This is a genomic window from Pseudomonas sp. TAE6080, assembly GCF_018732265.1.
GTDB classification, from domain to species: Bacteria; Pseudomonadota; Gammaproteobacteria; order Pseudomonadales; family Pseudomonadaceae; genus Aquipseudomonas; species Aquipseudomonas brenneri.
The window spans coordinates 57672-107411 of sequence record NZ_JAHIDY010000021.1; the positions used below are offsets into that span (position 1 = coordinate 57672).

51 protein-coding genes (1 of these 51 cut by a window edge) are annotated in these 49740 nt (G+C 61.4%); 34 read left to right on the forward strand and 17 right to left on the reverse strand.

From position 1 onward, the window contains the following. The 4 genes in view from trkA to def are tightly spaced (at most 57 nt apart) and all read right to left on the reverse strand, a layout consistent with a single transcriptional unit that may run on beyond the window. Nucleotides 1-555, reverse strand: partial view of a Trk system potassium transporter TrkA gene (gene trkA / locus KL786_RS16840; RefSeq protein ID WP_032857141.1) — the start only. 819 nt of this gene lie to the left of the window's left edge; 555 of the gene's 1374 nt are visible here — the first part of the coding sequence; it begins with the start codon at nucleotides 553-555; its stop codon lies off the left edge, out of view. A 23-nt stretch (nucleotides 556-578) separates the two neighbouring features. Beyond that, nucleotides 579-1889, reverse strand: coding sequence for a 16S rRNA (cytosine(967)-C(5))-methyltransferase RsmB (gene rsmB, locus KL786_RS16845; protein WP_215518336.1), 1311 nt, complete (start codon nucleotides 1887-1889; stop codon nucleotides 579-581). Continuing rightward, a complete protein-coding gene (gene fmt / locus KL786_RS16850) occupies nucleotides 1889-2839 on the reverse strand; it encodes a methionyl-tRNA formyltransferase (RefSeq protein ID WP_215518337.1) in 951 nt (316 codons plus the stop codon). Before fmt ends, rsmB begins: the two co-directional genes overlap by 1 nt. A 57-nt stretch (nucleotides 2840-2896) precedes the next feature. Then, entirely contained in the window at nucleotides 2897-3403 is a 507-nt protein-coding gene (gene def / locus KL786_RS16855) for a peptide deformylase (protein ID WP_029290229.1), read from the reverse strand. Between the two features lie 267 nt (nucleotides 3404-3670). Between def and dprA the strand changes: the two genes are divergently transcribed. Then, nucleotides 3671-4765, forward strand: coding sequence for a DNA-processing protein DprA (dprA, locus tag KL786_RS16860; protein WP_032857134.1), 1095 nt, complete (start codon nucleotides 3671-3673; stop codon nucleotides 4763-4765). 54 nt (nucleotides 4766-4819) lie between these two features. Beyond that, nucleotides 4820-5377, forward strand: a complete 558-nt coding sequence (gene tsaC, locus KL786_RS16865; protein ID WP_032857133.1) for an L-threonylcarbamoyladenylate synthase type 1 TsaC — start codon at nucleotides 4820-4822, stop codon at nucleotides 5375-5377. Between the two features lie 104 nt (nucleotides 5378-5481). On the opposite strand, the gene KL786_RS16870 is transcribed toward tsaC, so the two are convergent. Then, nucleotides 5482-6459: an NADPH:quinone reductase gene (locus KL786_RS16870; RefSeq protein WP_215518338.1), complete on the reverse strand. Its 978-nt coding sequence runs from the start codon at nucleotides 6457-6459 to the stop codon at nucleotides 5482-5484. 160 nt (nucleotides 6460-6619) lie between these two features. Here KL786_RS16870 and hemF point away from each other — a divergent pair, with 160 nt between their 5' ends. Continuing rightward, nucleotides 6620-7552: an oxygen-dependent coproporphyrinogen oxidase gene (gene hemF, locus KL786_RS16875; RefSeq protein ID WP_215518339.1), complete on the forward strand. Its 933-nt coding sequence runs from the start codon at nucleotides 6620-6622 to the stop codon at nucleotides 7550-7552. Then, nucleotides 7552-8376 carry a shikimate dehydrogenase gene (gene aroE / locus KL786_RS16880; RefSeq protein ID WP_215518340.1) on the forward strand — a complete coding sequence of 275 codons (825 nt, stop codon included), beginning with the start codon at nucleotides 7552-7554 and terminating at the stop codon, nucleotides 8374-8376. The genes hemF and aroE overlap by 1 nt, the downstream gene beginning before the upstream one ends. A gap of 104 nt (nucleotides 8377-8480) precedes the next feature. On the opposite strand, the gene KL786_RS16885 is transcribed toward aroE, so the two are convergent. From KL786_RS16885 to betC, 3 genes are all read right to left on the reverse strand, one after another. Next, nucleotides 8481-10043 carry a SulP family inorganic anion transporter gene (locus KL786_RS16885; RefSeq protein WP_215518341.1) on the reverse strand — a complete coding sequence of 521 codons (1563 nt, stop codon included), beginning with the start codon at nucleotides 10041-10043 and terminating at the stop codon, nucleotides 8481-8483. Between the two features lie 127 nt (nucleotides 10044-10170). Further along, entirely contained in the window at nucleotides 10171-11088 is a 918-nt protein-coding gene (gene choX, locus KL786_RS16890; RefSeq protein ID WP_215518342.1) for a choline ABC transporter substrate-binding protein, read from the reverse strand. 19 nt (nucleotides 11089-11107) lie between these two features. Continuing rightward, nucleotides 11108-12622, reverse strand: a complete 1515-nt coding sequence (gene betC, locus KL786_RS16895) for a choline-sulfatase (protein WP_215518343.1) — start codon at nucleotides 12620-12622, stop codon at nucleotides 11108-11110. A 103-nt stretch (nucleotides 12623-12725) separates the two neighbouring features. On the opposite strand from betC, the gene KL786_RS16900 reads away from it, so the two are divergent. The 6 genes from KL786_RS16900 to KL786_RS16925 all read left to right on the forward strand — a co-directional run bounded on the left by KL786_RS16900 (nucleotide 12726) and on the right by KL786_RS16925 (nucleotide 18378). Beyond that, nucleotides 12726-13676 carry a choline sulfate utilization transcriptional regulator gene (locus KL786_RS16900; protein ID WP_215518344.1) on the forward strand — a complete coding sequence of 317 codons (951 nt, stop codon included), beginning with the start codon at nucleotides 12726-12728 and terminating at the stop codon, nucleotides 13674-13676. A gap of 31 nt (nucleotides 13677-13707) precedes the next feature. Then, nucleotides 13708-14034, forward strand: a complete 327-nt coding sequence (locus KL786_RS16905; RefSeq protein ID WP_032857125.1) for a DOPA 4,5-dioxygenase family protein — start codon at nucleotides 13708-13710, stop codon at nucleotides 14032-14034. A 162-nt stretch (nucleotides 14035-14196) separates the two neighbouring features. Continuing rightward, nucleotides 14197-15162, forward strand: coding sequence for a 2-dehydro-3-deoxygalactonokinase (locus KL786_RS16910; protein WP_215518345.1), 966 nt, complete (start codon nucleotides 14197-14199; stop codon nucleotides 15160-15162). Between the two features lies 1 nt (nucleotide 15163). After that, nucleotides 15164-15784: a 2-dehydro-3-deoxy-6-phosphogalactonate aldolase gene (locus KL786_RS16915; RefSeq protein ID WP_215518346.1), complete on the forward strand. Its 621-nt coding sequence runs from the start codon at nucleotides 15164-15166 to the stop codon at nucleotides 15782-15784. 46 nt (nucleotides 15785-15830) lie between these two features. Further along, a complete protein-coding gene (gene dgoD, locus KL786_RS16920; protein WP_032857121.1) occupies nucleotides 15831-16979 on the forward strand; it encodes a galactonate dehydratase in 1149 nt (382 codons plus the stop codon). Between the two features lie 82 nt (nucleotides 16980-17061). Beyond that, nucleotides 17062-18378, forward strand: coding sequence for an MFS transporter (locus KL786_RS16925; RefSeq protein WP_215518347.1), 1317 nt, complete (start codon nucleotides 17062-17064; stop codon nucleotides 18376-18378). Nucleotides 18379-18495: 117 nt separating this feature from the next. Here KL786_RS16925 and trpA read toward each other — a convergent pair whose 3' ends face one another. Together trpA and trpB are read right to left on the reverse strand one after the other, a co-directional pair. Next, nucleotides 18496-19305 (reverse strand): tryptophan synthase subunit alpha, encoded by an 810-nt coding sequence (trpA, locus tag KL786_RS16930; protein WP_215518348.1) that lies wholly within the window; start codon nucleotides 19303-19305, stop codon nucleotides 18496-18498. Continuing rightward, a complete protein-coding gene (gene trpB, locus KL786_RS16935; RefSeq protein WP_215518349.1) occupies nucleotides 19305-20531 on the reverse strand; it encodes a tryptophan synthase subunit beta in 1227 nt (408 codons plus the stop codon). Before trpB ends, trpA begins: the two co-directional genes overlap by 1 nt. 109 nt (nucleotides 20532-20640) lie before the next feature. Here trpB and KL786_RS16940 point away from each other — a divergent pair, with 109 nt between their 5' ends. Then, a complete protein-coding gene (locus KL786_RS16940; protein ID WP_215518350.1) occupies nucleotides 20641-21537 on the forward strand; it encodes a LysR family transcriptional regulator in 897 nt (298 codons plus the stop codon). On the opposite strand, the gene KL786_RS16945 is transcribed toward KL786_RS16940, so the two are convergent. Next, nucleotides 21534-21860 (reverse strand): ElaB/YgaM/YqjD family protein, encoded by a 327-nt coding sequence (locus KL786_RS16945; protein ID WP_003170746.1) that lies wholly within the window; start codon nucleotides 21858-21860, stop codon nucleotides 21534-21536. The two genes, KL786_RS16940 and KL786_RS16945, sit on opposite strands and share 4 nt — an antisense overlap. A 155-nt stretch (nucleotides 21861-22015) precedes the next feature. Between KL786_RS16945 and KL786_RS16950 the strand changes: the two genes are divergently transcribed. Both KL786_RS16950 and KL786_RS16955 read left to right on the forward strand, forming a co-directional pair. Next, a complete protein-coding gene (locus KL786_RS16950) occupies nucleotides 22016-22231 on the forward strand; it encodes a dodecin (protein WP_032857113.1) in 216 nt (71 codons plus the stop codon). A gap of 114 nt (nucleotides 22232-22345) precedes the next feature. After that, nucleotides 22346-22570, forward strand: coding sequence for a DUF1161 domain-containing protein (locus KL786_RS16955; RefSeq protein ID WP_215518351.1), 225 nt, complete (start codon nucleotides 22346-22348; stop codon nucleotides 22568-22570). A 58-nt stretch (nucleotides 22571-22628) separates the two neighbouring features. On the opposite strand, the gene KL786_RS16960 is transcribed toward KL786_RS16955, so the two are convergent. Then, entirely contained in the window at nucleotides 22629-23630 is a 1002-nt protein-coding gene (locus tag KL786_RS16960; protein ID WP_090292593.1) for an LLM class flavin-dependent oxidoreductase, read from the reverse strand. Between the two features lie 211 nt (nucleotides 23631-23841). Here KL786_RS16960 and KL786_RS16965 point away from each other — a divergent pair, with 211 nt between their 5' ends. Both KL786_RS16965 and KL786_RS16970 read left to right on the forward strand, forming a co-directional pair. After that, entirely contained in the window at nucleotides 23842-24273 is a 432-nt protein-coding gene (locus KL786_RS16965) for an OsmC family protein (RefSeq protein WP_032857107.1), read from the forward strand. A gap of 141 nt (nucleotides 24274-24414) precedes the next feature. Next, on the forward strand, nucleotides 24415-24654 hold the full coding sequence (locus KL786_RS16970) for a DUF1161 domain-containing protein (RefSeq protein ID WP_215518352.1): 240 nt from the start codon (nucleotides 24415-24417) through the stop codon (nucleotides 24652-24654). Here the strand turns inward: KL786_RS16970 and KL786_RS16975 are convergent, their stop codons facing one another. Beyond that, nucleotides 24655-25083, reverse strand: a complete 429-nt coding sequence (locus KL786_RS16975; protein ID WP_215518353.1) for a PA0061/PA0062 family lipoprotein — start codon at nucleotides 25081-25083, stop codon at nucleotides 24655-24657. An 87-nt stretch (nucleotides 25084-25170) separates the two neighbouring features. On the opposite strand from KL786_RS16975, the gene KL786_RS16980 reads away from it, so the two are divergent. Beyond that, nucleotides 25171-26214, forward strand: a complete 1044-nt coding sequence (locus KL786_RS16980; protein ID WP_215518354.1) for an aminopeptidase — start codon at nucleotides 25171-25173, stop codon at nucleotides 26212-26214. An 85-nt stretch (nucleotides 26215-26299) separates the two neighbouring features. Here KL786_RS16980 and KL786_RS16985 read toward each other — a convergent pair whose 3' ends face one another. Next, complete coding sequence (locus KL786_RS16985) at nucleotides 26300-26959, reverse strand: HAD family hydrolase (protein ID WP_215518355.1); 660 nt, start codon at nucleotides 26957-26959, stop codon at nucleotides 26300-26302. Continuing rightward, nucleotides 26956-27498, reverse strand: coding sequence for a gamma carbonic anhydrase family protein (locus KL786_RS16990; RefSeq protein ID WP_215518356.1), 543 nt, complete (start codon nucleotides 27496-27498; stop codon nucleotides 26956-26958). The genes KL786_RS16985 and KL786_RS16990 overlap by 4 nt, the downstream gene beginning before the upstream one ends. Before the next feature lie 101 nt (nucleotides 27499-27599). On the opposite strand from KL786_RS16990, the gene prlC reads away from it, so the two are divergent. The 9 genes from prlC (at nucleotide 27600) to KL786_RS17035 (ending at nucleotide 39810) form a co-directional block, all read left to right on the forward strand. Next, nucleotides 27600-29651, forward strand: coding sequence for an oligopeptidase A (prlC, locus tag KL786_RS16995; RefSeq protein ID WP_215518357.1), 2052 nt, complete (start codon nucleotides 27600-27602; stop codon nucleotides 29649-29651). After that, the gene (locus KL786_RS17000; protein ID WP_154843282.1) at nucleotides 29648-29920 is read left to right on the forward strand and encodes a YheV family putative zinc ribbon protein; all 273 of its coding nucleotides are present in this window, start codon (nucleotides 29648-29650) and stop codon (nucleotides 29918-29920) included. Before prlC ends, KL786_RS17000 begins: the two co-directional genes overlap by 4 nt. 128 nt (nucleotides 29921-30048) lie before the next feature. Further along, nucleotides 30049-32082: a M3 family metallopeptidase gene (locus KL786_RS17005; protein ID WP_215518358.1), complete on the forward strand. Its 2034-nt coding sequence runs from the start codon at nucleotides 30049-30051 to the stop codon at nucleotides 32080-32082. A gap of 202 nt (nucleotides 32083-32284) precedes the next feature. Beyond that, nucleotides 32285-33037 carry a gluconate 2-dehydrogenase subunit 3 family protein gene (locus KL786_RS17010; protein ID WP_215518359.1) on the forward strand — a complete coding sequence of 251 codons (753 nt, stop codon included), beginning with the start codon at nucleotides 32285-32287 and terminating at the stop codon, nucleotides 33035-33037. Between the two features lie 2 nt (nucleotides 33038-33039). Continuing rightward, a complete protein-coding gene (locus KL786_RS17015; protein ID WP_215518360.1) occupies nucleotides 33040-34824 on the forward strand; it encodes a GMC family oxidoreductase in 1785 nt (594 codons plus the stop codon). A 12-nt stretch (nucleotides 34825-34836) separates the two neighbouring features. Then, entirely contained in the window at nucleotides 34837-36093 is a 1257-nt protein-coding gene (locus KL786_RS17020; RefSeq protein WP_215518361.1) for a cytochrome c, read from the forward strand. 95 nt (nucleotides 36094-36188) lie between these two features. Next, on the forward strand, nucleotides 36189-37247 hold the full coding sequence (locus KL786_RS17025) for a PA0069 family radical SAM protein (protein WP_215518362.1): 1059 nt from the start codon (nucleotides 36189-36191) through the stop codon (nucleotides 37245-37247). Between the two features lie 198 nt (nucleotides 37248-37445). After that, the gene (locus tag KL786_RS17030) at nucleotides 37446-38177 is read left to right on the forward strand and encodes a carbonic anhydrase (RefSeq protein WP_215518363.1); all 732 of its coding nucleotides are present in this window, start codon (nucleotides 37446-37448) and stop codon (nucleotides 38175-38177) included. Between the two features lie 85 nt (nucleotides 38178-38262). Continuing rightward, complete coding sequence (locus KL786_RS17035; protein WP_215518364.1) at nucleotides 38263-39810, forward strand: SulP family inorganic anion transporter; 1548 nt, start codon at nucleotides 38263-38265, stop codon at nucleotides 39808-39810. Between the two features lie 147 nt (nucleotides 39811-39957). Here the strand turns inward: KL786_RS17035 and KL786_RS17040 are convergent, their stop codons facing one another. Beyond that, nucleotides 39958-40605 (reverse strand): hypothetical protein, encoded by a 648-nt coding sequence (locus tag KL786_RS17040; protein ID WP_032862631.1) that lies wholly within the window; start codon nucleotides 40603-40605, stop codon nucleotides 39958-39960. 367 nt (nucleotides 40606-40972) lie between these two features. On the opposite strand from KL786_RS17040, the gene coxB reads away from it, so the two are divergent. From coxB to KL786_RS17060, 4 genes are all read left to right on the forward strand, one after another. Beyond that, entirely contained in the window at nucleotides 40973-42100 is a 1128-nt protein-coding gene (gene coxB, locus KL786_RS17045) for a cytochrome c oxidase subunit II (protein ID WP_215518365.1), read from the forward strand. Nucleotides 42101-42158: 58 nt separating this feature from the next. After that, the gene (ctaD, locus tag KL786_RS17050; protein WP_215518366.1) at nucleotides 42159-43748 is read left to right on the forward strand and encodes a cytochrome c oxidase subunit I; all 1590 of its coding nucleotides are present in this window, start codon (nucleotides 42159-42161) and stop codon (nucleotides 43746-43748) included. 135 nt (nucleotides 43749-43883) lie between these two features. Further along, on the forward strand, nucleotides 43884-44435 hold the full coding sequence (locus KL786_RS17055) for a cytochrome c oxidase assembly protein (RefSeq protein WP_029290315.1): 552 nt from the start codon (nucleotides 43884-43886) through the stop codon (nucleotides 44433-44435). A gap of 34 nt (nucleotides 44436-44469) precedes the next feature. Then, on the forward strand, nucleotides 44470-45357 hold the full coding sequence (locus tag KL786_RS17060; RefSeq protein WP_032862634.1) for a cytochrome c oxidase subunit 3: 888 nt from the start codon (nucleotides 44470-44472) through the stop codon (nucleotides 45355-45357). Nucleotides 45358-45362: 5 nt separating this feature from the next. Here the strand turns inward: KL786_RS17060 and KL786_RS17065 are convergent, their stop codons facing one another. Beyond that, entirely contained in the window at nucleotides 45363-45566 is a 204-nt protein-coding gene (locus tag KL786_RS17065) for a twin transmembrane helix small protein (RefSeq protein WP_065942460.1), read from the reverse strand. Nucleotides 45567-45650: 84 nt separating this feature from the next. Here KL786_RS17065 and KL786_RS17070 point away from each other — a divergent pair, with 84 nt between their 5' ends. The 5 genes from KL786_RS17070 to KL786_RS17090 are packed head-to-tail and all read left to right on the forward strand — an operon-like array spanning nucleotide 45651 to nucleotide 49559. Beyond that, on the forward strand, nucleotides 45651-46391 hold the full coding sequence (locus KL786_RS17070) for an SURF1 family protein (RefSeq protein ID WP_215518367.1): 741 nt from the start codon (nucleotides 45651-45653) through the stop codon (nucleotides 46389-46391). Continuing rightward, nucleotides 46357-46950, forward strand: a complete 594-nt coding sequence (locus KL786_RS17075; RefSeq protein ID WP_215518368.1) for a PA_0111/PP_0108 family redox-active disulfide protein — start codon at nucleotides 46357-46359, stop codon at nucleotides 46948-46950. Before KL786_RS17070 ends, KL786_RS17075 begins: the two co-directional genes overlap by 35 nt. 10 nt (nucleotides 46951-46960) lie before the next feature. Next, nucleotides 46961-48040, forward strand: coding sequence for a COX15/CtaA family protein (locus KL786_RS17080; RefSeq protein WP_215518369.1), 1080 nt, complete (start codon nucleotides 46961-46963; stop codon nucleotides 48038-48040). Then, a complete protein-coding gene (cyoE, locus tag KL786_RS17085; protein ID WP_215518370.1) occupies nucleotides 48028-48927 on the forward strand; it encodes a heme o synthase in 900 nt (299 codons plus the stop codon). Before KL786_RS17080 ends, cyoE begins: the two co-directional genes overlap by 13 nt. Continuing rightward, entirely contained in the window at nucleotides 48924-49559 is a 636-nt protein-coding gene (locus KL786_RS17090) for an SCO family protein (protein WP_215518371.1), read from the forward strand. The genes cyoE and KL786_RS17090 overlap by 4 nt, the downstream gene beginning before the upstream one ends. Nucleotides 49560-49740 lie beyond the last annotated feature (181 nt).

Here is a 49740-nt window from a genome sequence, read left to right on the forward strand (position 1 = left end):
GGCCACTCGGGTGTCTACGTTGGGCATGTGTTCGCGCAGTTGGCGCAGTTGCTGGCCGACCAGCGGGCCGCCGTAGTAAGCCTTGACCGCGACCAGTTGCGCCTTGCCTTCGGCGAAGTCGATCACCTGCAGCGCGCCGGGGATTTCGATCAGGCGCTTGATGTAGTGAGTGACCACTTGCTCCGGGCTGATCAGCACATCCACCGGAATCGCGTCGTTGTCGAACAGGCCGGCGCGGGTCAGGTAGGCCGCTTCACGCACCCGGGCGATCTTGGTCGGGGTGTGGAACAGGGTGTGGGCGACCTGGCAGGCGACCATGTTGGTCTCGTCGCTGTTGGTTACCGCCACCAGCATGTCGGCGTCATCGGCGCCGGCCTGGCGCAATACGGTCGGAAACGAGGCCCGCCCCTGCACCGTACGGATATCCAGGCGGTCGCCCAGGCTTCGCAGGCGTTCGGCATCGGTGTCGACCACGGTAATGTCGTTGGCTTCACCGGCCAAGTGCTCGGCCAGCGTGCCGCCAACCTGCCCTGCTCCGAGGATGATGATCTTCATCCGTTCACTCCCTTAAAAACCATTCAACCGCGTGCAGCGGCAATCTTGATCAGCTTGGCGTAATAGAAACCATCGTGCCCGCCTTCCTGCGCCAGCAACTGGCGGCCATGGGGCTGCTTGATGCCGGCGGTGGTGGCGATGTCCAACTCCCGTGCGCCGCTGGTGCGGGCGAGGAAGGCTTGGATCACCTCGGTATTCTCGGTCGGCAACGTCGAGCAGGTGGCGTAGAGCAGGATGCCACCGACTTCCAGCGTCGGCCACAACGCGTCCAGCAACTCGCCTTGCAGTACGGCCAGGGCGGCGATGTCATCGGGTTGGCGGGTCAGTTTGATATCGGGGTGGCGCCGGATCACGCCGGTGGCAGAGCACGGTGCGTCGAGCAGGATGCGCTGGAACGGTTTGCCATCCCACCAGGTGGCGGTGTCGCGACCGTCGGCGGCAATCAACTCGGCTTCCAGGCCCAGGCGTGCGAGGTTTTCGCGCACACGCACCAGGCGCTTGGCTTCCAGGTCCACGGCAACCACGCCGGCCAGGCCCGGCTGGGCTTCCATGATGTGGCAGGTCTTGCCGCCAGGCGCGCAGCAGGCGTCCAGCACCCGTTGGCCCGGCGCCAGGTCGAGCAGGTCGGCGGCCAATTGCGCGGCTTCGTCCTGCACGCTGATCCAGCCTTCGGCAAAGCCTGGCAGGCTGCGTACATCACCTGCCGTTTCGAGCACGATACCGTCCTGGCTGTACACACAGGCGCTGGCATTGATGCCGGCATCTGCCAGCAGCGTGAGATAGGCATCGCGGCTGTTGTGGCGGCGATTGACCCGCAGAATCATTGGCGGGTGCGCATTGTTGGCGGCGCAGATGGCTTCCCACTGCTCTGGCCAGAACGCCTTGAGGGATTTTTGCAGCCAGCGTGGGTGCGCGGTGCGCACTACCGGGTCGTGCTCCAGTTCGGCCAGCAGGGCTTCGCTTTCACGCTGGGCGCGGCGCAACACAGCGTTGAGCAGGGCCTTGGCCCAGGGCTTTTTCAGCTTGTCGGCGCAGCCCACGGTCTCACCGATGGCGGCGTGGGCCGGCACGCGGCTGTAGAGCAGTTGGTAAAGCCCCACCAGCAGCAACGCCTCGACGTCGGCATCGGCGGCTTTGAACGGCTTTTGCAGCAACTTGGCGGCTAGGGCCGACAAACGCGGCTGCCAACGCGCGGTGCCAAACGCCAGGTCCTGGGTGAAACCGCGATCACGGTCTTCGACCTTATCCAGTTGCACCGGCAACGAGCTGTTCAGGGAAGCCTTGCCATTGAGCACGGCGGCCAGGGCCTTGGCGGCGGCCAAACGCGGGTTCATCAAGCGTCCACTCCAAGGATGATGCCGGGGGCAAATTTCTCACGACGGCTGTTGAACAAATCGCTGAAGTTCAGCGCCTTGCCGCCAGGCAATTGCAGACGGGTCAGACACAAGGCCTGCTCCCCGCACGCTACCAGCAGGCCATCCTTGCTGGCACCGATGATTTCACCGGGCGCGCCATGGCCTTCGGCCAGGTTGGCGGCGAGGACTTTCAGCGCTTCGCCATTGAGGGTGCTGTGGCCGATCGGCCACGGGTTGAAGGCACGTACCAGGCGCTCCAGCTCAACGGCCGGGCGGCTCCAGTCGATACGCGCTTCGTCCTTGTTCAGCTTGTGGGCGTAGGTGGCGAGGCTGTCGTCCTGCACTTGGCCTTCCAAGGTGCCGGCAGCGAGGCCGGCAATCGCCTGGATCACCGCAGGCGGGCCCATCTCGGCCAGGCGGTCATGCAGGCTGCCGCCGGTGTCTTGCGCGGTGATGGGCGTGGTGACCTTGAGCAGCATCGGCCCGGTGTCGAGGCCGGCTTCCATGCGCATCACGGTCACGCCGCTTTCGGCGTCACCGGCTTGCACCGCGCGCTGGATCGGCGCGGCGCCGCGCCAGCGTGGCAGCAGCGAGGCGTGGCTGTTGATGCAGCCCAGGCGTGGAATATCCAGCACCGCTTGCGGCAGGATCAGGCCGTACGCCACCACCACCAACAGGTCCGGCTTCAGAGCGGCCAGTTCAGCCTGGGCTTCGGCGTTGCGCAGTGTGGGCGGTTGCAGCACGACGATGCCGTGCTCCAGGGCCAGTTGCTTGACCGGGCTGGGCATCAGTTTTTGCCCACGGCCGGCCGGCCGATCCGGCTGGGTGTACACCGCGACGATGTCAGAAGGGCTTGCAAGCAGGGCCTTGAGGTGTTCGGCGGCAAATTCGGGGGTGCCGGCAAAAACGATGCGCAGTGGCTCGGTCATGGGAAACGTCTCACAAAAGAAAAAGGCTTGCCGGAGCAAGCCTTTGAAAGAAGGGAATCAAGCTTGCTGGCGATGCTTCTTTTCCAGTTTCTTCTTGATCCGGTCGCGTTTGAGCGTGGACAGGTAATCGACAAACAGCTTGCCGTTGAGGTGGTCACACTCATGCTGGATACACACCGCCAGCAGGCCTTCGGCAATCAGCTCGAATGGCTTGCCGTCGCGGTCCAGGGCCTTGATCTTGACGCGCAGAGGGCGTTCGACGTTCTCGTAGAACTCCGGCACCGACAGGCAGCCTTCCTGGTACTCGCCCATCTCGTCGGTCAACGGCTCGAACTCGGGGTTGATGTACACCATCGGTTCGCTGCGGTCTTCGGACAGGTCCATGACCACCACGCGCAGGTGCACGTTGACCTGGGTCGCGGCAAGGCCGATGCCCGGGGCTTCATACATTGTTTCAAACATGTCATCGACCAACTGACGAACCTTGTCGTCCACTACGGCCACCGGTTTGGCGATAGTGCGCAGGCGCGAGTCCGGGAATTCGAGGATGTTCAAAATAGCCATAAGCGTAATTGCTGCACATGTGAGGTAAAGGCAAATCGGCGTCGGGGTACAACCCGCACGGCCGGTGTGAAACGCTCGCAAGCCGCGAAGGCCAAGGCATTTCACGCGAACGCACATAATAAAGGAGATTGCCCCCGTGAGGAAATCGCTACTCGTCTTCAAAACGTGCCGCCAGGTTGGGCGGCAATAACCAGTTGCAATAATTAGCCTGCTAAAGAAGTTACCAACAGAGTTATCCACAGCTTGTTCCTGATCAAGGATGATCATATGTCAGTAATCCAGACCCCGGATATTTCCCCTGCCGAACTCGAAGCCCGCCTGCGTTTGCACCGCATGCCGGAGCTGGGCCCCAGGCGTTTCAAAACATTGATCGAGGCCTTTGGCTGCGCCTCGAAAGCCATCGGCGCCCCAGCCAGTGCCTGGCGTTCGTTGGGGTTGCCGGCAGCCTGCGCCGAGGCCCGGCGCAGTGCGCAAGTGCGCGATGGCGCCAGCGTTGCATTGGCCTGGCTAGAGCGTCCGGCCCAACATTTGCTGATGTGGGACCAGCCCGACTACCCGGCGTTGCTGGCCGAGTTGGACGACGCGCCACCGTTGTTATTCGTGGCCGGAACCCCCGCCATCCTGGAAAAACCGCAGTTGGCCATGGTTGGCAGCCGACGTGCGTCCAGGCCCGGAATGGATACGGCGGCGGCCTTTTCCCGCAGCCTGGCGAGTGCCGGTTTTGTCATCACCAGCGGCCTGGCCCTGGGCATTGATGGGGCGGCCCACCAAGCGGCATTAGATGTCGGTGGTCAGACAATCGGGGTGTTGGGCACCGGCCTGGAAAATTTTTATCCACAGCGTCACCGACGGCTTGCCGAGGCGATGATTGCCCAGGGCAGCGCGGTGGTTTCCGAGTTCCCACTGGACGCCGGTCCCCAGGCCGGCAACTTCCCACGGCGCAATCGCATTATCAGTGGCCTGTCCCTGGGCGTGCTGGTGGTAGAGGCCAGTGTTGCCAGTGGCTCGCTGATCACCGCACGGCTGGCCGCCGAACAGGGGCGCGAGGTGTATGCAATACCGGGGTCGATTCATCATCCCGGCGCCAGGGGCTGCCATCAATTGATCCGCGATGGCGCAGTGCTGGTGGAAACCATCGAACACATCCTTGAAGGCTTGCGCGGTTGGCAGGCGTTATCGCGGCCTGCGCCAATGGCGGTGACCCATCCGCTGGTGGCGCTGTTGCACGCCGCGCCCCAGACCAGCGAAGGCTTGGCCATTGCCAGTGGCCAGACCTTGTCCCAGGTGTTGGCGAGCCTCACCGAGCTGGAGCTTGCGGGCCGGGTGATCTGCGAAAGTGGCCGCTGGTTTGCGCGCAGTTAGGTTTTGTAACGAAGATCGGTAAACTGCACCCAGCTTTAGTCCGGAGAGTGAGTAATGGTCAACAGGTGGCGTGTGCAACAAGCCGCACGAGAGATTCGCGCAGGCGCGGTGATTGCCTATCCGACCGAGGCCGTGTGGGGCCTGGGCTGCGATCCGTGGAACGAGGACGCGGTGGATCGTTTGCTGGCGATCAAGGGTCGCTCGGTGGACAAGGGCTTGATCCTGATCGCTGACAATATCCGGCAATTCGACTTTCTGTTTGAAGACTTCCCGGACACCTGGATCGACCGCATGGCCAGTACCTGGCCTGGGCCCAATACCTGGCTGGTGCCTCACCAGGACTTATTGCCTGAATGGATTACCGGCGTGCATGACACGGTGGCATTGCGGGTCAGTGATCATCCGCTGGTGCGCGATTTGTGCTCGCTGGTGGGGCCGCTGATTTCCACTTCTGCCAACCCACAAGGCCGACCGGCGGCGCGTTCGCGGATCCGGGTGGAGCAGTATTTCCGTGGCCAGGTGGATCTGGTGCTGGGTGGCAGCCTGGGTGGGCGCAAGAACCCGAGTTTGATTCGGGATCTGGCGACGGGCGAGGTGCGGCGCCCATCTTGAGACCGAGGCGTGGCCATCGCGGGCAAGCCCGCTCCCACATTCGACCGCATTCCCCTGTTGGAAATCGGTCGAATGTGGGAGCGGTCTGCCAAACAACCGAGATCTTATGGCAAGAGAATGGTCGACCCAGTGGTCCGCCGCCCCGACAACTCCACCTGCGCCTTCGCCGCCTCTGCCAACGAATAACGCTGGTTGATATCAATCCGCACCTTGCCGCTTTCGATCATGGCAAACAGGTCATCGGCCATGGCCTGCAGGTTCTGCGGATTGTTGGCGTAGGTCGCCAGCGTCGGCCGGGTCACGTACAGCGAGCCTTTCGCCGCCAGAATCCCCAGGTTCACCCCGTCCACCGCGCCCGACGCATTGCCGAAACTCACCAGCAGGCCACGGGGCGCGACGCTGTCCAGTGAGGCGAGCCAGGTGTCCTTGCCCACGCCGTCATACACCACCGGGCACTTCTTGCCGTCGGTCAGCTCCAGCACGCGCTGTGGGACATTTTCCTGGCTGTAGTCGATGGTTTCCCAGGCGCCGAGGGATTTGGCCAGGGCGGCTTTTTCCGGCGAACTGACCGTGCCGATCAGCTTCACGCCCAGAGCCTTGGCCCATTGGCAGGCCAGGGAGCCGACGCCACCGGCAGCGGCGTGGAACAGAATGGTTTCACCGCCTTTGAGTTCATAGGTCTGGCGCAACAGGTATTGCACGGTCAGGCCCTTGAGCATGGCGCCAGCGGCCTGTTCGAAGCTGATTGCGTCTGGCAGATGCACCAGGTTGGCCGCGGGTAGCACATGCAGTTCGCTATAGGCCCCCAGTGGGCCGCTGCCGTAGGCCACGCGGTCGCCGACCTTGAACTGGGTGACTTCGCTGCCCACCGCATCCACCACGCCAGCGCCTTCGGCGCCCAGGCCCGAGGGCAAGGCCGGCGGTGCATACAGGCCGCTGCGGTAATAGGTGTCGATAAAATTCAGGCCAATGGCCTTGTTGCGCACACGGACCTGTTGCGGGCCCGGTTCTGCTGGCGTGTAGTCCACATACTCAAGTACTTCGGGGCCGCCATGGGCGCTGAACTGGATACGTCTGGCCATCTGCTCTGTCCTCAAGTCTGTTTCGTGAAAGGCTCCTATCGGACTCCTATGCTTGATCTTCGTCAACTGTGGCAGCGCCCGGCGCGGTGGTATCCTGTGCGCCCGTTTGCCGCCGACGCCCAATGGCCTCGCGTAGCTTTGCCCGATTCAAGGTGATGCCATGACTACCCGCACCGAGGCTGTAAAAGCCTACCTGCTCGACCTGCAAGACCGCATTTGCAGCGCCCTGGAAACCTTCGAGACGCACACCCGCTTTATCGAAGACGCCTGGACCCGGCCTGCCGGTGGCGGCGGTCGCACCCGTGTGATCGAAAACGGCGTGGTGATCGAGAAAGGCGGCGTCAACTTTTCCCACGTGTTCGGCAGCGGCCTACCACCGTCCGCCAGCGCCCACCGCCCGGAACTCGCCGGGCGCGGGTTTGAAGCCCTCGGCGTATCGCTGGTGATCCACCCGCATAACCCACATGTGCCGACGTCCCACGCCAATGTGCGATTTTTCATCGCCGAGAAGGAAGGTGAAGAGCCGGTGTGGTGGTTCGGTGGCGGCTTCGACCTGACGCCCTACTACGGCAACGAAGAGGACTGCATCCACTGGCACCGCGTGGCCGAGCAGGCCTGCGCGCCGTTCGGTGCAGACGTTTACCCGCGCTACAAGGCCTGGTGCGACAGCTACTTCCACATCAAGCATCGCAACGAGCCCCGTGGTATCGGCGGCCTGTTCTTCGATGACTTGAACGAATGGGACTTCGACACCTGCTTCGCCTTCATACGTGCCATTGGCGATGCCTACATCGACGCCTACCTGCCGATCGTCCAGCGCCGTCAAGCGATGGCCTACACCGAGGAGCAGCGTCAGTTCCAGGAGTTCCGCCGGGGTCGCTATGTAGAATTCAACCTGGTCTACGACCGTGGCACGCTGTTTGGCCTGCAATCGGGCGGGCGTACCGAGTCGATCCTGATGTCGCTGCCACCGCAAGTGCGCTGGAGCTATGACTGGAAGGCCGCTGCCGGCAGCGAAGAAGCACGCCTGACGGACTACTTCCTGCAAGACCGTGACTGGCTTGGCATGGCCATGCCCCAGGCGGGCAACTGATGGATCGTTATGTGGTGTTTGGCAACCCCATCGGCCACAGCAAGTCGCCGCTGATTCATCGCCTGTTTGCCGAGCAGACCGGTGAGGCGTTGGACTACAGCACGTTGCTGGCGCCACTGGAGGATTTCACCGGCTGCGCTCGCGAATTTTTCCAGCAAGGGCGCGGCGCCAACGTCACCGTACCGTTCAAGGAAGAAGCCTATCGCCTGGCCAATGCCCTGACCGAGCGCGCCCAGCGTGCCGGCGCGGTGAACACCCTGAGCAAGCTGGCCGATGGCAGCCTGTTGGGTGATAACACCGATGGCGCCGGCCTGGTACGCGACCTGACCGTCAACGCCGGCCTGAGCCTGGCGGGCAAGCGCATCCTGTTGCTCGGCGCCGGTGGCGCGGTGCGCGGTGCACTGGAGCCACTGCTGGCGCAACAACCCGCTTCGCTGATCATCGCCAACCGCACCGTGGAAAAAGCCGAGTTGCTGGCCGAGCTGTTCGACGACTTGGGTCCGGTGTCCGCCAGCGGTTTTGATTGGCTGAGTGAGCCGGTGGACCTGATCATCAATGCCACCTCGGCCAGTCTGTCAGGCGATGTACCGCCGATTGCCAGCAGCTTGATCGAACCGGGCAAGACCTTTTGCTACGACATGATGTACGCCAAGGAGCCGACCGCGTTCTGCCGCTGGGCCACAGCACACGGCGCCGTGGTGGCGATGGACGGCTTGGGTATGCTGGTGGAGCAGGCGGCGGAAGCCTTCTACCTGTGGCGTGGCGTGCGGCCGGATTCGACGCCGGTGCTGGCTGAACTGCGCAAACAACTGGCGGCTAACTAATTCTAATGTGGGAGCTGGCTTGCCTGCGATAGCGGTGGGTCAGCGTCGGATGTGCCAACTGATACACCGCTATCGCAGGCAAGCTCCTACAGTGTTTGACCGTGTCAGTCTTCGAAATGGATCGGGCACTTGTCGGCCCCTTCCAGTTTCTTCAACTCCTCGACCACCTGCGGCCGCGCCCGGCGCAACGTCAGGCTACGCCCCAACCCGCGCAACCGGCGCGCTTCCTGGTGCAGCATCTCCACCCCGGAATAGTCGATAAAGTTGATCTGCTGCGCCTCGATCACCACCCGCAGGCCTTGCAGGCGCTGCAAGCGCACTTGCAGGTAATGGCTGGCGCCAAAGAAAATCGAGCCGCCGACCCGCAACACATCGTCGTCACCGTCACGCAACTGCTGGACCCGCGGCTGCGACGTACGCTTGAGGTAGAAAAACAGCGACGCCAGCACCCCGGCATAGATCGCCGTTTGCAACTCCAGCAGCAGCGTGGCCAGGCAGGTCAGGCCCATCACCACAAACTCTGCCCGGCTGACCCGCCACAACGCGCGGATGCCGCGATGATCCACCAGGCCCCAGCAGATCAACAGGATGCTGGCGGCCATGCTCGGGATTGGAGTGTGCGCAATCAACGTCGCGCCGAACAGCGCAAACAGCGCGACCCACAACGCCGAAAATACCCCCGCCAGCGGCGAACAGGCGCCCGCCTCATAACTCAGGCCCGAGCGGGTGAAGGAACCGGCCGACAGGTAGCCCGAGAAAAATCCGCCGACGATGTTGGATAAGCCTTGGGCACGCACTTCCTGATTGGCGTCGAGCAATTGCTGGGAACGCGCCGACAGCGAGCGGGCAATCGACAGGCTGGTCACCAGCCCCAACATGCCCACCGCCACGGCACTGGGCAGCAGGCGCAGGATCATATCCACGTCCAGCGGCAATGGGCTGAACGGCGGCAGTTGGCCGACAAACGCACTGACCCGCGCCACATGCCCGAACATCGTCGGCCACAACCACGCCGCCAGGCTGCCCAGGACCAGCGCAATCAGCAGGCTCGGCCAGCGCGGCGCCCAGTATTTGAGCAGTGCGCCCACCAGCAAGGTGCCAAGCCCAAGGGCCAGTGACGGGCGATCCCACTCGCCGCCGTGGTCGATCAACGCCAGCAGGCTGTTGAACGCCGTACCCTGGCTGGGCAGGTCGAGCCCCATCAGGTTGGGCAACTGGCCCAGGGCAATGACCACCGCAGCGCCGAGGGTGAAGCCGAGCACGACGGAATGGGAGACGAAATTGACCAATGCGCCAAAGCGCAGCATGCCCAATAGCCATTGGAAGACCCCGGCCAGAAACGTCAGCAGCAGGATCAGGGTGATGTAGTCCTGGGAGCCGGGCACCGCCAGCGGACTGATACTGGCGTAGAGCACAATGGAAATCGCCGCCGTCGGGCCGCAGATCAGATGCCAGGACGAGCCCCACAGGCAGGCAATCAGCACCGGGATGATCGCTGCATACAGGCCGTATTCGGGAGGCAGGCCGGCGATCAGGGCGTAGGCGATCGATTGCGGCAAGGCCAGTACCGCGCCGCTGAGGCCGACAATCGCGTCTCGGCTGACACTGGCGCGGGTCTGGCGTGGTAGCCAGCGCAGGAATGGGAGCAGAGTGTGGGGCCGGGACATGGATCGCTCGAAATACTGTAGGAGCGAGCTTGCTCGCGAAGATGGGTAACGATAACGCGGGTTGTCTGAAAAAACGCGGCGTTTTCGAGTGCTTCGCCGGCAAGCCGGCTCCTACAGGGGATGGGTTTTAGAGTTTGGCTTTGACCGCCGCCAATGCGTCCTGGCCATCGAGGGTTTGAACCCCTTCCAGCCACGTGTCCAATACCGCCGGGTTGGCCTTGATCCACGCCTTCGCCGCTTCGCTATTGCTGACCTTGTTGTTCACCACCTCGGCCATGATGCTGTTCTCCATGTCCTGGGTAAATTTAAGGTTGGTCAGCAGTCTGGCCACATTCGGGCAGGCCTGTGCATAACCTTTGCGCGTCAGGGTGTACACGCTGCCGGTGTCGCCGAAGTATTTTTCCCCGCCCTTGAGGTAACGCATCTTCAGTTGCACGTTCATTGGGTGCGGTGTCCAGCCGAGGAAGGTGACAAAGCGCTTGCGCTTCACCGCCCGGGAGACTTCGGCGAGCATCGCCTGTTCGCTGGACTCGATCAGTTTCCACTGCCCCAGCTCGAAGTCGTTTTTCTTGATGATTTCGTGCAGTGAGAGATTGGCCGGCGCGCCGGAGCCAATGCCATAGATCTTCTTGTCGAACTTGTCGGCAAATTTACTCAGGTCGGCAAAGTCATGCACTCCGGCTTCCCACACATAGTCCGGCACCGCGAGGGTGAACTCTGTGCCTTCGAGGTTCTTGGCCAGTTGCACCACATCACCATTGGCCACGAACTTGTCGTAGAAACCCTGCTGCGCCGGCATCCAGTTGCCCATAAATACATCCACCTGGCCGTCCTTGAGCCCTCCAAAGGTAATCGGCACCGCCAGGGTGTCGACCTTGGCCTTGTAACCCATGCCGTTCAATAAAAAGCCGGTAATGGCGTTGGTGGCGGCAATGTCGCTCCAACCCGGATCGGCCATCTTCACTGTCTCGCAACGGGTGTCGGCATACGCACCGGTAGTACTCAACAACAGCGCGACACTCACCACTGTGGATAACTTTTGCATGGCCTTCCCCTCATTGGTTTTATTGGTTTTGGCAGGGTTGTGGATAACGTGCCTTGCGCTCCAGATCATCGAGGTCGATATGGTTGCGCATGTACTGCTGGCTGGCGTCGACCAGGGGCTGGTGGTCCCAGCTCTTGAGCTTGCCCACCGCCAGCGCCTGGCTGACCAGGCGGCGGCGGCGTTGGCTGGCGAGCACCTGCTGGTGGATCGCCGGGATGTCCCATTTGGCCCGTGCTTCAGCCAGGAACGCCTCAAACAGAGGGCGATGCTGTGCTGACTGGCTGAGTTCTTCCTGTTCACGCGGGTCGTTATGCACATCGAACAGCAGGCACGGATCATCCTCGCTGTAGATGAATTTGTAGGCGCCCCGGCGAATCATCATCAGCGGCCCGATGGTGCCTTCGGCCATGTATTCGCCGAACACTTCGTCATGCCCGCCCTGCCCCTGCAAGTGCGGGACCAGCGAGCGGCCGTCCAGGGGCAGGTGGGCGTCCAGTTCGCCGCCGGCCAGTTCCACCAGGGTCGGCAACAGGTCGGCGGTGGACACGGCCGCACTCACTCGCCCGGCCGAAAATTGCCCCGGCGCACTGACCAGCAGCGGCACCCGCGCGGCCATTTCAAACCAGTGCATTTTGTACCAGAGCCCACGTTCGCCGAGCATGTCGCCGTGGTCGCCGGAGAACACAATGATGGTGTCTTCGGCCAGGCCAGTGTCCTGCAGGGTTTGCAAGAGTTTGCCGACGTTGCTGTCGATATAGCTGCATGCCCCGAAGTAGGCACGCCGCGCATCGCGGATCTTATCCACAGGCAGCGGTTTGTCCCACAGGTCGTAGACCTTGAGCAGGCGCTGGGAGTGCGGGTCCAGGTCCGCCTGGGCCGGCGTTGTAGGCATCGGGATGTCGTCATCGTCGTACAGATCCCAGAACGGCTTGGGAATGGTGTACGGGTCGTGGGGGTGAGTCATGGAAACCGTAAGGCAGAACGGCTGGTCGCCGTCCTCGCGAATATGGTCGAACAGGTACTGCTGGGCCTTGAACACCACCTCTTCGTCGAAATCCAGCTGGTTGGTGCGCACGCACGGGCCGGCTTGCAGCACCGACGACATGTTGTGATACCAGGTGGGGCGCACATCCGGCGCGTCCCAGTTCACCGCCCAGCCATAGTCGGCGGGGTAGATATCGCTGGTGAGGCGCTCTTCATAGCCGTGCAACTGGTCCGGCCCGCAGAAATGCATCTTGCCCGACAGCGCCGTGCGATAGCCGAGGCGACGCAGGTAGTGGGCGTAGGTCGGTACATCGGCGGGGAAATCCGCCGCGTTGTCGTAGGCGCCGATCTTGCTCGGCAACTGGCCGCTGACCAGGGTAAAACGCGACGGCGCGCACAGCGGGCTGTTGCAGTACGCGGCATCGAACACCACGCCTTCGGCGGCGAGGCGACTCAGGTTCGGCAGCTTGATCGGCGAAGGACCGTAGAAGGGCAGCAGCGGCGCGGCCATTTGATCGGCCATGATGAAAAGAATGTTCTTGCGCTTCATGGTTTCGCAGCATTCCATAGTCAATGTTTATGCGATTGAGCATGCAGGCCATGGAAAACGTGGTAAAGCCCATGAAAAGCAATGTCTAGGATAAGCACCGCTTATGTATGAAGCCCTGGGGAACCTGTCGCTGGACCTGCTGCGTGCCTTTGAAGCCGCCGCCCGTCATCGCAGCTTCACGGCGGCGGCGATGGAGCTGGGCACCACCCAGCCGGCCGTCAGCCAGCAGATCAAGCGCCTGGAAGAACAACTGGCGGTGCGTCTGTTTGACCGTATCTACCGAGGCATCGAGTTGACGGATGCAGGCGTGTTGCTGTTCGAACACGTCCAGGCCGGCTTGCAGAGCATCAACACGGGCCTGAGCACGATCACCCAACAGGATCAGCATGAAGTGCTGCAAGTGGCCACCGACTTTGCCTTCGCCGCCTATTGGTTGATGCCGCGCCTGCATCGCTTTCACGAAGCCAACCCGCAGGTGGATGTGAGCCTGGTCACCAGCGAGCGCAATCACGCGACCTTGCGCAGCGATATCGACGTGGCGGTGCTGTTTGGTGACGGTCGTTTCAAGCAGGGCGACAGCCAGTGGCTGTTCAACGAAGAAGTGTTTCCGGTGTGCAGCCCGCAATTGCTCAAGGGCCGCACTACGCCGTTGTCGTTGCAGAGCCTGCAAGAGTTGCCGTTGCTGCACCTGCGCCAGGAGAACAACAGTCAGTGGTTCGACTGGAGCGGCGTATTTCGCGAACTGGGGATCAGCGCCGCGCCGACCCCGGGGCCGCTGCGTTTCGACAATTACACGCTGCTGATCCAGGCGGCGATTGCCGGCCAGGGTGTGGCCATCGGCTGGCGCCACCTGGTGGATAACCTGTTGGAGCAAAAGTGGCTGTGCCGCCCGATTGGCGACACGGTGATCTCGCGCTTTGGGTATTACGTGGTATTGCCCCAGCGTAAGCGGCGCGGGCAGTTGATCGAGCGGTTTGTCGACTGGCTGGTGGCCGAGCAGGCCAGCAGCGCGCAATCGCTGGCCGGGCTGGCCCTGCCGTCGATTGCGGTCTAGGATCGGCCGATCAACGAGTCCGGAGCCAGTCATGCAACGTATCAAGGGCTATCACGCCCACATCTACTTCGACGCCAGCACGATCGACCAGGCGCGCAAGCTCTGTGAAAGCGCGGCGGCCATCTTCCCGGTGCGCATGGGGCGCATGCATGAGCGTCCGGTGGGCCCGCATCCGGACTGGAGCTGCCAGCTGGCGTTCGACCCCCAGTACATCGGCGTGGCGCTGCCGTGGCTGGCGCTCAATCGCAATGGGCTGGTGGTGTTCTTGCACCCCGATACCGGTGATGACCTGAAGGACCACACCGACTACGCGATCTGGATGGGCGCGATGCGGCCCTTGGATCTGTCGATTTTTTAAGCCGTTTCTGTCAGCGAATCCTCACGTTCATGTGCGATGAAAAGCGCGATGGCGTGGGGATTTTCTTTGTGGCGTTCCATTATATGGGATTGATATTTATATATTGAGATATTTCTAGCCTTAGGTTTATAGTCGGCCCTCTGCAACATTTCAGGTGAAGCGATGCTGGCGCAATTGATCGCGCTCGATTGGGGAACCAGTTCCCTTCGTGCCTACAAACTCGGCCCTGGTGGCCAGGTCCTCGAACAGCGTTCGCTGGCGTCGGGGATCATGCATTTACCCAGTGAACCGCGGTTGATCGGCGGTGTTCACTGCGGCGATGGTTTTGAGCTGGCCTTTGATGCCGCGTGCGGTGATTGGCTCGACGCCCAGCCCGATCTGCCGGTGATTGCCTGCGGCATGGTCGGCAGCGCCCAGGGGTGGAGCGAAGCGGCCTATCGCAATACGCCTGTCGACGTCGCCAGCCTGGGCCAGGCGCTGCACAAGGTGCGCAGCCTGCGCGGTGTCGATGTGCATATCGTGCCCGGCGTGATCGAGCAGGTCGGCTTGCCCAACGTGATGCGCGGCGAAGAAACCCAGGTGCTCGGCGTGCTGCAAAACCTGGCGGCCAGCGGTGAGTTATTGATCGGCTTGCCCGGCAGCCATTCCAAGTGGGTCGAGGTGGTCGACGGCTGCATCACCCACTTCGACACGTTCATGACCGGCGAGCTGTTCGCGGTGTTGAGCAAGCACAGCATTCTCGGGCGTACGCAAAAGATTGCCGGGCAGTTCCAGGCCGACGCCTTTGATCGAGGCGTGCGTGTGGCGCTGTCACAGGATGGCCAGCGCGGTGTGCTGTCGACGCTCTTCAGCGCGCGCACCCTGGGGCTGACCGCTGAACTGGCCCCCGAGCAGCAGCCGGATTACCTGTCCGGCTTGCTGATTGGCCATGAACTGGCCGGCTTGCCCGACCGTGCCCGCAACACACCGATCATTTTGGTAGGCGCCAGCGCCCTCTGCGCCCGTTATCAACGCGCCCTCGCCCTGTGTGGTTTCAGCCAAGTCAGCCTCGCGCAAGAAGCGACCGAGCGCGGCCTCTGGCAATTGGCGCTGGCCGCCGGGCTCACTCAACCTGCAATCGAGGCCTGACATGCTCAAGCAAGCACTCACACACAACGGTTTGATCGCGATCCTGCGGGGCCTGCGCCCGGATGAAGCCGGGGCTGTTGGCCAGGCGCTGTACCAGGCCGGGTTCCGGGTGATCGAAGTGCCGCTCAACTCGCCCGATCCCTACACCAGCATCCGCATCTTGCGTGAGACCTTGCCCGCCGATTGCCTGATCGGTGCCGGCACCGTGCTGACGCCGGAACAGGTCGGGCAAGTGAAGGCGGCCGGTGGCCAGGTCATCGTCATGCCGCACAGCGATGCCAAGGTGTTGCGCGCCGCGAAAGCCGCGGGCCTGTACTTGTCGCCCGGTGTTGCGACGCCCACCGAAGCCTTTGCCGCCCTGGCCGAAGGTGCCGATGTGCTGAAGCTGTTCCCGGCCGAGCAAATGGGCCCGGCGGTGATCAAGGCCTGGCTGGCGGTGTTGCCGGCCGGCACGGTGTTGCTGCCGGTGGGCGGGATAACCCCGGACAACATGCAGGTCTTCGTCGACGCCGGGGCCAAGGGTTTTGGCTTGGGCTCCGGGCTATTCAAGCCCGGCATGACGGTCGATCAGGTGGCGAGCCGTGCCCAGGCTTATGTCGCTGCCTGGAACGCCTTGAACTGAGTGTGCCTGGCACCCAGGCGCTGCATCCGACAAGAGAGACAAAAAGATGAAAATCACCAAACTGACCACCTTTATCGTGCCGCCGCGCTGGTGCTTCCTCAAGGTGGAAACCGACCAGGGCGTGACCGGTTGGGGTGAGCCTGTGGTTGAAGGCCGCGCTCACACCGTAGCGGCGGCGGTCGAGGAACTGTCCGACTATTTGATCGGCAAAGACCCACGCAATATCGAAGATATCTGGACGGTGCTCTATCGCGGCGGCTTCTACCGTGGCGGCGCGATTCATATGAGTGCTCTCGCTGGCATCGACCAGGCGCTGTGGGACATCAAGGGCAAGGCCCTCGGTGTGTCGGTCAGCGACCTGCTGGGCGGCCAGGTGCGGGACAAGATCCGCGTCTATTCGTGGATCGGCGGCGACCGTCCGGCCGACACCGCCCGTGCGGCCAAGGAAGCCGTGGCCCGTGGGTTTACGGCGGTGAAGATGAACGGCACCGAAGAGCTGCAGTTTCTCGACACCTTTGACAAGGTTGACCAAGCCCTGGCCAACGTCGCCGCCGTGCGCGATGCGGTCGGCCCGAATGTCGGCATCGGCGTGGACTTCCACGGCCGGGTCCACAAGCCCATGGCCAAGGTGCTGATGAAAGAGCTGGACCCGTACAAGCTGATGTTTATCGAAGAGCCGGTGCTGAGCGAAAACTACGAAGCGCTCAAGGAGCTGGCACCTTTGACCAGCACCCCGATTGCCCTGGGTGAGCGGCTGTTCTCGCGCTGGGATTTCAAGCGCGTGCTCAGTGAAGGTTACGTCGACATCATCCAGCCGGATGCGTCCCACGCCGGGGGCATCACTGAAACCCGCAAGATCGCCAACATGGCCGAGGCCTACGACGTGGCCCTGGCCCTGCACTGCCCGCTGGGGCCGATTGCCCTGGCGGCGTGTCTGCAACTGGACGCGGTTTGCTACAACGCGTTTATCCAGGAACAAAGCCTGGGCATTCACTACAACGAGAGCAACGACTTGCTCGATTACGTACGCGACCCCGGTGTTTTCGACTACGACCAGGGTTTTGTGAAGATCCCCAACGGGCCGGGGCTGGGGATCGAGATCAACGAGGAATATGTGATTGAACGGGCCGCCATCGGCCATCGCTGGCGCAACCCGATCTGGCGGCATGCCGACGGCAGCTTTGCCGAGTGGTGATAACGCGGTCCATGTAGGAGCTGGTTCCTACAGTCAGATAGCCGTCAACCGACCTCAATAAACATAATAAGAGGCTCCCCCCATGCAACCTGAAACCCTCACCGGCCAGGCGTCTTTAGTCACGCCCAGCCGCAAGCGTTACTTCATCATGGTCCTGCTGTTTATCACGGTGGTGATCAACTACCTGGACCGCAGCAATCTGTCGATTGCCGCGCCGGCCCTGACCAGCGAGTTGGGCATCGACCCGGTGCATGTGGGGCTGATCTTCTCGGCGTTCGGCTGGACCTACGCCGCCATGCAAATCCCCGGCGGCTGGCTGGTGGACCGCGTGCCGCCGCGCATTCTCTACACCGTCGCCCTGCTGTTGTGGTCCATCGCCACAGTGATGCTGGGATTTGCCGCCAGCTTCATCGCCCTCTTCGTGTTGCGCATGGCAGTGGGTGCCCTGGAGGCGCCGGCCTATCCGATCAACAGCCGGGTGGTTACCAGTTGGTTTCCCGAGCGTGAACGGGCCACGGCCATTGGTTTCTACACTTCCGGGCAGTTTGTCGGACTGGCGTTCCTCACCCCCGTCCTGGCCTGGTTGCAGCACCACTATGGCTGGCACATGGTGTTTATCAGCACGGGGGCGGTGGGCATCTTGTGGGCGGTAGTCTGGTACGCGGTCTACCGTGAGCCTCGGGACTTCAAGGGCATCAACAGTGCGGAAATCGACCTGATCCGCGACGGCGGCGGGCTGGTGGACCTCAGCGCTCAAGTGGCCAAGCGCAAGGCGCCGTTCAGTTGGGTCGACCTGGGTATCGTCCTGACCAAACGCAAGTTGTGGGGTATTTACCTGGGCCAGTTCTGCCTGAACTCGACCCTGTGGTTTTTCCTGACATGGTTCCCGACCTACCTGGTGAAATATCGCGGCATGGACTTCATCAAATCCGGCTTGCTCGCCTCGCTGCCCTTCCTCGCGGCGTTTGTCGGGGTGTTGTGTTCCGGGTTGTTTTCCGACTGGCTGATCCGCCGTGGCGCCTCGGTGGGTTTTGCGCGCAAATTGCCGATCATCAGTGGCCTGCTGATCTCCACGGCGATCATCGGCGCCAACTTCGTCGACTCGACGCCGTTGGTGATTGCGTTCCTCGCGGTGGCGTTTTTCGGCAACGGCCTGGCGTCGATCACCTGGTCGCTGGTCTCGACCCTGGCCCCGGCGCGGTTGTTGGGATTGACGGGTGGGGTGTTCAACTTCATCGGCAATCTGGCGGCGATCACCACGCCCATCGTGATTGGTTTTCTGGCCACGGGCGATTCGTTTGCGCCGGCGATTACCTACATTGCAGTGCTGGCGTTGCTGGGGGCGCTGTCCTACATATTGCTGGTGGGCAAGGTCGAACGTATCGATCTGAAGGAATAAAGCTGTTGTAGGAGCGAGCTTGCTCGCGAAGATCGTCAACGATAACGCGAGCATCCTGGATGAGCGCGTTGTCTTGGCGTTTTTCGCGAGCAAGCTCGCTCCTACAAGGGGTGGGGATTATTTACGGGCGTTGCGTACACCTTCCGACAAGGCTGCGCACAGGCTCAACACCCCATCAATCGCTTGTTGGTCGTTGCTGGCATTGGCGATGTGGTCGATCAGCGCCGAACCCACCACCACACCGTCCGCCAGGCGGGCGATGGCAGCGGCTTGTTGCGGGGTGCGGATGCCAAAGCCGATGCTGATCGGCAGGTCGGTATGGCGACGCAGACGGCCGACGGCCTCTTCCACGTGTTCCAGAGTGGCGGCACCGGCACCGGTCACACCGGCCACCGAGACGTAGTACACAAACCCCGAGCTGCCGTTGAGCACCGTGGGCAGGCGTGCATCGTCGGTGGTCGGCGTGGTCAGGCGGATAAAGTCGATACCGGCGGCCTGGGCCGGGTCGCACAGTTCGCTGTTATGTTCCGGCGGCATATCGACCACGATCAGGCCATCGACGCCGGCTTCTTTTGCGTCAGCGATAAAACGTGGCACGCCGTACATGTGGATCGGGTTGAAGTAGCCCATCAGCACCAGCGGCGTATCGCTGTTACCCTGGCGGAACTCGCGGACCATCTGCAGGGTTTTCGCCAGGTTCTGCTTGGCGGTCAGCGCGCGGATGTTGGCCAGTTGGATAGCCGGGCCATCGGCCATCGGATCGGTGAAGGGCATGCCCAGTTCGATCACATCGGCGCCAGCAGCCGGCAAGCCCTTGAGGATCGCCAGGGAGGTGTCATAACCCGGGTCGCCGGCGGTGACGAAGGTCACCAGGGCGGCGCGGTTTTGTTCCTTGAGTTGGGCAAAGCGGGTTTGCAGGCGGCTCATCAGTGTTTCTCCTGCTTGGCGGTTTCCATATGGTGCATCACGGTCTGCATGTCTTTGTCGCCACGGCCCGACAGGTTGACCACCATCAGGTGATCCTTGGGCAGGGTGGGTGCGCGCTTGAACACTTCAGCCAGGGCGTGGGCGCTTTCCAGTGCAGGAATAATCCCTTCCAGGCGGCAGCATTTGTGAAAGGCGTCGAGGGCTTCGTCATCCGTCACCGAGGTGTACTGGACGCGGCCGATATCGTGCAACCAGGCGTGCTCCGGGCCGATGCCGGGGTAATCCAGGCCTGCGGAAATCGAGTGGGCGTCGATGATCTGGCCGTCGTCGTCCTGCAGCAGGAAGGTCCGGTTGCCGTGCAGCACACCCGGTACGCCGCCGTTTAGGCTGGCCGCGTGCTTGCCGGTTTCAATACCGTAGCCGGCCGCTTCGACGCCGATGATTTCGACACGGGTGTCATCGAGGAACGGGTGGAACAGGCCCATGGCGTTCGAGCCACCGCCAATGCACGCCACCAGGCTGTCCGGCAGGCGGCCTTCCTGGGCTTGCAACTGGTCGCGGGTTTCCTTGCCGATCACCGCCTGGAAATCGCGCACCATCGCAGGGTATGGGTGTGGCCCGGCCACGGTGCCGATCAGGTAGAAGGTGCTGTCGACGTTGGTCACCCAGTCGCGCAGGGCTTCGTTCATCGCATCCTTGAGGGTGCCGGTGCCGGCGACTACCGGGATCACTTCGGCGCCCAGCAGCTTCATGCGAAATACGTTGGCCTGTTGGCGCTCGATATCGGTGGTGCCCATGTAGATCACACATTGCAGGCCAAACCGCGCGGCGACGGTGGCGGTGGCCACGCCGTGCATGCCGGCACCGGTCTCGGCGATGATGCGTTTCTTGCCCATGCGCCGTGCCAGCAGGATCTGGCCGATGCAGTTGTTGATCTTGTGCGCGCCGGTGTGGTTCAGCTCTTCGCGCTTGAGGTAGATCTTGGCGCCGCCGCAGAATTCGGTCAGGCGTTCGGCGAAGTACAGCGGGCTTGGGCGTCCGACGTAATCACGCTGGAAGTAGGCCAGTTCTTCGTTGAATGCCGGATCGATCTTCGCCGCTTCGTATTCGCGGGCCAGGTCGAGGATCAACGGCATCAGGGTTTCCGCCACGTAGCGGCCGCCGAACGCGCCAAACAGGCCGTTGGCGTCAGGGCCGTTGCGTAAATCGGTCTGGGACTGAGTCATGGGACGCTCCAGGAAGAAAGTGTGGGAGAGGCAATGACGGTCACTCTACCTCTGACGCTTGACCGTGAAAACCGATAAGATCGCCACAACCTGTCAGGAAAACTCACGGATGAACCGAGACCTTCCCCCGCTTAATGCCCTGCGTGCATTCGAAGCCACTGCCCGCCTCAACAGCGTCAGCCAGGCTGCCGAGCAATTGCACGTGACCCACGGCGCCGTCAGCCGACAACTGAAAGTGTTGGAAGAGCATCTTGGGCTGAGTCTTTTTGTCAAGGATGGGCGCGGCATTAAACTCACAGATGCAGGCGTGCGGCTGCGCGATGCCAGTTTCGAGGCGTTCGAGCGCCTGCGGGATGTGTGCGGGGAGTTGACCCAAAGCAGCGACGACGCACCGTTCGTCCTCGGTTGTTCCGGCAGCCTGCTGGCGCGCTGGTTTATTCCGCGCCTGGGTCGCCTGAATGCCGACTTGCCGGATTTGCGCCTGCACCTGTCGGCGGGTGAAGGCGATCTTGACCCACGGCGTCCAGGCCTGGATGCCTTGCTGGTGTTCGCCGAGCCGCCATGGCCGGCGGATATGCAGGTCTACGAACTGGCCAGCGAGCGTATCGGCCCGGTAATGAGCCCACGTTTTGCTCATTACGAGGCGCTGCGCGAGGCGCCTGCGCAGGCGTTGCTGGGCGAGGCCTTGTTGCACACCACCTCACGCCCGCAAGCCTGGCCCAACTGGGCGCAGCACCATGGCATCGAGGCCGGCGCGTTGAAATACGGCCAGGGGTTTGAGCATTTGTATTATTTGCTGGAGGCGGCCGTGGCGGGCCTGGGGGTGGCGATTGCGCCGCAACCGCTGGTGACGGAGGACTTGCGTGGCGGTCGCCTGGTGGCGCCGTGGGGGTTCAGTGAAACCCCGGCGCACCTGGCGTTGTGGCTACCCAAGCGCGCCGCGGATGGGCGCGCCCGGCAACTGGCGCAGTGGCTCAAGACTGAGCTTGAGCGCCAGCCGGTTTAGTCACCGCGTTTGCACAGCAGGTAGGCCGCCAGCAGGCCCAGGGCGCCCACGGCAACACCGGCGGTGGTCCAAGGGTGCTCCTGGGCGTAGTCACGGGTGGCAACCCCGGTCTCGCGGATTTTCACTTTGCTTTCTTCGTAGGCATCGCTGATCAGGTGGCGGGAGTGCTTGAGGGCATTCTCGGCATTGCTTTTGAGGGCCTTCAGGGTTTTGCGCGACTCGTCCGATGCATCGTCCTTGAGGCTCTCAAGGGATTTGAGCAGGCTCGAAATCTCGGCTTCCATGCTTTCCAATGACGCTTTGCGTAAAGAGGTGTTGGCCATGTGGGCTCTCCTGGAGTGATTGAGTGGCGTGTGTTGATTCCGACTCCGGGGCTTTCAGAAAGTGCAGTAAATCTGAACTTTCAAGTGAGAAGGGTCGCCAGAAGCAGTACGAAGAATCACTGCTAGGCTTTATTCAACGACCCAGGAGAACGCTCATGTCAGATCATCACACCTACAAGAAAGTCGAATTGGTGGGCTCCTCGCCTACCAGCATCGAGGACGCCATCAACAATGCCCTGGCCGAGGCCAGCAAGAGCATCAAGCACCTGGAATGGTTTGAGGTGACCGAAACCCGTGGCCACATCAAGGATGGCAAGGCCGCGCACTTTCAGGTGACCCTCAAGGTGGGCTTTCGTATTGCCAATAGTTGATCGGAACGGTTGAACTTGCACGCTGGCCGATTGCCATAACCTGCGCTACACCCGTGGGCGCCGATGCCAAATGCGTCGGCGTACATTTTTTGATCAGCGCAAGGAAAGTAACGGATGAAAAAGCTTCTGTTAGCGGTAGGTTTGTTGAGCCTGGCGGGTACGGCCCTGGCGGCGGGCAAGGATTGTGGCGAGCTGAAAAGCGAAATCGACGCCAAGATCCAGGCCAATGGCGCTTCCGGGTACACCCTGGAAATCGTGGATAAAGGCACTGCAACCAATGGCGAAGTGGTTGGCAGTTGCGAAGGCGGTACCAAGGAAATCGTCTACAACCGCGGGTGATCCCGTGTGCCAGACATAAAAACCGACGCCAGAGCGTCGGTTTTTTTGTGCCTGCGGGTCAGCCTTTCATCACTTGCGCCAGCAGCTCGTAGGAATGAATCCGATCAGCATGCTCGTACAAGTCACAGGTAAAGATCAGCTCATCGGCACCGGTCTGCTCGATCAGTACCTGCAGCTTGGCGCGAATCTTCGCCGGGCTTCCCACCATCGCCAGGCCCAGGAAACTGCCTACGGCGTCTTTCTCATGGGGTAGCCACAGGCCGTCCATGCTGTCGACCGGAGGGCGCTGCACCAGGCTTTGCCCACGCATCAGCGCGAGAATTCGTTGGTAGACCGAGGTGGCCAGGTAATTGGCCTGCTCATCGGTATCGGCGGCCACCAGTGGCACACCAAGCATCACATACGGCTTGTCGAGCACAGCCGAAGGCTTGAAGTGATTGCGATAGACGCGAATTGCCTCATGCATCATGCGCGGTGCGAAATGGGAGGCGAAGGCGTAGGGCAAACCGCGCTCACCGGCCAGTTGGGCGCTGAACAGGCTTGAGCCGAGCAGCCACACCGGGACGTTGGTATCGGTGCCAGGCATCGCGATCACCCGTTGGTCGGGCGTGCGTGGACCCAGGTACGCCATGAGTTCGGCCACGTCTTCAGGGAAGTCATCGGCGCTGCCGGAGCGCTCGCGGCGCAGGGCGCGGGCGGTCATCTGGTCGGAGCCGGGCGCGCGCCCCAGGCCCAGGTCGATACGGCCGGGATAGAGGCTTTCCAGGGTGCCGAATTGCTCCGCAATCACCAGTGGCGCGTGGTTGGGCAGCATCACACCGCCTGCACCGACGCGAATAGTCGAGGTGCCGCCGGCCAGGTAGCCGAGCAGTACCGAGGTCGCGGAGCTGGCGATGCCATCCATATTGTGGTGTTCGGCCACCCAGAAGCGGGTGTAGCCGAGTTTTTCCACGTGCTGGGCCAGGTCCAGGGAGTTGCGCAGCGACTGTGCCGGGCTGCCATTGGCGCGCACCGGCACCAGGTCGAGGGTCGAGAACTTCACATCGGACAGTGGTTTCATAAGCCTGCTTCTCCTAAGGGCGCAGGCTTGTGACGAACCAAAACCTGCCGCTTCATGTGCATGCTCTATGCAATGAGGGCATATACCCGAGATTCAATAGCACTCGTGAAATTTCCTACTGAGCCACTAGGTTTTTCTGATGGGGTGAACTTTGCCAGAGCTTCTATCCTCAGAACCTTACTGATGCAAAACCACTGCTTGGGAGATTGCTATGAGTATCGTGAAAAAAGCCTCCGCTCACTGGGAAGGCGACCTGAAGACCGGCTTGGGTTCTATTTCGACCGAAACCGGCGTACTGCGTGAAGCGCCCTACGGCTTCAAGGCGCGTTTCGAAGGTGGCAAGGGCACCAACCCTGAAGAATTGATCGGTGCGGCCCATGCCGGCTGTTTCTCCATGGCCTTTTCCATGATTCTCGGCGAGGCCGGGCTCAAGGCCGACAGCATCGACACCCAGGCCGAAGTCACCCTGGACCAGGTGGACGGTGGTTTTGCGATCACCGCGGTGCACCTGATCCTCAAGGCCAAGATCCCGGGCGCGAGCCAGGCGCAGTTCGATGAGCTGAGCAAAAAAGCCAAGGAAGGATGCCCGGTGTCCAAGGTCCTGAATGCGACCATCACCCTGGATGGCACCCTCATCAACTGATCTGCGCAGGTCCACTGTGGGAGCAAGCCAGCTCCCACATTTTGTTGTGCGTTAAATCAGAACTCACGTTTCGCATGTGGTCTCATACCCATGCAGCCTTTGGCGCACACCCGTGCGCGATGCATTTAGGGAGCTTCACACATGAAACGTTTTGCCTTGGCGATTATCTGCGGTGCTCTGGCCACGTCGGCAATGGCCGCACCGAAAGACTGTGAAGAGCTCAGGAAAGAGATTGAAATTGGCCTACAGGCCAAGGCGATCCCGTCCTACACCCTGGAAATCATCACTGCCGAAGAAGCCAAGAATCATGACGAAGCCATGATCGTCGGCTCCTGCGAAAACGGCACCAAGCGCATCATCTACCAGCGCAATGACGACTGATCAGGGAATACAGTTGACGCTGCGTTCCTCTGCCAGCAACTGACGTGCGGCGTTATACAGCCGGATATTCGGGGTAAAGCCCAGCGAGCGTCCTTCCAGGCGATAGCGCTGGCCGGCCTCGAATTGGTCGTATTGCACGGTGATAAAACAGGTACGGTCCTGGGGCTGGCTCAGTCCGCTGCCCAGGCCACCGCCGGCATACACCTCGAAATCAAAACGCACCATCAATTCGTGGCTACCCGGTGGCACCTGGAAGTAGCGCCCGTCGTTGAGATTTTTGCCATCCAGGCGCTGCGCCATGACCAACTTGGCGCCCGGCGTCGGGGTGGCGAAATCGACCCAGGCCTGTTGCGGGTCGGCCGGCGGGATTGGTGTGGAAGCGCAAGCGCTGAGAAAAATCGCCACCAGGGCAGGCAAGAGCTGACGCATGTTGGGCACTCTACGGTAGGAAGGGTGTGAGCATAGCGCCAACAAGACAGATAGTCTGGCAGGCCCATCATCCTGGAGCAGTTTGAAATGGCATGGCGTTTATTGACGGGGCTGATGTGTGCAGTGCTCGGCGGCTGCTCCAGTGTCAGCTATTACAGCCAGCTGGCCAGCGGCCAATGGCAGTTGCTGCGCTCGCGCGAACCGGTAGCCGAGGTCATTGCTGATCCGGCGCGGCCACAAGTGCTGCGCGATCACCTGGCGCAATCCCAGAAGGCGCGTAGCTTCGCCAGCCAGCAACTGCATCTGCCGGACAACCAGAGTTACCGCTTGTATGCCGATATCGGTCGGCCGTACGTCGTCTGGAATGTCTTCGCTACTTCAGAGTTTTCCTTGTTGCCCCAGAACCATTGCTTCCCGATCGCCGGGTGCGTGGCCTATCGCGGTTATTACAGCCAGGGCGCGGCGCGTGGCGAGGCAGCGTTGCTGCAACTGCGCGGCATGGATGTGTCGATTGGCGGGGTCGAGGCCTATTCCACTTTGGGCTGGTTCGACGACCCGATCATGAGTTCGATGATGCGCTGGGGCGAAGAGCGCCTGGCCACGGTGATTTTTCACGAGTTGGCTCACCAGCGTTTTTATGTGAAGGACGACACCGAGTTCAATGAGTCGTTTGCCACCTTTGTCGAGCAGGAAGGCACCCGGCAATGGCGCGCGGCCCGTGGCCTTGCGTCTGCCAGCGAGTCGACCCTGAAACAGCGCGACCAGTTTATCCAGTTGATCCTCGACACCCGTACCCGCCTGGAACGCCTGTACGCGCAGCCATTGGCCGCGGATGCGATGCGCCAGGCCAAGGCGGCCGAGTTCGAGCGTTTGCGCAATGATTATCGACAGATGCGCGACAACCAGTGGGCCGGCGACAAGCGTTATGACGCCTGGATCAACCAGCCGATGAACAATGCACGGTTGTTGCCGTTTGGTTTGTACGACCAGTGGGTACCGGCGTTTGCGGCAGTGTTTGCGCAGGAAGGTGGGGATTGGCTGAAGTTCTACAGGGCTGTGGAACAGTTGGGTGGGTTGCCGGTGGAGCAGCGCAAATTGGCGTTGCGGCAGTTGGTAGGTAGCGACCTTTAGGGCCTCATCGCTGGCAAGCCAGCGCCTACATTTTGATGTGTGAACACCGGCCAATGTGGGAGCGGGCTTGCCCGCGATGGCGATCTCAAGCCCGCCGCAAAAACGCCTGATGCATCTCGGCCAACGTCTCAAAATGCCAGCGCGGCGCCTCGGCATTCAGCTCTTCAAAGCTACCAAACCCATACCCCACCGCCGCCGCATCCAGCCCATTGCTGCGCGCGCCGATCAGGTCATGCTTGCGGTCGCCGATCATCAAGGTGCTGGTCGGGTCCAGGCCTTCTTCGCGCATCAAATGGGCGATCAATTCGACCTTGTTGGTGCGCGTACCGTCCAACTCGCTGCCGTAGATCACCTTGAAGTGCTTGGCGAAATCGAAATGCCGGGCGATCTCCCGGGCAAATTCCCACGGCTTGGAGGTGGCCACATACAGCTGGCGCCCCTGGCCATTCAACGCTTCGAGCAATGGCATGACCCCGTCGAACACGCGGTTTTCATAGAGCCCGGTGACTTTGAAGCGCTCGCGGTAGAAATTCACTGCCTCCCAGGCGCGGGCCTCGTCGAAGTCGTAGAACTGCATAAAGGCCTGCAGTAGCGGCGGGCCGATAAAGTGTTCGAGTTTGGTCAGGTCAGGCTCATCGATACCCAGCTTGCCCAAGGCGTACTGGATCGAACGGGTGATGCCTTCCCGTGGGTCGGTCAGGGTGCCGTCCAGGTCGAATAGAACCGTCTGGTAATGCAGGGTCATCGGTCGAATCCTTCTGCCAGGTGCAGGTCCTTGAGCTTCACGTAGTTCGCGGCGCTGTAGGTGAAAAAGGCGCGTTCCTTGTCAGTCAGCGCACGGATCTGTTTAACCGGGCTGCCCACGTACAAAAAACCGCTTTCAAGTTTCTTGCCCGGCGGTACCAGGCTGCCGGCGCCGATGATCACCTCGTCTGCAACCACGGCGCCATCCATCACGATGCTGCCCATGCCGATCAGGATCCGGCTGCCCACGGTGCAGCCATGCAGCATGACTTTGTGGGCGATGGTCACGTCGTCGCCGATCAGCAGCGGGAAACCGTCAGGGTTGAAGGGGCCGGCGTGGGTAATGTGCAGCACACAGCCGTCCTGCACGCTGGTGCGTGCGCCGATGCGGATGCGGTGCATGTCGCCGCGAATCACCGTCAGCGGCCAGACCGAGCTGTCGGCGCCAATTTCAACATCGCCGATCACCACCGCCGAAGCGTCGACAAAAGCCCCGGCGCCGAGGGTTGGCGCGTGATTCTGATAGGTGCGAAGGGTCACGATAGCCTCTCTCTGTTTGGTTGATAGCTGCGGTGGGCATTGATTGTAATTAAGATGGCCCCATCTTTGTCTTATCTGTTTCTTCAGCCAAGGTGCCAACCGTGAGCGCGAACAACCCTCTTTTGCAGTCCTACGACCTGCCGCCGTTCTCGGCGATCCGTGCCGAGCACGTCCAACCGGCGATCGAACAGATCCTGGCCGACAACCGGGTCGCCATCGACGGCATCCTGCAAAGCCAGGGAAAAAATCCGACCTGGGCCGGCCTGATCCTGGCCATGGATGAACTCAACGACCGCCTGGGCGCCGCCTGGAGCCCGGTCAGTCACCTCAATGCCGTGTGCAACAGCGCTGAACTGCGCGAAGCCTACGAGGCCTGCCTGCCGGCATTGAGCGCCTACTCTACCGAGATGGGCCAGAACCGCGAGCTGTTCCAGGCGTTCGAAGCCCTGGCCAACAGCCCCGAAGCCGCCGGTTTCGATGTGGCGCAAAAAACCATTCTGGAACACTCCCTGCGCGACTTCCGCCTGTCGGGTATCGACCTGCCGCCGGAACAGCAAAAGCGCTACGCCGAAGTGCAAAGCAAGCTTTCAGAGCTGGGCAGCAAGTTTTCCAACCAGTTGCTGGACGCCACGCAGGCCTGGACCAAACACGTTACCGACGAAGCGACCCTGGCCGGCCTGACCGATTCCGCCAAGGCGCAAATGGCTGCCGCAGCCCAGGCCAAAGAGCTGGATGGCTGGCTGATCACTTTGGAATTCCCCAGCTACTACGCGGTGATGACCTACGCCCAGGACCGCGCCCTGCGTGAGGAAATTTACGCCGCCTACTGCACTCGTGCGTCGGACCAGGGGCCGAATGCCGGTCAGAACGATAACGGCCCGGTGATGGAACAGATCCTCGACCTGCGTCAGGAACTGGCCCAACTGCTCGGCTTCGCCTCCTTCTCCGAGCTGAGCCTGGCCACCAAAATGGCCGAGTCCAGCGATCAGGTCCTGAGTTTCCTACGCGACCTGGCCAAGCGCAGCAAGCCGTTCGCCACCCAGGACCTGCAGCAGCTCAAGGCCTATGCCGCCGAACAGGGCTGCGCCGACCTGCAAAGCTGGGACAGCGGTTTCTACGGCGAAAAATTGCGCGAACAACGCTACAGCGTGTCCCAGGAGGCCCTGCGCGCCTACTTCCCGATCGACAAAGTGCTGGGCGGCCTGTTTGCCATCGTCCAGCGCCTGTACGGCATCGAGATCGCCGAGCAGAAAGGCTTCGACACCTGGCACCCGGATGTCCGCCTGTTTGAAATCAAGGAAAACGGCCAGCACGTCGGCCGCTTCTTCTTCGACCTGTACGCCCGCGCCAATAAGCGTGGTGGTGCCTGGATGGACGGCGCGCGCGACCGTCGCCGCACCGTTGACGGCGTGCTGCAAAGCCCGGTGGCCAACCTGGTGTGCAACTTCACGCCGGCCGACAGCGGCAAACCTGCCCTGCTGACCCACGATGAAGTCACTACCCTGTTCCACGAGTTCGGCCATGGCCTGCACCACCTGCTGACCCGCGTTGAACACGCGGGCGTGTCTGGCATCAACGGCGTGGCCTGGGATGCGGTGGAGCTGCCGAGCCAGTTCATGGAGAACTGGTGCTGGGAGCCGGAAGGCCTGGCACTGATCTCCGGCCATTATGAAAGCGGCGAAGCACTGCCTCAGGACCTGCTGGAGAAAATGCTCGCGGCGAAGAACTTCCAGTCCGGCCTGATGATGGTGCGCCAGCTGGAATTCTCGCTGTTCGACTTTGAACTGCATGCCACCCACGGCGATGGCCGCAGTGCGGCGCAGGTGCTTGAAGGCGTGCGTGACGAAGTCTCGGTGATGCGCCCTCCAGCCTACAACCGCTTCCCCAACAGTTTTGCGCACATCTTTGCCGGTGGTTACGCGGCGGGTTACTACAGCTACAAGTGGGCCGAAGTGCTGTCGGCGGATGCCTTCTCCAAGTTTGAAGAGGACGGTGTGCTCAACCCTGAAACCGGCCGTGCCTTCCGCGAGGCGATCCTGGCCCGTGGTGGTTCCCAGGCGCCGATGGTGCTGTTCGTCGACTTCCGCGGACGCGCACCGTCGATTGACGCACTCTTGCGCCACAGTGGCCTGAGTGAGGACGCGGCAGCATGAGTGACGGACCTGTGATCACCAAGAAGCAATTTATCGCCGGCGCCGTGTGCCCGGCGTGCAGCGAGCCGGACAAGTTGAAGATGTGGACCGAGGACAGCGTTCCGCATCGCGAATGCGTGGCCTGTGGCTATACCGACACGCTCAATGACCAGGGATTGTCGGTGCCCAAGGAGTTGGGTACTCGGGTTAACACCTCGGCGTTGAAAGTACCGGATGCCAAAGTGCAGGCGGTGCAGTTCTTTCCCAACCCCAAGTTGAAAAAACACTGATTGACTGAACCCCCCCATCGCCTTTCGCCCCTCTGCGGCGTAAGGCGATGTACATAGGTATTGCTTGGCCCGGATTGGTTTTTTTTAGACTTTCGAGTTCCACTCGAAGGACAAAAAGGAACGAACCCATGCTTGGCCACAACCCCTTGCTACAGACCGGTGACCTACCACTGTTCTCGCAGGTCCACACCGAACACCTCGCGCCGGCGGCACAGGCATTGATTGCCGGCAGCCGCCGGCAGGTGGACGAAATCCTGCAAACCCAAGCGCTATTCCCTACATGGGATGACTTGGTGCTGGCCATGAGTGATCTCTACGCCCGCCTCGATGCGGCCCAGCGCATAGTCATGGTGCTGGACTCTGTAGCCATCGATGATGACTGGAGGCGCGCCGCCAGCGACTTCCATGATCAGTTGAATACTTATAGAGCAGAACTGGCCGTCAGCCCGCAACTGCATGCTCTCTACGCAAGCCTTGGCGCCAGCCCGATAGCGCGGCTTTTCGACCCGTCGCGTCAACGCGTTCTGGAAAAAACCGTGGCGCGGTATAGAAGGTCAGGCGCCATGTTGCCGGCCACGTCCCGTGAACGTCTGGCTTACCTGACAGCGGTCAATCAGCAGCTTGAAGCCGACTTTTCCTACCAACTCATTCAAGCAACTGCTGCGTGGAGCAAGCATATCCAGGATGAGACATTGCTTGAGGGCGTGCCCGCCAGCCTCAAGTACTCGATGGCGGCCAAGGCCCGCGCGCAGGGATTGACCGGCTGGCTGGTCACATTGGAGGGTGAGACGGTCCGACGTTTGCTCGCGCAAGCCGCGAACCGGGGGCTACGCCAGGAGGTATGCAGTGCATTTTATAGTCGTGCTTCTGATATCGGTCCGCACGCGGGCTTGTACGATAACAGCGACCACCTGAGGGTGGTGATGGATGGGCGCCATGAGATCGCCAAACTATTGGGTTACGACAACTTTGCCCAGTTGGCGCTGGAAAACCAAATGGCTACGTCCACCGACCAAGTGCTGGCGTTTTTGCAAAAACAACTGGCAAGTGAGCAATCCACCTTTGCCAGTGACCTACTGCAACTCCAGGCAGTGGCCGCGAGCCATGGGGTCTTTGATCTGAAACTGTGGGACTACGCGTTCTTCGCGCAAAGGATTCGCCAGCAAGTTGCCGGTGTTTCTGCGCAACAGTTACGTGAGTATTTTACGTTGGATGACACGCTCTTTCGGTTGTGCGAACTCTTCCAGCAATTGTTTGGCGTGCAGTTCGTTGAGCGCACGGATTTTGATCGGTGGAGTGCGTCTGTTCGTCTGTTCGAGGTGCTGGAGTTCAACGAAGTCCTTGGCTATGTGTTCTTTGAACCATTTTTGCGCGCGGGGTCGGATGAGGCTCCAAACAGCTTTGCCTTGCGCGATCGGCACAAGGATGCCGAGGGTTTACTGACGCGTCCGAGCGTTGTCTTGCAGTGTAACTTCATGCAGGAGGAGCCTGGGCAACCCTATTTGCTTGACCACGCCCAACTGAGAGTTCTATTCCATGAGTTTGGGCACTGCTTGCAACAAGTACTGACAAACGCCGAGCACCGTGAGGTTTCGAGTTCTTCGGGATACGGGCGCGACACTTCGGAGTTTATTGGCGAGTTCCTTGAGCAGTGGTGCTTCCAGCCAGAAGTACTCACCTGGCTGTCCCGCCATCATCAGACGGGTGAGCGTCTGTCGGACGGCTTGGCGCACAGGCAAGTGAGCCATCTCTCCATTCAAACGTGCTGGGACACGGCTGAGTTATTGATGGCTGCCCTATTCGATTTCGAATTGCACAGGACCTGGGGCGACGGGCGCAGCATTGAGCAGGTATTCGATGATGCCGCCGTGCAAGTCGGGTATTTGACCGAGCTGTCCGGCCTGCGCCCGGTCAATCAGCTGACCCATATCATGCAAGGCTATGAGGCCAACCTTTATTCCTACCGGTGGTCCGGTGTCCTCGCAAAAGAAGCTTTTTCAAGGTTTCTGCGTGAGGGGGTGTTCAGCCCGCAAGCGGGGCGTGCTTTTCGGAAGACCGTATTGGCCCCAGGTAATTCGCGGCCATTGTGCGAGTCATTGCAGCTGTTTCTCGGTGTGACGCCGGGCATCTTGCTTCAGGGGCAGGAACCACCTGCTCATTAAGCCCTTGGTCAGCGCTGTGTGCTACTTATGGGTAATTTGTGGTTGAACCGATTCATCTGATGCTTAGGCTGCTATCATTTCGTAACTATTTATTACTGCCGCGTTCTATTTTCCAGGGTCCTTTTGGCCCAATTCGCTGCCCAAACCACAAGCCACTCCCAGAAGTGGCTAAAAAACCGTGACCACATGATGAGGTGCCACCATGTCTGATCAAGATCGAGACAACCCCCGGCGTGACTTTTTGCGCAAATCCTTGACCTTGATCCCGGTGGTCACGGTTGCCAGTACCGGCCTTGGCGGCTCGATGCTGATGGCCACGCCGGTGCCTGCCCAGGCCAGCCCGGCCAAGGCCCCCGCCAGTGAAAAGGCCTACGAGCCCAGCTACTTCACGGCTGAGGAATGGGCCTTCATCAACGCCGCCGTCGCGCGCTTGATTCCTGCCGATGCTCAAGGCCCAGGCGCCCTGGAGGCCGGCGCGCCGGAATACATCGACCGTCAGATGAACACCCCTTACGCCAGCGGTGCCCTGTGGTTCATGCAAGGCCCGTTCAATGCAGATGCGCCGCCCGAGATGGGCTGGCAGAGCAAACTGGTGCCCAAGGAGATTTATCGCCTGGGTATCGCTGCCACGGATTCCTGGTCGAAAGCGTTCAACGGTAAAGCATTTGCTGGGCAAGACAGCGCTACCCAGGATGATTTGCTGCGCCGCCTGGAGGCTGGCGGTGCCGAAAGCGGCGAGCATTTCGCGGCGGTACCGCCGAAGATTTTCTTCAACTTGTTGCTGCAAAACACCAAGGAAGGGTTCTTCTGCGACCCGATCCACGGCGGCAACAAAGGCATGGTCGGCTGGACCATGATCGGCTTCCCCGGCGCCCGCGCCGATTTCATGGATTGGGTTGAACGCAACGAGCAATACCCCTTCCCGGCTGTTTCCATCCGTGGCGAGAGGGCATAAACGTGGCGACCATCATGAAGAAAGTGGATGCAGTCATTGTCGGCTTCGGCTGGACCGGCGCGATCATGGCCAAGGAGTTGACCGAAGCGGGCTTGCACGTGGTAGCGCTGGAGCGCGGGCCGATGCAGGACACTTACCCGGACGGTAATTACCCGCAAGTGATCGATGAACTGACCTACAGCGTACGTAAGAAACTCTTCCAGGACGTCTCCAAGGAAACCGTGACCATTCGCCATAGCGTGAATGACATCGCCTTGCCCAACCGCCAGTTGGGCGCCTTTCTGCCGGGCAACGGCGTGGGCGGCGCGGGCCTGCACTGGTCGGGCGTGCATTTTCGGGTCGATCCCATCGAGCTGCGCATGCGCAGCCACTACGAAGAGCGCTACGGCAAAAACTTCATACCCAAGGACATGACCATCCAGGACTTCGGCGTCAGCTACGAAGAGCTGGAACCGTTCTTTGACTACGCCGAAAAAGTCTTCGGCACCTCCGGCCAGGCCTGGACCGTGAAAGGCCAGTTGGTGGGTGAAGGCAGGGGCGGTAACCCTTATGCGCCGGATCGTTCCAGCCATTTCCCACTGGAGGCGCAGAAAAATACCTACTCGGCGCAGCTGTTCCAGAAGGCCGCCGCCGACGTGGGCTACAAACCCTACAACCTGCCATCGGCCAATACTTCAGGGCCCTACACCAACCCCTACGGCGCGCAGATGGGGCCGTGCAATTTCTGCGGATTTTGCAGTGGCTATGTCTGCTACATGTACTCCAAGGCATCGCCCAACGTGAATATCCTGCCAGCGTTGCGCCAGGTGCCGAACTTTGAGCTGCGGCCCAATTCTCACGTGCTCAAGGTCAATCTCGACAGCACCAAGCGCAAGGCCACCGGCGTGACCTACATCGACGCCCAGGGCCGCGAGATCGAGCAACCGGCGGACCTGGTGATTCTCGGCGCCTTCCAGTTCCACAACGTGCGCCTGATGCTGCTCTCGGGCATCGGCAAGCCCTACGACCCGATCACGGGCGAAGGGGTGGTGGGCAAGAACTTCGCCTACCAGAACATGGCCACCATCAAGGCCTACTTCGACAAAGACGTGCACACCAATAACTTCATCGGCGCTGGCGGCAATGGCGTGGCGGTGGACGACTTCAACGCCGACAACTTCGATCATGGGCCTCACGGTTTCGTCGGCGGCTCGCCGATGTGGGTCAACCAGGCGGGCAGCCGGCCGATTGCCGGCACCTCCAACCCGCCGGGTACACCGGCCTGGGGCAGCGCGTGGAAGCGCGCCACGGCCGATTACTACACCCACCAGGTGTCGATGGACGCCCACGGTGCCCATCAATCCTACCGGGGCAACTACCTCGATCTGGACCCGGTGTACCGTGATGCCTACGGCCTGCCGCTGCTGCGCATGACCTTCGACTGGCAGGAAAACGACATCAAGATGAACCGCTTCATGGTCGAGAAAATGGGCAAGATCGCCGAAGCGATGAACCCCAAGGCGATTGCCGTGCTCGGCAAAAAAGTCGGCGAACACTTCAACACTGCGTCCTACCAGACCACCCACCTCAACGGCGGCGCGATCATGGGCACCGACCCGAAAACCAGTGCTGTGAACCGCTATTTGCAGTGCTGGGATGTGCCTAACGTGTTTGTGCCTGGAGCGTCCGCTTTCCCACAAGGGCTGGGCTACAACCCTACGGGCTTGGTGGCGGCGCTGACCTACTGGTCGGCCCGGGCGATTCGCGAGCAATACCTCAAGAACCCCGGCCCGCTGGTTCAGGCATAAGGAGCGACGACCATGAAAGCATTTGTTATCGCGACCCTGGCCCTGTTCAGCAGTTGCTCGGTGAGCGCCGCGCAAACGGATCTGATCAAACAAGGCGAATACCTGGCCCGCGCCGGCGACTGTGTGGCTTGCCACACCGCCAAGGGCGGCAAGCCGTTTGCCGGTGGCCTGCCGATGGAAACCCCGATCGGCGTGATCTACTCCACCAATATCACCCCGGATAAAACCGGCCTGGGGGACTACAGCTTTGAAGACTTCGACAAGGCCGTGCGCCACGGTGTCGCCAAAAACGGTAGTACGCTTTACCCGGCGATGCCCTACCCGTCTTACGCACGTGTCAGCGAAACCGATATGCAGGCGTTGTATGCGTACTTCATGAAAGGTGTGGAGCCGGTCGCCCAGCAGAACCAGGACAGCGATATTCCCTGGCCTCTGAGCATGCGTTGGCCGCTGGCCGCATGGCGCTGGATGTTCGCACCCGAGGTGGCGGGCTATCAGGCCCAGGCCGGTGCCGACCCGGTGATCAGCCGTGGCGCCTACCTGGTGGAAGGTCTCGGCCACTGTGGCGCCTGCCACACGCCTCGGGCCTTGACCATGCAGGAAAAGGCCCTGAGCGCGTCTGAAGGTGCGACGTTCCTGTCCGGCAGTGCGCCGTTGGAAGGCTGGATCGCCAAAAGCCTGCGCGGCGACCACAAGGACGGCCTGGGCAGTTGGAGCGAAGAGCAGCTGGTGCAATTCCTCAAGACCGGTCGCAGTGATCGCAGCGCAGTATTTGGCGGCATGAGTGATGTGGTCGTCCACAGCATGCAGTACATGTCGGAAACCGACCTGACGGCTATCGCCCGTTACCTCAAGAGCCTGCCGGCGGTGGACCCCGAGGATCAGCCGCACCAGTACGACAAACAGGTGGCCGAGGCGCTGTGGAAGGGCGATGACAGCCAGCCGGGCGCTGCGGTGTATATCGACAACTGCGCGGCCTGCCATCGTACCGATGGCCATGGCTACACCCGGGTGTTCCCGGCGCTGGCGGGCAACCCGGTGTTGCAGACGGCAGATGCCACGTCGCTGATCAACATTGTGTTGAATGGCGGCACCCTGCCGGCCACTCACGCCGCGCCTTCCACCTTCACGATGCCGGCGTTTGCCTGGCGGCTGTCGGATCAGGAAGTGGCGGATGTGGTCGGCTTCATTCGCGGCAGTTGGGGTAACCAGGGGGCGCCGGTCAAGGCCAGCGATGTGGCAGACCTGCGCAAAAACCACAGCGAGTGACGAGCAGGTCCTGATTTGGCGTTTGCCGCCCAATGGCACTGGTCAGATCCGCTGCGCCTCGATACTGTATATAAAAACAGTATCGAGGCGCTTTTATGTCCACTCCTCTGCCGCCGCGCGGGCGAGGCACCGCCACCAACCTGCACAATCGCTTCGCACCCACGGTGAGCGTGACCGAGGATGATGGCTGGTATCAGGAAGTCCCGCCGACCCAGGGCACCGAAGTGCGCATCGAGACGGCGAAGACCATCATCACCCGCAACACCTCGCCGGACCTGCCGTTCGACCGCTCGATCAACCCTTACCGGGGGTGTGAGCATGGGTGCATTTATTGCTATGCGCGGCCCAGCCACGCCTATTGGGACATGTCCCCGGGCCTGGATTTCGAAACCCGATTGATCGCCAAGACCAACGCCGCCGATGTGCTGGAGCAGCAACTGTCCAAGCCCGGCTATACCTGTGCACCGATCAACCTGGGCTCCAACACGGATCCATACCAGCCCATCGAGCGCGAGTACAAGATCACCCGGCAAATCCTGCAAGTGCTGTTGCGCTATCGCCACCCGGTGACCATCGTGACCAAGGGCTCGCTGATCCTGCGTGACCTTGACCTGCTCACGGAACTGGCGCGGCAGCGGCTGGTGGCGGTGATGATCAGCCTCACCAGCCTGGACGATGAGCTCAAGCGTATCCTGGAACCGCGCACGGCGGCGCCCAAGGCGCGCCTGCGGGCGATCCGGGTGATGCGTGAGGCGGGTATCCCGGTGGGCGTGCTGTGTTCGCCGATGATTCCAATGATCAACGACAGCGAACTGGAAAGCCTGCTGGCCGAGGCTCATGCTGCCGGCGCGCAGAGTGCGGCCTATATGATGCTGCGCCTGCCCCTTGAAGTGGCACCGTTGTTCGAGGAGTGGTTGGCGGCCCATTACCCGCAACGGGCGGCCCATGTGATGAGCCTGGTGCGCCAGGTGCGCGGTGGTGAAGTCTACGACAGCCGCTTCGGTGTACGCATGCGCGGCGAGGGGCCGTTTGCCGATCTGCTTGCACAACGATTTGCCAAGGCGATCAAGCGCTTGGGGCTCGATCGGCGGGAAGGGTACAACCTCGATTGCAGTGCATTCTGTCCACCCGGCAGGCAGCTGGCTTTGTTGTAGACTGACACAAATACGTGGCTGGCCCGGTGAGGGTGGTCGCGTTTTGACATCACTGAAACCCGCGAGATAGAGCGGTTCATTCAGTTTGAGTTAAGTTTCGGCAGCTACCTTGTTCATCGAGTGACCCATGGGTCGGCGCTACGAATCGTGCGTCGAGCTGAACTGCAAAACTCCCCTGCGCCAACAAGAGGATGAATCATGAGTGACAAGGATAAACAGCCGTTGGCTGCGTCGGCTTCAGCCCCTCACGAGGCGGAGTCCGCCGATGCAGCGCTGCAGCACATCGTTGATGGCTTTTTGCATTTCCATAACGAGGTCTTTCCCCAGCAGGAAGAACTCTTCAAGAAACTCGCCACGGCCCAGAGCCCACGAGCGATGTTTATCACCTGTGCCGATTCGCGCATTGTTCCCGAGCTGATCACCCACAGCTCCCCGGGCGACCTGTTCGTGACCCGTAACGTGGGCAACGTCGTACCGCCTTATGGGCAGATGAACGGCGGTGTTTCCACGGCCATCGAGTACGCGGTATTGGCCCTGGGCGTGCAGCACATCATCGTGTGCGGCCACTCCGATTGTGGCGCGATGCGGGCGGTGCTCAACCCCCAGAGCCTGGAAAAAATGCCCACGGTCAAAGCCTGGCTGCGCCACGCCGAAGTCGCCAAGACCATGGTCCAGGACAACTGCGACTGCGCCAACGAAGGCGAAAGCATGCAGGTGCTGACCGAAGAAAACGTCATCGCCCAACTGCAACATTTGCGCACCCACCCTTCCGTGGCCTCGCGCATGGCCAACGGCCATTTGTTTATCCATGGCTGGATCTACAACATCGAGACCAGCGAAATCAAAGCCTACGATGCTGACCAGGCCACGTTCCTGCCGTTGAACGGCATTGGGCCAATCCCTTCGGCGACGCCAAAAGCGCGCTTCTAACACATTCCCCTGCCGGGTAACGCGATGGCTGCCATGGATGCAGCCAGGCCTTGCCACGCCCGGCGAATGCCTCGGGAGAGTCATCATGCGTGCAGCTCAATTAAAAACAGTGCTGCCACGGGAGCTGTTGGCTTCGGTGGTGGTGTTTCTGGTGGCCTTGCCCTTGTGCATGGGGATCGCCATCGCATCGGGCATGCCACCGGCCAAGGGCCTGATCACCGGGATCATCGGTGGCCTGGTGGTGGGCTGGCTGGCCGGTTCACCCCTGCAAGTCAGCGGCCCGGCGGCCGGCCTGGCGGTGCTGGTGTTCGAACTGGTGCGCCAACACGGCATGCTCATGCTCGGGCCGATCCTGCTGCTGGCGGGCTTCCTGCAACTGGTGGCCGGGCGCCTGCGCCTGGGCTGCTGGTTCCGGGTGACGGCGCCGGCGGTGGTCTACGGCATGCTGGCGGGGATCGGGGTGCTGATTGTCCTGTCGCAAGTGCATGTGATGCTCGATGGCGCGCCCAAGCCGTCTGGGCTGGATAACCTTGCCGGCTTCCCCGCTGCAGTGGCCCAGGCTATTCCCAGCCTCGGTTGGCAAGCCGGTCTGCTGGGGTTGTCGACGATTCTGGTGATGTGGTTATGGGATAAATTTCGTCCGCAAACACTGCGCTTTGTCCCGGGTGCGTTGCTGGGTGTCGGCCTGGCGACGGCAGCCAGCCTGCTGCTGGCCTTGCAGGTCAAGCGCGTGGAAGTGCCGGAAAACCTCGCCGATGCCATCGACTGGCTCCGCCCCAGCGACCTGCTGAACCTGGCCGACCCCAACCTGTTGATCGCGGCTTTCGCGGTGGCCTTTATTGCCAGTGCCGAAACCTTGCTCTCGGCGGCGGCTGTGGATCGGATGCACAACGGCCAGCGTTCGGACTTCGACAAGGAATTGTCTGCCCAGGGTGTAGGCAACATGCTCTGCGGGCTGGTGGGCGCACTGCCCATGACCGGGGTGATCGTGCGCAGTTCGGCCAACGTCCAGGCGGGCGCTACCACGCGTCTGTCGGCGATGTTCCACGGCCTCTGGCTGCTGGCCTTCGTGCTGCTGCTGTCAAGCGTGCTGCAAAGCATTCCGGTGGCGAGCCTGGCGGGTGTGCTGGTGTACACGGGGATCAAGCTGGTGGATTTCAAGGCTTTCCGTGGGCTGGCGCGCTATGGTCGGATGCCGATGTTCACCTACGCTGCCACGGCCCTGGCGATCATCTTCACCGACTTGCTGACGGGTGTGCTGGTGGGCTTCGGCTTGACCCTGGTGAAACTGGCGTGGAAGGCTTCGCGCTTGAAAATCAGCCTGATCGACTTGCCCCAGGACGGTGAAATGGAGTTGCGGTTGATAGGCGCGGCGACCTTTCTCAAGGTGCCCGCATTGACCCAGGTACTGGCGACAGTGCCGGCGGGAAGCACCGTGCATGTGCCGCTCAATAACCTGAGCTATGTGGACCATTCGTGCCTGGAGTTGCTGGAGGAATGGGGGCGGGCCAATGCGGCCAAGGGCTCGAAGTTGGTGATCGAGGCGCGCGGGTTGAAGCGTCGGTTGGAAGGGCGGATACGCACCACGACCCGGATCGGCTCTGCCCCGCAGTTGGCTGACGAAACCGCATAAAAAAGTGGGAGGGGCTTGTGTGGGAGCCGGGCTTGCCCGCGATAGCATCACCGCGGTGTAACTGATGCACCCCGGTGCCTGCATCGCGGGCAAGCCCGGCTCCCACACAAACCCCTCCCACATTTGTTCTATGTCAGGCAGGAAAACTCAGGCCGGCTGATCCAGTTCCAACTCCACGCCCAACTGGCGTGACAGGCACGGCCAGCGCTTCCACGCGGCTTCTGTTGCCGGGCTTTTGAGTTGCTCGCGATAGGCTTCGACGGACTCCAGGGCGAAGCTCTCTTCATTGAGCATTTCATCCACCGCCAGGTGCACGGCCTCGTCCAGCTGATTGGCGAAATCTTCACCGATCAGTTGGTGGGCAATCACGTTGGCCACGGTGGTGTCCGCAGGAATCAACGGCTGGCCGAAGTGCTTGATATACAGATCGTTTACTTCTTCTACCAGGCGGTGGGCCAGGTAGGCCTCGTCCAGCAGGCCATTCAGGCCTTCATGAGCCGCCAGGATGGCGGGCGGCTGGAGAAAGAAATGCTCGGCGATTTTCAGCACCGGCTTGATCTGGCTTTCAATCCCGGCTTCCCGGGCCACGTCGTTGGCGGCATCCAGCAAGTCCGGGACCTGATCGATGTAGGCGGTGACGAAACGCGTCATCACGGCATTACGATCACCCTCGGCCAGGGAAATGGCCGAATGCAGGTGGGGTAACTGAGCGTCCAGTTGTTTAGCCAATTGGCCGGTGGAGGCTTCATGTTGATGGGCACGGGAAATCTGCTCGCGCAATGCGGCGGTGTTCATGAAAGCTCCAGGAATACGGGCGTAGGAAAGGGGATTGCATAAGGTAGCTCGTTTATACGAGCCCCTAAGACGCATTTGTCATAATTATTTCATGGTTATGCGCCGCTGTTATATCGAAATGCCATCGTTCGTCGGATAGGCCCTGAATATGCTGGCCGGCCAGCACCGTTCGTCTCTTTTTACTGATTTGCCCCCACACATTGCGGGGTCGCAGTCGCTGTCTATACTCGGGTTTGTACGTAATTAGCTGATGACGCCCGACTGCATTAGGCAGGCAAGGCTTGGCGGATGTAAGCAGTTTGGAAGCCGCCCCCTTGGCCGCAGGTGCAAACCGGCGGGATAACAAGAACGATAAGGGGAACCCGCAATGACGCGACATCCACATGTTTGGATGGGCTTACTCTTGTGGTCAGTATTCAGCCAGGCGCAGGCCGCCTGGACGGTGAATATGGCACCAGGGGCCACTGAAGTCAGTCACGCCGTGTTCGACCTGCACATGACCATTTTCTGGATCTGTGTGGTGATCGGCATCATCGTGTTTGGCGCCATGTTCTGGTCGATGATTATGCATCGACGCTCTACGGGCCAGGTGGCGGCCAAGTTCCACGAAAGTACCACGGTCGAGATTCTCTGGACCGTCGTGCCCCTGCTGATCCTCGTCGCCATGGCCATTCCGGCGACCAAGACCCTGATCAACATCTACGACAGCAGTGAGTCGGATATCGATATCCAGGTCACCGGCTATCAGTGGAAGTGGCACTACAAATACCTGGGCCAGGACGTCGAGTTCTTCAGCAACCTGGCCACCCCCGCCGAGCAGATCCAGAACAAGGCCACCAAGGGCGAACACTACCTGCTGGAAGTCGACCAGCCGCTGGTGCTGCCGGTGGGCGCCAAGGTGCGCTTTTTGGTGACCGCGGCCGACGTGATCCATTCCTGGTGGGTGCCAGCGTTTGCGGTCAAGCGCGATGCCATCCCCGGCTTCGTCAACGAGGCCTGGACCCGGGTCGAGAAGCCCGGCATCTACCGTGGCCAGTGCGCAGAACTGTGCGGCAAGGACCACGGGTTCATGCCCATCGTGGTCGAGGTCAAGTCCAAGGCCGACTACGAAACCTGGCTCGGCGAGCGCAAGGAAGAAGCCGCCAAGCTCAAGGAGCTGACCTCCAAAGAGTGGACACTTGAAGAGCTGGTGGCCCGTGGCGACAAGGTCTACCACACCACCTGCGTGGCCTGTCACCAGGCCGAAGGCCAGGGCCTGCCGCCGATGTTCCCGGCGCTCAAGGGCTCGAAAATCGCCACCGGACCTGCGGCAGATCACCTGAGCATCGTCTACCACGGCAAGCCCGGTACCGCGATGGCGGCCTTCGGCAAGCAGCTGTCGGAAGTCGACATTGCGGCGGTCGTGACCTACGAGCGCAACGCCTGGGGCAACAACAAAGGCGACATGGTCACGCCGAAAGACGTGCTGGCCATCAAACAGGCGGAAAGCAAATGAACCTCTTCATTGCGTATGCCCTGAACCGCCCCGCCCATCCGCTTGCAGGAGAACGGCCATGAGCACTGTGATCGACGACCACGGTCATGCCGCTGACCACGCCCACGGCCCCGCCAAGGGTTTGATGCGCTGGGTGCTGACCACCAACCACAAAGATATCGGAACCATGTACCTGTGGTTCAGCTTCGCCATGTTCCTGCTCGGCGGCTCGTTCGCCATGGTGATCCGGGCCGAGTTGTTCCAGCCAGGCTTGCAGATCGTCGAGCCGGCATTCTTCAACCAGATGACCACCATGCACGGCTTGATCATGGTATTTGGCGCGGTGATGCCAGCGTTTGTCGGCCTGGCCAACTGGATGATCCCGCTGATGATCGGCGCGCCGGACATGGCTTTGCCGCGCATGAACAACTTCAGCTTCTGGCTGCTGCCGGCGGCGTTCCTGCTGCTGGTCTCAACCCTGTTTTCCCCGGGCGGCGGGCCGAATTTCGGCTGGACCTTCTACGCCCCGCTCTCCACCACCTATGCCCCGGAAAGCGTGACGTTCTTTATCTTCGCCATCCACCTGATGGGGATCAGCTCGATCATGGGCGCGATCAACGTGGTCGCTACCATCCTCAACCTGCGTGCCCCAGGCATGACCCTGATGAAGATGCCGCTGTTTGTCTGGACCTGGCTGATCACCGCGTTCCTGCTGATCGCGGTGATGCCGGTACTGGCCGGCTGCGTGACCATGATGCTGATGGATATCCACTTCGGCACCAGCTTCTTCAGCGCTGCCGGTGGTGGTGACCCGGTGTTGTTCCAGCATGTGTTCTGGTTCTTCGGCCACCCCGAGGTGTACATCATGATCCTGCCGGCCTTCGGTGCCGTCAGCTCGATCATCCCGACCTTCTCGCGCAAGCCGCTGTTTGGCTACACCTCGATGGTCTACGCCACCGCAAGCATCGCGTTCCTGTCGTTTATCGTGTGGGCGCACCACATGTTCGTGGTGGGCATTCCGCTGGTGGGCGAGTTGTTCTTCATGTACGCCACGTTGCTGATCGCCGTGCCCACCGGGGTCAAGGTGTTCAACTGGGTCAGCACCATGTGGCAAGGTTCGCTGACCTTCGAGACGCCCATGCTGTTTGCCGTGGCCTTCGTGATCCTGTTCACGATCGGCGGCTTTTCCGGGCTGATGCTGGCCATCGCCCCGGCGGATTTCCAGTATCACGACACCTACTTTGTGGTGGCGCACTTCCATTACGTACTGGTGCCTGGGGCGATCTTCGGGATCTTCGCCTCGGCCTACTACTGGCTGCCAAAATGGACCGGCCACATGTACGACGAAACCCTGGGCAAGTTGCATTTCTGGCTGTCGTTCGTGGGGATGAACATGGCGTTCTTCCCGATGCACTTCGTCGGGCTGGCCGGCATGCCGCGCCGGGTGCCGGACTACAACCTGCAGTTCGCCGACTTCAATATGGTGTCGTCGATTGGCGCCTTCATGTTCGGCGCCACGCAGATTTTCTTCCTGTTTATCGTGATCAAGTGCATCCGTGGCGGCAAGCCCGCGCCGGCCAAGCCGTGGGAGGGTGCCGAAGGGCTGGAGTGGAGCATTCCTTCGCCGGCGCCGTACCACACCTTCACCACGCCGCCGGAGGTCAAATGAACAGCGGGTCTGTAGGAGCGAGATTGCTCGCGAAGGGCGTGAACGATAACGCGGGTTGCCTGGATAAACGCGGCGCGCTGTGGTTTTTCGCGAGCAAGCTCGCTCCTACAGAACCGTCACGCGGGGGTGGGCGCCATGGCTGATTCCGTGCCCCTCAACCGCCTGGTCACACGCCTGCTGATCCTGGTGCTGGCGATGTTCGCCTTCGGCTTTGCCCTGGTGCCGATCTACGACGTGATGTGCAAGGCCTTCGGCATCAACGGCAAGACCGCCGGGCAGTACGAAGGCTCGCAAGTGGTCGATCCGTCGCGCCAGGTGCGGGTGCAGTTCCTGTCGACCAATGCCATCGATATGGTCTGGGAATTCCACTCCAAGGCCGACGAAATCGTGGTCAATCCTGGCGCGGTCAACGAGATGGTGTTCGTGGCCTTCAATCCCAGCGACAAGCCGATGACGGCCCAGGCGATCCCGAGTATTTCCCCGGCCGAAGCGGCGATGTACTTCCACAAGACCGAGTGTTTTTGCTTCACCCAGCAAGTGCTGCAGCCGGGGGAGCGCATCGAGATGCCGGTGCGCTTCATTGTCGATCGCGACATGCCCAAGGATGTGAAGCATTTGACCCTGGCGTACACGCTGTTCGATATCACTGCGCGCCAACCGCCCGTGGCTGTCCATACCGGCGGCTAGGCGCGCCTGCGGGCTCGATTAGGAGAACGGATACATGTCGACTCATGATACGTACTACGTACCGGCGCAAAGCAAGTGGCCAATAATTGCCACGTTTGGGCTGCTGATCACCGTGTATGGCCTGGGGTTGTGGTTCAACGACCTCAAGGCTGCACGCCCGGAATCCCACGGGCCGCTGATCTTTTTCGTCGGCAGCTTGTTGCTGGCCTACATGATGTTTGGCTGGTTTGGCGCAGTGATCAAGGAAAGCCGCGCCGGCCTCTACAGCGCGCAGATGGACCGCTCGTTCCGCTGGGGCATGACCTGGTTCATCTTTTCCGAGGTGATGTTCTTTATCGCGTTCTTTGGCGCGCTGTTCTATGTGCGGCATCTGTCGGCGCCATGGTTGGCCGGTGAAGGCTCCAAGGGCATCGCGCACATGCTGTGGCCGAATTTCGAGTTCGCCTGGCCGTTGCTCAACAACCCGGACCCCAAGCTGTTTCCGGCGCCTGAAGGCACTATCAGCCCGTGGGGCTTGCCGCTGGTCAACACCATCTTGCTGGTGAGTTCCAGCGTGACCATCACCATCGCCCACCACGCCCTGCGCAAGGGGCATCGCGGCGCGCTGAAAATCTGGTTGGCGCTCACCGTGCTGCTGGGGGTGGCGTTCCTCGGGTTCCAGGCCGAGGAATATATCCACGCCTATAAAGAGCTCGGCCTGACCCTGGGCTCCGGGGTGTATGGCGCGACCTTCTTCATGTTGACCGGGTTCCACGGCGCCCACGTGACCATCGGCACGATCATTTTGTTCGTGATGCTGATGCGCATCCTCAAGGGGCACTTCAATGCCGAGCATCAGTTCGGCTTTGAGGCGGCCAGTTGGTATTGGCACTTTGTGGATGTGGTGTGGATCGGTTTGTTTTTCTTCGTCTACGTGCTGTAGCGGGTTTACCAGGGCGCGTGGGACACCAACTGGCCGCTGAAGAACCCCCAGGTGATCAGCACCAGGGTTATCACGGCCAGCACCACGCGCACGGTCAAGGCAGTGACAAGGCGATTGGAGTGGCCTTCGTCCTTGACCAGAAAGAACAAGCCACTGAACAGGCTCACAACGGTAGCGATCAGCATCAGGGCAATAGCGGCTTTGAGCATGGTCAGGCTCCAGGGCTCTTTTTTTGAGGGGCGGGCAATGAGATTCAGTATAGCCAGCGCAGCACTCACCTTCGCGGCAACGCCATGAAACGCTTTCGCCCCGGGATTGCGCCGACGCTGGTGGTGCTCGTGCTGCTGCCGTTGATGGTGTTCCTGGGTTTCTGGCAACTGTCCCGTGGCCAGGAAAAACAGGCGCTGCTCCAGAGTTACGCCGAGCGCCGGGCGGCGGTGCCTATCAGTGCTGAGCAGTTGGATGCGGTGGCTGATCCGGCCTTTCGCCGGGTGCAGTTGCGCGGGCAGTTCGACGCCAGGCACAGCGTATTGCTGGATAACCGCATGCGTGACGGCAAGGCCGGTGTCGAGTTGCTGCAACCCTTTCATGACCAGGCCAGCGGCCAGTGGCTGTTGCTCAATCGCGGCTGGCTGGCGTGGCCGGATCGACGCACGCCGCCGGCCTTCACCACGCCCGACCAGCCTTTGAACATCAACGCCTGGGTGTATGTCGCGCCGGGCGAGACGTTCCAGTTGCATGCTGACCCGGCAGCCGCGCAATGGCCGCGCTTGTTGACGGCGCTGCATCCACAGGCGCTTTGGGCTGAGTTGGACCGTGGTGGGTTTGCCTTTGAACTGCGGGCCGAAGCCGGCCCCGCGACCTATGAAACCCAGTGGCCGGTAGTGGCCATGGGGCCGGAAAAACACCTGGGGTATGCCGTGCAGTGGTTCGCCATGGCGCTGGCGCTGCTGGGCCTTTACCTCTACCTCGGATGGCACAACGCAAGGGAGAAGCACCATGGGAGCGGCCATGAATCCACTCAACATGTCTGATACGCCAGCAGCGCCCAACCGGCGCAAGGGGCGCTGGCAATTGATCCTGATCCTGATGATGGTGATCGGCCCGATGGTGCTGGCGACCCTGATGTACAAGTGGCAGTTCTGGGTGCCGGACAATCGCAGTGATCACGGCGAGATGATCGGCAATGGCCAGACCCGTGCCGATATCGGTGTGCAGGCTGACGAGGACCGCTGGCAGCTGTTGGTGACGGCGCCTGCGGCCTGCGCCGCCGATTGCCAGCAATTGGTCTACCTCGCGCGCCAACTGCAGATCGGCCTGGGCCGTGATGCGTCCCGCGCCAGCCATGCCCTGGCCAGTGCGCAGCCTCTCAGTGCCGAATACGAGACCAAGCTGAAAGCCGAATACCCGCAATTACAGCGTTTCCCCCTGGACCTGCCGACCTTCAAGCAAAACGCTGCCGCGCCCGGCGATGCCCAGCTGTGGATCGTCGACCCCCACGGCAACCTGGTGCTGCGCTACGACGCGCGGGTCAAGGGCAAGGACTTGCTCAACGACCTGCGCCACCTGCTGAAACTGTCGAATATCGGATAAGGGCATCGTCATGGCCAAACCTGGATTTCGCCTCGCGTTGTTTGCCACGTTGCTGGCGCTGATTGTCGTGCTGCTTGGCGCCTACACCCGCCTGACCCATGCCGGCCTCGGTTGTCCGGATTGGCCGGGCTGCTACGGCTTTATCAGCGTGCCTAAAAGCGAGGCCCAGTTGGCTCATGCCGAGTTGCATTTCCCGGACACGCCGGTGGAGGCCGACAAAGGCTGGAACGAGATGATCCACCGCTATGCGGCGGGCACCCTGGGGCTGCTGATCGCGTTGCTGGCCACCCGCGCCTGGACCCATCGCCGGCATCCGGGGCAGCCCTTGAAGCTGCCGCTGTTCCTGCTGGCGGTGGTCTTCGCTCAGGCGGCCTTTGGCATGTGGACGGTGACGCTCAAGCTCTGGCCGCAGGTGGTCACCGGGCATTTGCTGGGTGGGTTTGCGACGTTGAGCCTGCTGTTTTTGCTGACCCTGCGTTTGTCCGGGGTGTTGCCGGCGCTGATCGTACCCAGGCGCTTGCAGTACTGGGCCACGGCTGGCCTGGTGTTGGTGATCGGGCAGGTGGCCCTGGGTGGTTGGGTCAGCTCCAACTATGCGGCGGTGGCCTGTATCGACTTGCCGACCTGTCATGGGGAGTGGTGGCCGGCGGCGGACTTTGCCAATGGCTTTCACCTGACCCAGCATATCGGCCCCAATTATCTGGGCGGGCAACTGGACAGCGACGCGCGCACGGCGATTCACCTGACCCATCGCATGGGCGCGCTGGCGGTCACCGTGGTGCTGCTGGGGCTGGCCTGGCAGCTCAAGGCGGTGGGCATGACGCGCCTTGCCGGGTTGCTGCTGGTGGCGCTCGCGGTACAGATCGGCCTGGGCCTGAGCAATGTGTACTTTCATTTGCCGCTGCCGGTGGCAGTCGCCCATAACGCCGGCGGTGCTGCGTTGTTGCTAACCCTGGTTTTGGTCAATTACCACGCCCGTACCAGCCTGGTCCGGGTCCGCCATCAAGTGCCGTTCGGTTGGCGCTTCAGCCCGCGTAAACACGTTTCGGGCCTGATCACCCTTAAAGGAGAGATGCCATGGCGACCTTGATTGGCGAGCGTCACAGCCAGGCGATCTGGCGTGACTATTTGGAGCTGACCAAGCCCAAGGTGGTGGTGCTGATGCTCATCACCTCGCTGGTGGGCATGTTTCTCGCCACCCGCGCCGGTGTGCCGTGGACGGTGCTGGTCTTCGGCAACCTGGGGATTGCCCTGTGTGCCGGTGGCGCGGCGGCGGTCAACCATGTGGTGGATCGACGGATTGACGCGGTCATGGCGCGCACCCATAAGCGGCCCCTGGCTGAGGGGCGGGTTTCGCCGGCCGCCGCGCTGACCTTTGCCCTGGCGCTGGCCGTGGCCGGGCTGGCGTTGCTGCTGGCGTTTACCAACCCATTGGCGGCCTGGCTGACGCTGGCTTCGTTGCTGGGCTACGCGGTGATCTATACCGGCTTTCTCAAGCGCGCGACGCCGCAGAACATCGTGATCGGCGGCCTGGCTGGCGCCGCGCCGCCTTTGCTCGGGTGGGTGGCGGTCACCGGCCATGTCAGCGCCGAGCCACTGTTGCTGGTATTGATCATCTTCGCCTGGACCCCGCCGCACTTCTGGGCCCTGGCCATTCATCGCAAGGAGGAATACGCCAAGGCCGATATCCCGATGCTGCCGGTGACCCACGGCGAGCACTACACCAAAGTGCATATCCTGCTCTACACCTGCGCGTTGCTGGCAGTGAGCCTGATGCCCTATGTGATCCATATGAGCGGGCTGTTGTACCTCGGTTGTGCACTGGTTCTGGGCGCGCGCTTTCTGCAATGGGCCTGGGTGCTGTACCGTGGCAGTCGGCCGCACGCGGCGATCAATACCTTCAAGTACTCTATCTGGTACCTGTTCCTGCTATTTATCGCCCTGCTCGTAGACCACTACTTATTGTTGAACCTATGACTCGAACTCAAAAAACTGTCTTTATCCTGGTGGCCCTGGTGGCGTTGATCATGGGCCTGACCGTCAACAAAGTACTGTCCGGCAAGGGCCAGGGCGACCCGACGGCGCTGGTCGACGCAGGCATTATCCTGTTGCCGCAAAGCCGCCAACTGCCGCCCGTGACCATGACCAACCAGGACGGCCAGCCAGTGCTGGTCAATGAGTTGAAGGGCAAGTGGAGTGTGCTGTTCTTCGGTTATACCTTCTGCCCGGACATCTGCCCGACCACCCTCGCCCAGCTGCGCCAGATCAAGAGCGAGCTGCCCAAGGACGTGGTGGATAAGCTGCAGGTGATCCTGGTCAGCGTTGATCCGCATCGCGATACCCCGACGCAGCTCAAGCAATACCTGGGCTACTTCGATCCGCAATTTGCAGGCCTGACCGGCGCGAATGTGGAGGATGTGCAGAAGGTGTCGAATGCGGTGAGCATTCCGTTCATTCCGGCCGATACCAGCAAGCCGAACTATACGGTCGACCATAGCGGCAACCTGGCGCTGATCGGTCCGGACGGCACCCAGCGTGGGTTTATCCGTGCGCCTTTGAATAACCAGAAGCTGGTAGCGCAGTTGCCGGGGTTGTTGCAGCGCAACTAGTTCTGGAGCAAATCCAGCCGACAACACAGATCAACTGTGGGAGCTGGCTTGCCTGCGATAGCGTCAGGTCAGCCAGCCTTTTGGTCGCTGATCCACCGCTATCGCAGGCAAGCCAGCTCCCACATTCGTGGACTGCCCCCGAAAAGTTGGACAGTTTCAGCTAGCAGCCTCAGCAGCATGA

Bases quoted from the DNA above. Each gene is read 5' to 3' on its own strand.
- choX (WP_215518342.1), bottom strand. From the start codon at position 11,088: ATGCAAAAGTTATCCACAGTGGTGAGTGTCGCGCTGTTGTTGAGTACT.
- KL786_RS16885 (WP_215518341.1), bottom strand. From the start codon at position 10,043: ATGTCCCGGCCCCACACTCTGCTCCCATTCCTGCGCTGGCTACCACGC.
- def (WP_029290229.1), bottom strand. From the start codon at position 3,403: ATGGCTATTTTGAACATCCTCGAATTCCCGGACTCGCGCCTGCGCACT.
- KL786_RS17030 (WP_215518363.1), top strand. From the start codon at position 37,446: ATGAGTGACAAGGATAAACAGCCGTTGGCTGCGTCGGCTTCAGCCCCT.
- KL786_RS16900 (WP_215518344.1), top strand. From the start codon at position 12,726: ATGTATGAAGCCCTGGGGAACCTGTCGCTGGACCTGCTGCGTGCCTTT.
- KL786_RS16955 (WP_215518351.1), top strand. From the start codon at position 22,346: ATGAAAAAGCTTCTGTTAGCGGTAGGTTTGTTGAGCCTGGCGGGTACG.
- KL786_RS17055 (WP_029290315.1), top strand. From the start codon at position 43,884: ATGGCTGATTCCGTGCCCCTCAACCGCCTGGTCACACGCCTGCTGATC.
- KL786_RS17080 (WP_215518369.1), top strand. From the start codon at position 46,961: ATGGCCAAACCTGGATTTCGCCTCGCGTTGTTTGCCACGTTGCTGGCG.
- KL786_RS17035 (WP_215518364.1), top strand. From the start codon at position 38,263: ATGCGTGCAGCTCAATTAAAAACAGTGCTGCCACGGGAGCTGTTGGCT.
- KL786_RS16975 (WP_215518353.1), bottom strand. From the start codon at position 25,083: ATGCGTCAGCTCTTGCCTGCCCTGGTGGCGATTTTTCTCAGCGCTTGC.
- KL786_RS17075 (WP_215518368.1), top strand. From the start codon at position 46,357: ATGGGAGCGGCCATGAATCCACTCAACATGTCTGATACGCCAGCAGCG.
- tsaC (WP_032857133.1), top strand. From the start codon at position 4,820: ATGGTCAACAGGTGGCGTGTGCAACAAGCCGCACGAGAGATTCGCGCA.
- fmt (WP_215518337.1), bottom strand. From the start codon at position 2,839: ATGACCGAGCCACTGCGCATCGTTTTTGCCGGCACCCCCGAATTTGCC.
- KL786_RS17025 (WP_215518362.1), top strand. From the start codon at position 36,189: ATGTCCACTCCTCTGCCGCCGCGCGGGCGAGGCACCGCCACCAACCTG.
- KL786_RS16910 (WP_215518345.1), top strand. From the start codon at position 14,197: ATGCTGGCGCAATTGATCGCGCTCGATTGGGGAACCAGTTCCCTTCGT.
- trpA (WP_215518348.1), bottom strand. From the start codon at position 19,305: ATGAGCCGCCTGCAAACCCGCTTTGCCCAACTCAAGGAACAAAACCGC.
- coxB (WP_215518365.1), top strand. From the start codon at position 40,973: ATGACGCGACATCCACATGTTTGGATGGGCTTACTCTTGTGGTCAGTA.
- KL786_RS16905 (WP_032857125.1), top strand. From the start codon at position 13,708: ATGCAACGTATCAAGGGCTATCACGCCCACATCTACTTCGACGCCAGC.
- KL786_RS17020 (WP_215518361.1), top strand. From the start codon at position 34,837: ATGAAAGCATTTGTTATCGCGACCCTGGCCCTGTTCAGCAGTTGCTCG.
- KL786_RS16940 (WP_215518350.1), top strand. From the start codon at position 20,641: ATGAACCGAGACCTTCCCCCGCTTAATGCCCTGCGTGCATTCGAAGCC.
- KL786_RS17070 (WP_215518367.1), top strand. From the start codon at position 45,651: ATGAAACGCTTTCGCCCCGGGATTGCGCCGACGCTGGTGGTGCTCGTG.
- KL786_RS16985 (WP_215518355.1), bottom strand. From the start codon at position 26,959: ATGACCCTGCATTACCAGACGGTTCTATTCGACCTGGACGGCACCCTG.
- rsmB (WP_215518336.1), bottom strand. From the start codon at position 1,889: ATGAACCCGCGTTTGGCCGCCGCCAAGGCCCTGGCCGCCGTGCTCAAT.
- hemF (WP_215518339.1), top strand. From the start codon at position 6,620: ATGACTACCCGCACCGAGGCTGTAAAAGCCTACCTGCTCGACCTGCAA.
- KL786_RS17040 (WP_032862631.1), bottom strand. From the start codon at position 40,605: ATGAACACCGCCGCATTGCGCGAGCAGATTTCCCGTGCCCATCAACAT.
- KL786_RS16965 (WP_032857107.1), top strand. From the start codon at position 23,842: ATGAGTATCGTGAAAAAAGCCTCCGCTCACTGGGAAGGCGACCTGAAG.
- aroE (WP_215518340.1), top strand. From the start codon at position 7,552: ATGGATCGTTATGTGGTGTTTGGCAACCCCATCGGCCACAGCAAGTCG.
- ctaD (WP_215518366.1), top strand. From the start codon at position 42,159: ATGAGCACTGTGATCGACGACCACGGTCATGCCGCTGACCACGCCCAC.
- betC (WP_215518343.1), bottom strand. From the start codon at position 12,622: ATGAAGCGCAAGAACATTCTTTTCATCATGGCCGATCAAATGGCCGCG.
- trpB (WP_215518349.1), bottom strand. From the start codon at position 20,531: ATGACTCAGTCCCAGACCGATTTACGCAACGGCCCTGACGCCAACGGC.
- KL786_RS16980 (WP_215518354.1), top strand. From the start codon at position 25,171: ATGGCATGGCGTTTATTGACGGGGCTGATGTGTGCAGTGCTCGGCGGC.
- KL786_RS17005 (WP_215518358.1), top strand. From the start codon at position 30,049: ATGCTTGGCCACAACCCCTTGCTACAGACCGGTGACCTACCACTGTTC.
- KL786_RS17010 (WP_215518359.1), top strand. From the start codon at position 32,285: ATGTCTGATCAAGATCGAGACAACCCCCGGCGTGACTTTTTGCGCAAA.
- KL786_RS17065 (WP_065942460.1), bottom strand. From the start codon at position 45,566: ATGCTCAAAGCCGCTATTGCCCTGATGCTGATCGCTACCGTTGTGAGC.
- KL786_RS17000 (WP_154843282.1), top strand. From the start codon at position 29,648: ATGAGTGACGGACCTGTGATCACCAAGAAGCAATTTATCGCCGGCGCC.
- KL786_RS16950 (WP_032857113.1), top strand. From the start codon at position 22,016: ATGTCAGATCATCACACCTACAAGAAAGTCGAATTGGTGGGCTCCTCG.
- KL786_RS16915 (WP_215518346.1), top strand. From the start codon at position 15,164: ATGCTCAAGCAAGCACTCACACACAACGGTTTGATCGCGATCCTGCGG.
- KL786_RS17090 (WP_215518371.1), top strand. From the start codon at position 48,924: ATGACTCGAACTCAAAAAACTGTCTTTATCCTGGTGGCCCTGGTGGCG.
- cyoE (WP_215518370.1), top strand. From the start codon at position 48,028: ATGGCGACCTTGATTGGCGAGCGTCACAGCCAGGCGATCTGGCGTGAC.
- KL786_RS16870 (WP_215518338.1), bottom strand. From the start codon at position 6,459: ATGGCCAGACGTATCCAGTTCAGCGCCCATGGCGGCCCCGAAGTACTT.
- dgoD (WP_032857121.1), top strand. From the start codon at position 15,831: ATGAAAATCACCAAACTGACCACCTTTATCGTGCCGCCGCGCTGGTGC.
- KL786_RS16945 (WP_003170746.1), bottom strand. From the start codon at position 21,860: ATGGCCAACACCTCTTTACGCAAAGCGTCATTGGAAAGCATGGAAGCC.
- KL786_RS16970 (WP_215518352.1), top strand. From the start codon at position 24,415: ATGAAACGTTTTGCCTTGGCGATTATCTGCGGTGCTCTGGCCACGTCG.
- KL786_RS16925 (WP_215518347.1), top strand. From the start codon at position 17,062: ATGCAACCTGAAACCCTCACCGGCCAGGCGTCTTTAGTCACGCCCAGC.
- KL786_RS17060 (WP_032862634.1), top strand. From the start codon at position 44,470: ATGTCGACTCATGATACGTACTACGTACCGGCGCAAAGCAAGTGGCCA.
- KL786_RS16960 (WP_090292593.1), bottom strand. From the start codon at position 23,630: ATGAAACCACTGTCCGATGTGAAGTTCTCGACCCTCGACCTGGTGCCG.
- dprA (WP_032857134.1), top strand. From the start codon at position 3,671: ATGTCAGTAATCCAGACCCCGGATATTTCCCCTGCCGAACTCGAAGCC.